Annotated in this window: 50 protein-coding genes (2 of these 50 cut by a window edge); 25 read left to right on the forward strand and 25 right to left on the reverse strand. The window is 67.9% G+C overall.

The genetic code is table 11. From position 1 onward, the window contains the following. A protein-coding gene (locus GGR43_RS13280) for a GIY-YIG nuclease family protein (RefSeq protein ID WP_246343733.1) crosses the window boundary here: on the forward strand, nucleotides 1-52 show its 3' portion. The gene continues 314 nt to the left of window position 1, outside the view; only the last 52 of its 366 coding nucleotides appear in the window; the start codon falls outside the window, past its left edge; the stop codon is at nucleotides 50-52. Nucleotides 53-93: 41 nt separating this feature from the next. Here GGR43_RS13280 and GGR43_RS13285 read toward each other — a convergent pair whose 3' ends face one another. Together GGR43_RS13285 and GGR43_RS13290 are read right to left on the reverse strand one after the other, a co-directional pair. Continuing rightward, nucleotides 94-1,695, reverse strand: a complete 1,602-nt coding sequence (locus GGR43_RS13285) for a carboxyl transferase domain-containing protein (protein WP_188072465.1) — start codon at nucleotides 1,693-1,695, stop codon at nucleotides 94-96. Then, nucleotides 1,692-2,840 carry an acyl-CoA dehydrogenase family protein gene (locus tag GGR43_RS13290; protein ID WP_188072466.1) on the reverse strand — a complete coding sequence of 383 codons (1,149 nt, stop codon included), beginning with the start codon at nucleotides 2,838-2,840 and terminating at the stop codon, nucleotides 1,692-1,694. The genes GGR43_RS13285 and GGR43_RS13290 overlap by 4 nt, the downstream gene beginning before the upstream one ends. A gap of 135 nt (nucleotides 2,841-2,975) precedes the next feature. On the opposite strand from GGR43_RS13290, the gene GGR43_RS13295 reads away from it, so the two are divergent. Next, entirely contained in the window at nucleotides 2,976-4,631 is a 1,656-nt protein-coding gene (locus tag GGR43_RS13295) for an MFS transporter (protein WP_188072467.1), read from the forward strand. An 8-nt stretch (nucleotides 4,632-4,639) separates the two neighbouring features. Here GGR43_RS13295 and GGR43_RS13300 read toward each other — a convergent pair whose 3' ends face one another. From GGR43_RS13300 to GGR43_RS13310, 3 genes are all read right to left on the reverse strand, one after another. Continuing rightward, complete coding sequence (locus GGR43_RS13300; RefSeq protein ID WP_188072468.1) at nucleotides 4,640-6,094, reverse strand: FAD-binding protein; 1,455 nt, start codon at nucleotides 6,092-6,094, stop codon at nucleotides 4,640-4,642. A 241-nt stretch (nucleotides 6,095-6,335) separates the two neighbouring features. After that, nucleotides 6,336-7,409: an alkene reductase gene (locus GGR43_RS13305; protein WP_188072469.1), complete on the reverse strand. Its 1,074-nt coding sequence runs from the start codon at nucleotides 7,407-7,409 to the stop codon at nucleotides 6,336-6,338. An 11-nt stretch (nucleotides 7,410-7,420) separates the two neighbouring features. After that, entirely contained in the window at nucleotides 7,421-8,053 is a 633-nt protein-coding gene (locus GGR43_RS13310) for a nuclear transport factor 2 family protein (RefSeq protein WP_188072470.1), read from the reverse strand. Nucleotides 8,054-8,150: 97 nt separating this feature from the next. On the opposite strand from GGR43_RS13310, the gene GGR43_RS13315 reads away from it, so the two are divergent. The 4 genes from GGR43_RS13315 (at nucleotide 8,151) to GGR43_RS13330 (ending at nucleotide 15,135) form a co-directional block, all read left to right on the forward strand. Next, a complete protein-coding gene (locus tag GGR43_RS13315; RefSeq protein ID WP_246343734.1) occupies nucleotides 8,151-9,269 on the forward strand; it encodes a helix-turn-helix domain-containing protein in 1,119 nt (372 codons plus the stop codon). Nucleotides 9,270-9,345: 76 nt separating this feature from the next. Further along, nucleotides 9,346-12,456 carry a response regulator gene (locus tag GGR43_RS13320; RefSeq protein WP_188072472.1) on the forward strand — a complete coding sequence of 1,037 codons (3,111 nt, stop codon included), beginning with the start codon at nucleotides 9,346-9,348 and terminating at the stop codon, nucleotides 12,454-12,456. Continuing rightward, nucleotides 12,453-13,313: a CheR family methyltransferase gene (locus GGR43_RS13325; protein ID WP_188072473.1), complete on the forward strand. Its 861-nt coding sequence runs from the start codon at nucleotides 12,453-12,455 to the stop codon at nucleotides 13,311-13,313. The genes GGR43_RS13320 and GGR43_RS13325 overlap by 4 nt, the downstream gene beginning before the upstream one ends. Next, nucleotides 13,303-15,135, forward strand: a complete 1,833-nt coding sequence (locus tag GGR43_RS13330) for a response regulator (protein ID WP_188072474.1) — start codon at nucleotides 13,303-13,305, stop codon at nucleotides 15,133-15,135. Before GGR43_RS13325 ends, GGR43_RS13330 begins: the two co-directional genes overlap by 11 nt. Before the next feature lie 2 nt (nucleotides 15,136-15,137). On the opposite strand, the gene GGR43_RS13335 is transcribed toward GGR43_RS13330, so the two are convergent. The 5 genes from GGR43_RS13335 to GGR43_RS13355 all read right to left on the reverse strand — a co-directional run bounded on the left by GGR43_RS13335 (nucleotide 15,138) and on the right by GGR43_RS13355 (nucleotide 20,540). Continuing rightward, nucleotides 15,138-15,803 (reverse strand): FadR/GntR family transcriptional regulator, encoded by a 666-nt coding sequence (locus GGR43_RS13335; RefSeq protein WP_188072475.1) that lies wholly within the window; start codon nucleotides 15,801-15,803, stop codon nucleotides 15,138-15,140. A gap of 108 nt (nucleotides 15,804-15,911) precedes the next feature. After that, nucleotides 15,912-16,946, reverse strand: coding sequence for a zinc-dependent alcohol dehydrogenase (locus GGR43_RS13340; RefSeq protein WP_188072476.1), 1,035 nt, complete (start codon nucleotides 16,944-16,946; stop codon nucleotides 15,912-15,914). Nucleotides 16,947-16,986: 40 nt separating this feature from the next. After that, nucleotides 16,987-18,456, reverse strand: coding sequence for an NAD-dependent succinate-semialdehyde dehydrogenase (locus GGR43_RS13345; RefSeq protein WP_188072477.1), 1,470 nt, complete (start codon nucleotides 18,454-18,456; stop codon nucleotides 16,987-16,989). Between the two features lie 10 nt (nucleotides 18,457-18,466). Further along, nucleotides 18,467-19,477: a dihydrodipicolinate synthase family protein gene (locus GGR43_RS13350; protein WP_188072478.1), complete on the reverse strand. Its 1,011-nt coding sequence runs from the start codon at nucleotides 19,475-19,477 to the stop codon at nucleotides 18,467-18,469. A gap of 70 nt (nucleotides 19,478-19,547) precedes the next feature. Beyond that, nucleotides 19,548-20,540, reverse strand: a complete 993-nt coding sequence (locus GGR43_RS13355) for an ornithine cyclodeaminase family protein (RefSeq protein ID WP_188072479.1) — start codon at nucleotides 20,538-20,540, stop codon at nucleotides 19,548-19,550. A 219-nt stretch (nucleotides 20,541-20,759) separates the two neighbouring features. On the opposite strand from GGR43_RS13355, the gene GGR43_RS13360 reads away from it, so the two are divergent. Further along, nucleotides 20,760-22,103, forward strand: a complete 1,344-nt coding sequence (locus GGR43_RS13360) for an MFS transporter (RefSeq protein ID WP_188072480.1) — start codon at nucleotides 20,760-20,762, stop codon at nucleotides 22,101-22,103. 18 nt (nucleotides 22,104-22,121) lie between these two features. Here the strand turns inward: GGR43_RS13360 and GGR43_RS13365 are convergent, their stop codons facing one another. From GGR43_RS13365 to GGR43_RS13375, 3 genes are all read right to left on the reverse strand, one after another. Next, nucleotides 22,122-22,379 (reverse strand): hypothetical protein, encoded by a 258-nt coding sequence (locus GGR43_RS13365; protein WP_188072481.1) that lies wholly within the window; start codon nucleotides 22,377-22,379, stop codon nucleotides 22,122-22,124. Nucleotides 22,380-22,645: 266 nt separating this feature from the next. Continuing rightward, nucleotides 22,646-24,121 carry a globin-coupled sensor protein gene (locus GGR43_RS13370; protein WP_188072482.1) on the reverse strand — a complete coding sequence of 492 codons (1,476 nt, stop codon included), beginning with the start codon at nucleotides 24,119-24,121 and terminating at the stop codon, nucleotides 22,646-22,648. Nucleotides 24,122-24,221: 100 nt separating this feature from the next. After that, a complete protein-coding gene (locus tag GGR43_RS13375; protein WP_188072483.1) occupies nucleotides 24,222-26,468 on the reverse strand; it encodes a putative bifunctional diguanylate cyclase/phosphodiesterase in 2,247 nt (748 codons plus the stop codon). Nucleotides 26,469-26,708: 240 nt separating this feature from the next. Here GGR43_RS13375 and GGR43_RS13380 point away from each other — a divergent pair, with 240 nt between their 5' ends. From GGR43_RS13380 to GGR43_RS13400, 5 genes are all read left to right on the forward strand, one after another. Beyond that, the gene (locus GGR43_RS13380; RefSeq protein ID WP_223177447.1) at nucleotides 26,709-27,395 is read left to right on the forward strand and encodes a Crp/Fnr family transcriptional regulator; all 687 of its coding nucleotides are present in this window, start codon (nucleotides 26,709-26,711) and stop codon (nucleotides 27,393-27,395) included. Between the two features lie 84 nt (nucleotides 27,396-27,479). Then, nucleotides 27,480-28,229 carry a sulfite exporter TauE/SafE family protein gene (locus GGR43_RS13385; protein ID WP_188072485.1) on the forward strand — a complete coding sequence of 250 codons (750 nt, stop codon included), beginning with the start codon at nucleotides 27,480-27,482 and terminating at the stop codon, nucleotides 28,227-28,229. A gap of 167 nt (nucleotides 28,230-28,396) precedes the next feature. Further along, a complete protein-coding gene (locus GGR43_RS13390) occupies nucleotides 28,397-28,987 on the forward strand; it encodes an SRPBCC family protein (RefSeq protein WP_188072486.1) in 591 nt (196 codons plus the stop codon). Further along, nucleotides 28,987-30,174, forward strand: a complete 1,188-nt coding sequence (locus GGR43_RS13395) for a zinc-dependent alcohol dehydrogenase (RefSeq protein WP_188072487.1) — start codon at nucleotides 28,987-28,989, stop codon at nucleotides 30,172-30,174. Before GGR43_RS13390 ends, GGR43_RS13395 begins: the two co-directional genes overlap by 1 nt. Nucleotides 30,175-30,184: 10 nt before the next feature. Then, entirely contained in the window at nucleotides 30,185-30,967 is a 783-nt protein-coding gene (locus GGR43_RS13400; protein ID WP_188072488.1) for an SDR family NAD(P)-dependent oxidoreductase, read from the forward strand. A gap of 66 nt (nucleotides 30,968-31,033) precedes the next feature. Here the strand turns inward: GGR43_RS13400 and GGR43_RS13405 are convergent, their stop codons facing one another. Both GGR43_RS13405 and GGR43_RS13410 read right to left on the reverse strand, forming a co-directional pair. Beyond that, on the reverse strand, nucleotides 31,034-31,657 hold the full coding sequence (locus GGR43_RS13405) for a retropepsin-like aspartic protease family protein (protein ID WP_188072489.1): 624 nt from the start codon (nucleotides 31,655-31,657) through the stop codon (nucleotides 31,034-31,036). Nucleotides 31,658-31,763: 106 nt separating this feature from the next. Further along, nucleotides 31,764-32,090, reverse strand: coding sequence for a hypothetical protein (locus GGR43_RS13410; RefSeq protein WP_188072490.1), 327 nt, complete (start codon nucleotides 32,088-32,090; stop codon nucleotides 31,764-31,766). A gap of 210 nt (nucleotides 32,091-32,300) precedes the next feature. On the opposite strand from GGR43_RS13410, the gene GGR43_RS13415 reads away from it, so the two are divergent. Then, nucleotides 32,301-33,374: an aromatic ring-hydroxylating oxygenase subunit alpha gene (locus tag GGR43_RS13415; RefSeq protein WP_188072491.1), complete on the forward strand. Its 1,074-nt coding sequence runs from the start codon at nucleotides 32,301-32,303 to the stop codon at nucleotides 33,372-33,374. Between the two features lie 16 nt (nucleotides 33,375-33,390). Here the strand turns inward: GGR43_RS13415 and GGR43_RS13420 are convergent, their stop codons facing one another. Next, nucleotides 33,391-33,555: a hypothetical protein gene (locus GGR43_RS13420; protein ID WP_188072492.1), complete on the reverse strand. Its 165-nt coding sequence runs from the start codon at nucleotides 33,553-33,555 to the stop codon at nucleotides 33,391-33,393. Nucleotides 33,556-33,577: 22 nt separating this feature from the next. Here GGR43_RS13420 and GGR43_RS13425 point away from each other — a divergent pair, with 22 nt between their 5' ends. Together GGR43_RS13425 and GGR43_RS13430 are read left to right on the forward strand one after the other, a co-directional pair. Continuing rightward, nucleotides 33,578-33,766 (forward strand): hypothetical protein, encoded by a 189-nt coding sequence (locus GGR43_RS13425; RefSeq protein ID WP_188072493.1) that lies wholly within the window; start codon nucleotides 33,578-33,580, stop codon nucleotides 33,764-33,766. Between the two features lie 137 nt (nucleotides 33,767-33,903). Further along, nucleotides 33,904-34,233: a YciI family protein gene (locus GGR43_RS13430; RefSeq protein WP_188072494.1), complete on the forward strand. Its 330-nt coding sequence runs from the start codon at nucleotides 33,904-33,906 to the stop codon at nucleotides 34,231-34,233. 19 nt (nucleotides 34,234-34,252) lie between these two features. Here the strand turns inward: GGR43_RS13430 and GGR43_RS13435 are convergent, their stop codons facing one another. Next, nucleotides 34,253-35,746, reverse strand: coding sequence for an acyl-CoA synthetase (locus GGR43_RS13435; protein ID WP_188072602.1), 1,494 nt, complete (start codon nucleotides 35,744-35,746; stop codon nucleotides 34,253-34,255). Between the two features lie 250 nt (nucleotides 35,747-35,996). On the opposite strand from GGR43_RS13435, the gene GGR43_RS13440 reads away from it, so the two are divergent. Further along, nucleotides 35,997-36,683 carry a CDP-alcohol phosphatidyltransferase family protein gene (locus tag GGR43_RS13440; RefSeq protein ID WP_188072495.1) on the forward strand — a complete coding sequence of 229 codons (687 nt, stop codon included), beginning with the start codon at nucleotides 35,997-35,999 and terminating at the stop codon, nucleotides 36,681-36,683. A gap of 343 nt (nucleotides 36,684-37,026) precedes the next feature. On the opposite strand, the gene GGR43_RS13445 is transcribed toward GGR43_RS13440, so the two are convergent. Continuing rightward, on the reverse strand, nucleotides 37,027-37,617 hold the full coding sequence (locus GGR43_RS13445; RefSeq protein WP_188072496.1) for a hypothetical protein: 591 nt from the start codon (nucleotides 37,615-37,617) through the stop codon (nucleotides 37,027-37,029). A 202-nt stretch (nucleotides 37,618-37,819) separates the two neighbouring features. On the opposite strand from GGR43_RS13445, the gene GGR43_RS13450 reads away from it, so the two are divergent. From GGR43_RS13450 to GGR43_RS13475, 6 genes are all read left to right on the forward strand, one after another. Continuing rightward, on the forward strand, nucleotides 37,820-38,989 hold the full coding sequence (locus GGR43_RS13450) for a glycosyltransferase family 4 protein (RefSeq protein WP_246343735.1): 1,170 nt from the start codon (nucleotides 37,820-37,822) through the stop codon (nucleotides 38,987-38,989). 28 nt (nucleotides 38,990-39,017) lie between these two features. After that, a complete protein-coding gene (locus GGR43_RS13455) occupies nucleotides 39,018-39,575 on the forward strand; it encodes a sigma-70 family RNA polymerase sigma factor (RefSeq protein ID WP_188072498.1) in 558 nt (185 codons plus the stop codon). Continuing rightward, nucleotides 39,565-40,293: an anti-sigma factor family protein gene (locus tag GGR43_RS13460; RefSeq protein ID WP_246343736.1), complete on the forward strand. Its 729-nt coding sequence runs from the start codon at nucleotides 39,565-39,567 to the stop codon at nucleotides 40,291-40,293. The genes GGR43_RS13455 and GGR43_RS13460 overlap by 11 nt, the downstream gene beginning before the upstream one ends. After that, nucleotides 40,290-40,955: a DedA family protein gene (locus GGR43_RS13465; protein ID WP_188072499.1), complete on the forward strand. Its 666-nt coding sequence runs from the start codon at nucleotides 40,290-40,292 to the stop codon at nucleotides 40,953-40,955. Before GGR43_RS13460 ends, GGR43_RS13465 begins: the two co-directional genes overlap by 4 nt. Nucleotides 40,956-41,052: 97 nt before the next feature. Next, the gene (locus GGR43_RS13470) at nucleotides 41,053-42,594 is read left to right on the forward strand and encodes a right-handed parallel beta-helix repeat-containing protein (protein WP_246343737.1); all 1,542 of its coding nucleotides are present in this window, start codon (nucleotides 41,053-41,055) and stop codon (nucleotides 42,592-42,594) included. An 87-nt stretch (nucleotides 42,595-42,681) separates the two neighbouring features. Beyond that, the gene (locus GGR43_RS13475) at nucleotides 42,682-43,158 is read left to right on the forward strand and encodes a GIY-YIG nuclease family protein (RefSeq protein WP_188072501.1); all 477 of its coding nucleotides are present in this window, start codon (nucleotides 42,682-42,684) and stop codon (nucleotides 43,156-43,158) included. A gap of 913 nt (nucleotides 43,159-44,071) precedes the next feature. Here GGR43_RS13475 and GGR43_RS13480 read toward each other — a convergent pair. The 3 genes from GGR43_RS13480 to GGR43_RS13490 form a co-directional block, all read right to left on the reverse strand. Then, complete coding sequence (locus GGR43_RS13480; RefSeq protein ID WP_188072502.1) at nucleotides 44,072-45,394, reverse strand: replication initiator protein A; 1,323 nt, start codon at nucleotides 45,392-45,394, stop codon at nucleotides 44,072-44,074. Between the two features lie 82 nt (nucleotides 45,395-45,476). Next, nucleotides 45,477-46,568 carry a ParB/RepB/Spo0J family partition protein gene (locus GGR43_RS13485; RefSeq protein WP_188072503.1) on the reverse strand — a complete coding sequence of 364 codons (1,092 nt, stop codon included), beginning with the start codon at nucleotides 46,566-46,568 and terminating at the stop codon, nucleotides 45,477-45,479. A gap of 69 nt (nucleotides 46,569-46,637) precedes the next feature. After that, on the reverse strand, nucleotides 46,638-47,834 hold the full coding sequence (locus GGR43_RS13490; RefSeq protein WP_188072504.1) for an AAA family ATPase: 1,197 nt from the start codon (nucleotides 47,832-47,834) through the stop codon (nucleotides 46,638-46,640). A 324-nt stretch (nucleotides 47,835-48,158) separates the two neighbouring features. Here GGR43_RS13490 and GGR43_RS13495 point away from each other — a divergent pair, with 324 nt between their 5' ends. Further along, on the forward strand, nucleotides 48,159-49,361 hold the full coding sequence (locus GGR43_RS13495; protein ID WP_188072505.1) for an AAA family ATPase: 1,203 nt from the start codon (nucleotides 48,159-48,161) through the stop codon (nucleotides 49,359-49,361). 46 nt (nucleotides 49,362-49,407) lie between these two features. Further along, nucleotides 49,408-50,445, forward strand: coding sequence for a ParB/RepB/Spo0J family partition protein (locus GGR43_RS13500; RefSeq protein ID WP_188072604.1), 1,038 nt, complete (start codon nucleotides 49,408-49,410; stop codon nucleotides 50,443-50,445). Between the two features lie 167 nt (nucleotides 50,446-50,612). On the opposite strand, the gene GGR43_RS13505 is transcribed toward GGR43_RS13500, so the two are convergent. Then, entirely contained in the window at nucleotides 50,613-51,752 is a 1,140-nt protein-coding gene (locus tag GGR43_RS13505; protein WP_188072506.1) for a hypothetical protein, read from the reverse strand. Between the two features lie 198 nt (nucleotides 51,753-51,950). Here GGR43_RS13505 and GGR43_RS13510 point away from each other — a divergent pair, with 198 nt between their 5' ends. Next, nucleotides 51,951-53,234 carry a site-specific integrase gene (locus GGR43_RS13510; RefSeq protein WP_223177448.1) on the forward strand — a complete coding sequence of 428 codons (1,284 nt, stop codon included), beginning with the start codon at nucleotides 51,951-51,953 and terminating at the stop codon, nucleotides 53,232-53,234. Between the two features lie 428 nt (nucleotides 53,235-53,662). Here GGR43_RS13510 and GGR43_RS13515 read toward each other — a convergent pair whose 3' ends face one another. The 3 genes in view from GGR43_RS13515 to GGR43_RS13525 are tightly spaced (at most 4 nt apart) and all read right to left on the reverse strand, a layout consistent with a single transcriptional unit that may run on beyond the window. After that, complete coding sequence (locus GGR43_RS13515; protein WP_188072507.1) at nucleotides 53,663-55,003, reverse strand: sensor histidine kinase; 1,341 nt, start codon at nucleotides 55,001-55,003, stop codon at nucleotides 53,663-53,665. A 2-nt stretch (nucleotides 55,004-55,005) separates the two neighbouring features. After that, entirely contained in the window at nucleotides 55,006-55,662 is a 657-nt protein-coding gene (locus GGR43_RS13520) for a response regulator transcription factor (protein WP_188072508.1), read from the reverse strand. 4 nt (nucleotides 55,663-55,666) lie between these two features. Continuing rightward, nucleotides 55,667-55,822, reverse strand: the 3' end of a protein-coding gene (locus GGR43_RS13525) for a PepSY domain-containing protein (RefSeq protein ID WP_223177449.1). 228 nt of this gene lie beyond the right edge of the window; the window shows 156 of its 384 coding nt (coding positions 229-384); the start codon falls outside the window, past its right edge — the gene reads right to left on this strand; its stop codon occupies nucleotides 55,667-55,669.

Here is a 55,822-nt window from a genome sequence, read left to right on the forward strand (position 1 = left end):
GGACCTCGCGCCCTCGCTGGGGCTTCATCCCCTGCGGCCCGATGGATGCTGAAACAAGTTCAGCATGACGATAAGGGATAGCCATCTCGCCCCTCACATCCTGAACACACCGAACTGCGCCCGTTCCGGCACCGGCGCGTTCAGCGTCGCGGCGAAGGCGAGCCCCAGCACGTCGCGGGTCTGCGCCGGGTCGATGATGCCGTCGTCCCAGAGACGCGCGGTCGCATGATAGGGGTTGCCCTCATCCTCATATTTCCTGCGGATCGGCGCCTTGAACGCCTCGGCCTGCTCCGCCGTCCACGTCGCCGCGTCGCGGTGGACGGTCGCCAGCACCGATGCGGCCTGTTCGCCGCCCATCACGCTGATGCGCGCATTGGGCCAGGTGAACAGGAAGCGCGGGCCATAGGCCCGGCCGCACATGCCGTAATTGCCCGCGCCGAAGCTGCCGCCGATCAGCACGGTGATCTTCGGCACCTGCGCGGTCGCCACCGCCGTCACCAGCTTCGCGCCATGCTTGGCGATGCCCTCCGCCTCATATTTGCCGCCGACCATGAAGCCGGAGATATTCTGGAGGAACAGCAACGGAATGCGCCGCTGGCAGGCCAGTTCGATGAAATGCGCGCCCTTGACCGCGCTTTCGCTGAACAGCACGCCATTATTCGCCAGGATCGCCACCGGCATGCCCCAGATATGCGCGAAGCCGCACACCAAAGTCGTGCCGTAGAGCGCCTTGAACTCGTGGAATTCGCTGCCGTCGACGATGCGCGCGATCACCTCGCGCACGTCATAGGGCGCGCGCACATCGTCGGGGATGATGCCGTACAGTTCGGCGGGGTCGAACTTCGGCGGCCGCGCCTCGCGCAGATCGACGTCCGGCGCGCGATCCGGTTGCAGCGTCGAGACGATATCGCGCACGATGCTGAGCGCATGGTCGTCATCTTCCGCGACATGATCGACCACGCCGGATTTGCGCCCGTGGAGGTCGCCGCCGCCCAGATCCTCGGCGCTGATGACCTCGCCGGTCGCCGCCTGCACCAGCGGGGGACCGGCGAGGAAGATCGTGCCCTGATTGCGGACGATCACCGTTTCGTCCGACATGGCGGGCACATAGGCGCCGCCCGCGGTGCAGCTGCCCATCACGCAGGCGATCTGGGGGATGCCGCGCGCCGACAGGTTCGCCTGATTGTAGAAGATGCGGCCGAAATGCTCCTTGTCCGGGAACACTTCCGCCTGATTGGGCAGGTTGGCGCCGCCGCTGTCGACCAGATAGATACAGGGCAGCCGGTTCTCCAGCGCGATTTCCTGCGCGCGCAGATGCTTCTTGACGCTGACCGGATAATAGGTGCCGCCCTTCACCGTCGCGTCGTTGCAGGCGATCATCACCTGCCGCCCCGACACCCGCCCGATCCCGGCGATGATGCCCGCGCCCGGCACCTCGTCATGATAAAGGCCGCCCGCCGCAAGCTGGCCGATCTCCAGAAAGGGCGAGCCGGGATCGAGCAGCCGCTCCACCCGGTCGCGGGGCAGCCGCTTGCCGCGCGCGACATGCCTCTCCCGCGCGCGTTCCGGGCCGCCTCGCGCGGCGGCGGCGACCTTCTCGCGCAGCTCCTGCGCCAGCGCGCGGTTATGCGCGGCGTTGGCGCGAAAGCCCTCGCTGTCGGGCAAGAGCTTCGTGTCGAGAACGGGCGCGCTCATGCCCCGATCAGTTCCCGGCCGATCAGCATGCGGCGTATCTCGTTGGTGCCCGCGCCGATATCCAGCAGCTTGGCGTCGCGCATGTAACGCTCGACCGGCCAGTCCTTGGTATAGCCCGCCCCGCCCAGCGCCTGCACCGCCTCCAGCGCGGTCTTCATCGCATTCTCGCTGGCGAGCAGGATCGCGCCCGCCGCGTCGAAGCGCGTCGTCCGGCCCGCATCACAGGCCCGCGCCACCGCATAGACATAGGCCCGCGCGCTGTTCAATGCGACATACATGTCCGCGATCTTCGCCTGCATCAGCTGGAACGCGCCGATCGGCTTGCCGAACTGCCTGCGCTCCCGCACATAGGGCAGCACCACGTCGAGGCACGCCTGCATGATGCCGAGCTGGATGCCCGCCAGCACGGTGCGCTCATAATCGAGGCCCGACATCAGCACGCCGACGCCGCCGTTCAGCGGGCCCATGATATTCTCCTCCGGCACCTCGCACTCCTCGAACACCAGTTCGGCCGTGGGGGAACCGCGCATGCCGACCTTCGCGATCTTCTGCCCGATCGAAAAGCCCTTCATGCCCTTTTCGATCAGGAAGGTGGTGATGCCCTTCGCCCCTTCCCCCGTCTTCGCATAGACGACCAGCGTGTCGGCATAAGGCGCATTGGTGATCCAATATTTCGTGCCGTTGAGGATATAGCGGTCGCCCTTCTTCTCCGCCTTCAGCTTCATCGACACCACGTCCGATCCGGCGCCCGCCTCCGACATCGCGAGGCTGCCGACATGCTCGCCGGATATGAGCCTGGGCAGATAGCGCGCCTTCTGCTCCTCGCTGCCCCAGCGGCGGATCTGGTTGACGCAGAGATTGGAGTGCGCGCCATAGGAAAGACCTATGGAGGCAGACGCCCGCGCCACCTCCTCCTGCGCCACCACATGCTCCAGATAGCCGAGGCCGAGGCCGCCATAGCCCTCCTCCACGGTGATGCCGTGCAGGCCGAGCGCGCCCATGGCCGGCCACAGCTCCTCGCGCGGGAACCAGTCCTTCTCGTCGATCTCCGCGGCCAGCGGCGCGATCCTGTCCTGCGAAAAGCGGGCCGCGCTCTCCCGGATCATGTCGGCATTGTCGCCCAGCGCGAAATCGAAATCGGTCATGGGACTTCCTCTCCTTCACCGCGAACGGTATCACCGCCCGCAAAGGATAGAAAATTGAACTTATATGGAAACCCTCTATAGAGCGCCTATGATCCATAGATATCCGCGCCCGCCGGCCTGTATCGAGGACGCGGGATGATCCAGCCGCAGCATGGCCGCAAGCAGGGGATATTCGCCCCCCTTGGCGTTCCGACCTTCCGCAACATCTGGCTGGCCAGCCTGATTTCCAACACCGGCGCGCTCATACAGGGGGTCGGATCGGCCTGGGTGATGGCGGAAATCTCGACGGCGGACAAGGTGGCGATGGTGCAGACCGCGACCTTCCTGCCGATGGCGCTGCTGGCGGTTCCGGCGGGCGCCATCGCCGACATGTACGATCGCCGCAAGTCGCAGATCGCCTCGCTCGCCATCGCGGTGGCGGGCGCGCTGGCGCTGGCGATCTTTTCGCTGATCGGCTGGATCACGCCGTGGGTGCTGCTGGGGCTGTGCTTCTTCATCGGCTGCGGCATGGCGGTGTTCGGTCCTTCCTGGCAGTCCTCCGTCGGGGAGCAGGTTCCCCCGCCGCTGCTGCCGCAGGCGGTGGCGCTCAACGGCATCAGCTACAATGTCGCGCGCAGCTTCGGCCCGGCGGTCGGCGGCATGATCGTCGCCTTCGCGGGCGCGGCGGCCGCCTTCGCCGTCAATTTCCTCTGCTATTTCCCGATGCTGCTGGCGTTGCTGGCGTGGCGGCGCATGCCCCTGCCCACCCGCCTGCCGCCCGAACGGCTGGGCCGGGCGATGATGTCGGGCCTGCGCTACATCGTCCATATGCAGCCGGTGCGCACGGCGATCGCCCGCTCGCTCGTCACCGGCATGCTGGGATCCTCGCTGCTCTCGCTGATGCCGCTGGTGGCGCGGCACATGCTGGGCGGCACCGCGCAGATATTCGGCATATTGCTGGGCTTTTTCGGCCTCGGCGCGGTCGCGGCGATCTTCATTCTGGAGCGGGTGCGGCGGTTCGGCAACGAAAAGGTGGTGAAGGGGTGCAGCATCGCGCTCGCCGCCAGCGTCGCCTGCCTCGCGCTCAGCCACAGCCTGATCCTCAGCTCCGCCGTGCTGCTGGTCGCGGGCGCGGCGTGGATGATCCAGGTGACGACGGTCAACATCGCGGTGCAGCTGTTCGTGCCGCGCTGGGTGACGGGCCGCGCGATCGCGGCGCTGAACGCCACCGTCGCGGGCGGCATCGCGCTGGGCAGCGTGATCTGGGGCGTCGTCGCGGAGCAGCACGGCACCGCCGCCGCGCTGATGACGGCGGCCGCGCTGCTGCTCGTCTCGCCCGTCATCGGCCTGTTCCTGCCGATCGCCGACCGGGAAAGCGCCGCCCGGTCGCTGGACGAGCCGCTGGCCGACCCGGAGGTGAACATGGCGATCACCGGGCGCAGCGGCCCGATCATCATAGAGCTGGGCTATCGCGTGCCGTCGGCGCAGGCGCGCGATTTCTACGACCTGATGCGCCGGATCCAGCGCATCCGCGCGCGCAACGGCGCCTATGACTGGTCGCTGAGCCGCAACATCAACGACCCCGACCGCTGGGTGGAGCGCTATCGCTGCCCGACCTGGCACGATTATCTGCGCCAGCGCAACCGCGTCACCGAAGAGGAAATGGCGGTGCAGCAAAAGGCGCGGGATTTTCTGACCGGCGGCGAGGACATCCGCGTCGAGCGCTGGCTGGAGCGCCCCTTCGGATCGGTCCGCTGGCGCGCGGAATCGCCCGACCGGGGCGGATACGACATTTCCGCGCCGGGGAACTGAAGGCCCCCCTACCCCGCAGCAGCCCGCCGCCCCGCGCGGCGGCCGAAATAGGTGCAGTCGGCAAGGCTCATGCCGGAGCTGTAGCCATGGCCCCAGGCGGGCAGGCCCGATGTGGTGCGCCCCGCCGCGAACAGCCCCGCGACCGGCTCCCCCGCGCGGTCCAGCACCTCGCCGTCCACCGATGTGCGCAGGCCGCCCAGCGTGAAGAAGCTGAAAAAGCTGTCGCGGAAATGCATCTCCAGCGCGACGAACGGCCCCTGATCCAGCGGAGTGAGGATCGGCGGGCGCTTGCCGAACAGCGGGTCGGCCCCCTCCCGCGCATGGGCGTTGTAGAAGGCCATGGTTGCGGAAAGCGTGCCGGGCGCCATCTCCAGCTCGGCCTCCACCTCCTCCCATGTGTCGCCGGTGCCCGCGATGCCCATGCCCGCCAGGTCCAGCGGCTGAGAGAAATGCGCATTGTCGAGCAGCAGGAACACCCGCTCGCCCAGCTGGTCGACGGCGAAGCGGCTCACCCGGCCATGATAGCAATCCTCGTTGATGAAACGCTGGCCCGCCCGGTTGACCAGCACGCCACAGGCTTGCGGTTCCGGCATGGTCCAGGGGCAGGTGGTGAAGAACTGCTCCATATGGATGGCGTCGCCGCCCGCGCCCATGCCCATCTCTATGCCCGATCCGTCGTCCTGATCGCCGATCGGGCTGCTGAGGCGCAGCGTTTCCGGGCAATAGCGGCGGCGCATATCCTCGTTCATTACGAAGCCGCCGGTGCACAATATGACGCCGCGCTCGGCCCTGACGAAGCGGTTTTGATTGTCGATGCGCACGACGAGGCCGACGATGCGCTCCCCGTCGCGGACCAGCGCCACCGCGCGCGCATCGGTGACGACCTCGACGCCGAGCGCGCGCGCCCGCGCTTCGAGCAGATCGACCAGCGGCCGCCCGCCGCCCCAGCCCATATGCCGGATCACATGGCCGCGCGGCGTGGGCGGCGCGATGTCGCAAAAGGGCGCGGCGGCCTCGCTGCCCGACCAGATCAGCGTCGAATCGTCGGTCGGCTCGATATGCTTGCCGGGCAGGTAATTGCCGCGATAGGGGATGCCCTGCGCCTTCAGCCATTCATAATGGGCAAGCGACTCCCGCGCGTAGAGATCGCATTTCGCCTCGTCCGCGCAGGGGCCGCCCGCCGCCTTGAGATAGGCGGCCAGCGCCTCGCTGCTGTCCTCGAACCCGGCGGCGCGCTGGGCGTCGGTGCCGCCGCCGATATAGATTTCGCCGCCCGACAGCGCGGAGGCGCCGCCGCTGCCCGATCCCCGCTCGAACAGCATCACCCGCGCGCCCGTCTCCGCCGCCTCGATCGCCGCGCAGGCCCCCGCCGCGCCGAAGCCGACAACCGCGACATCGGTGCGGAAATCCCACGCGGCCACCGCACTGGCCGGATAGGGCGTGTGGAGCGAAATGTCGGTCACGGGTGATCCTCTTTTCTGAAATACGTTATATGGATGATATTATTATACGCGATCATGCGATATTCCATATTATATTTATGCCATTGCGTATTTTTTAATGCGCGTCACCCCAGCGAAGGCTGAGGTCGCAGGCCATGCCGCGCGCCGCCGTCCGAGATGCCAACCTGCGCTGGCATGACGGAAAGAATCTTTCCCACCGTTGGGGCTGAGCTTGTCGAAGGACTCAGGGCGAACGGAAATCTCACCCGCCCCAAGCCGGATAGTCGCAATAGCCCCGCCGGTCGTCGCCCTGTCCGGTGTAGAAGGTCGCGCGGTCCGCTTTCGCCAGCGGCACGCCATTACGGAAACGCTCGACCAGATCGGGGTTGGCGATGAAGGCATGGCCGAAGGACACCGCGTCGGCCCTCCCCTCCGCCAGCAGCGCGCGCGCCTTGTCCGGCGTCAGGCCGTTATTCTCGATCACCGGCCCGCTCCAGTTGGCGCGGACCAGGTCGAGCGCGTCGAAACCGTCGTTGGGAATATGGATCAGATGCGCATAGGCCAGCCCCAGCCTGTCCACCGCCCGCAGCAGCGCGGCGTGGGTTTCCGCCGGGTCGGCATCGGCCATGCCGTTGAAGGCGACGCCGGGGCAGATGCGCAGGCCCACCCGGCCCGCCCCGATCGCGGCGGCGAGCGCCTCCAGCGTCTCGACCGCGAAGCGGATGCGGTTTTCGACCGGCCCGCCATAGCGATCGGTGCGGAGATTGCTGTTGGAGGACAGGAACTGCATCGGCAGATAGCCGCTCGCGCAATGCAGCTCCACCCCGTCCAGCCCCGCGCGCCGGGCGTTGCGGGCGGCGGTCGCATACTCCTCTATCACCCCGGCGATCTCCCCGGTTGCGAGCGCGCGCGGCATCTCCGGCGGTTGCGGCACGCCGTCGGGGCCGGGAATGAGGTCGGGGCAGGCGATGGCCGAGGGCGCGATCGTCTCGGCATCCGCCGCCTTGTTGGCGCGCACGGCCGCGCGGCCGACATGCATCAGCTGCATCACGATCCGCCCGCCTTCGCCATGCACGGCGTCGGCGACCCTGCGCCAGCCATCGACCTGCGCCTCGCTGTGGATGCCGGGGGTGCGCCAATAGCCCTTGCCCGCGGGCGAGGGCTGCGTGCCCTCGGTGACGATCAGCCCCGCCCCGGCGCGCTGGCGGTAATAGTCGACCATCGCCGGCGTCGGCTCGTCCCGCGGCCCGGCGCGGTCGCGGGTCATCGGCGCCATGACGATGCGGTTGGCGAGGTCCAGTGCGCCCAGCCGCACCGACGAGAAGATGTCGGCCATGGGCAAGCCCCTCAGCTGCGCACGCGCGGGCGCGGCAGGGGCGCGCCGCGCCGCATCGTCTCGATGAACTTTTCCAGCGGCGCGGGCGGCTCGACCGGCCCGTCATGCGGCCGACCCTGCCGCGCCCAATAGCTTTTCCAGCTGGGGAACAGGTCGTGAAAGCTGCCATGATAGGGCGGCACCCCCGGCCAGCGCATCTTGCGATCGCCGACGGGCGGCTTGTTGAGGTCGCTCGCATACCAGTAGAGCGGCAGGCGGCGGCGGAAATACCAGCGCCCGCCGATCCGCTCATACTGGTCGAAATACATCATCTGCATGACCACCCATTCCGGCCCGGCCTCATGCTCGTTCTTCGAATAGACGACGCCCTGCGCATGGTCGGGATCGTCGAAATCGATGATGTGGCCGCCGATATGGTGGGACGTGCCGTCGAACTGCATCGAATGCGTCTCGTCGAACCAGTCGCGCAGCGCCTTACGCCCCTGCCTGCCGCCGCCGACGCGCACATCCTCCGGGAACAGGTTCACCCAGGCGTCGGAATCGCGCATGTCCAGCGCCAGCGCATATTTGGCGGGCAGCTGGCGGATCGCGTCCAGCGATTCCAGCCGGTCGATCCGCGCGAGCAGGCTTTCGGTGTCGCCCATCCCTCTTCCCTCGTCCCTTCGGTTGCCCTTCCTCTTTTCTCCATTGGCGGCGGGCGCGAAATGGTGGAATAGATCAAAAATAATGACAAAAGAGATCATGTCCGCCAGGCAACTGTCCCGCCCGGTGCCCGGCCGCGCCTCCGCGACGGTGGCGCGCGACCTGCTGCGCCTGGTCGGCGCCCATGGCGGCGACGGCCCCGCGCTGCTGCGGCAGGCGGGCCTCGCGCATCTCTCCGCCGCGCTGCTGGCGCCGCGCGGGCCGGCCCCGGCGCTCTCGCACGAGGACTTCGCGCGGCTCTACGCCCATTGCACCTGGGCGCTCGACGAGATCGCCGCGCGGCAGGAGGGGCGCGAGCCGCTGACCAAGGCGGGCATCGACATGCTGTGCCATTGCGTCATCACCTGCCGCACGCTGCGCGACGCGATAGCGCGCGCCGACCGCTTCTCCGCGCTGGTCGGCCCGCGCGCCGGGCGGCTGATCCTGTCGGTGGAGGGGGACATGGCGCGGCTGGAGATGGTCACCGAGCGCACGGTGCGCAACGCCTGCGCCTATCTTTCCGACCTCACCGGCCTTTCCACCTATCACCGGCTGTTCGGCTGGATGATCGGCGAGGACATTCCGCTGGCCGAGGCGGCGATGCGCTATCCGCCGTTGCTGCCCAAACGGACGATCTTCTACCTGATGCCGCACCCGATCACCCATGGCGCGGCCGGGAACAGCCTGGGCTTTCCCGCCGCCTGCCTCGACCGGCCGGTGATCCGCACCCCGCAGGAGCTGGACGCATTGCTCCGCCATTTCCCGTTCGACCTCGCCTTGCCCCGGTCGAAGGACACCCCGCTGTCCGGGCGCATCTCGCGCCTGTTCGCCGCCATGCTGGCGAGCGGAGAGGCGCCCGCGACGGCGGCGTGGCTGGCGCGGTCGTTCAGCATCAGCGAGGCGACGCTCAAGCGGCGGCTGGCGGCCGAAGGCACGTCGCTGGTACGGCTGCGCACGCAGGCGCGGCGGGACATCGCCGCCCGGCTGCTTGCCGACCCGCGCGTGCCGATCGCGGAGATCGCCCGCTACACCCATTTCAGCGACGCCACCGCCTTCCGCCGCGCCTTCCGCCAATGGACGGGCCGGTCGCCCACCGCATGGCGCGCCGCGATCCGGGCGGAGCCTCTTCCTCCGATAAAATCCGCGCTCGCCGGAACCAATCCACCGAACGCGGGTTAAACAGCGAATCCGCGGATGCCGCTAAAGGGGGTGGCGGCATCGACTCTCCCCTGCAAACCCCGAAGAGAAGTGATGAATGTCACCAATTCGCGGTGCGGCGCTCAACCTGCTGCTCTATTTCGCACTGACCTGCCTGCTCCTGCTCACCTTTGCGGCCGACCTCTATTACCCGCTCGGCACGGCGGTGTGGGTGGTCTATCTCGTGCCCACGGTGCTGGCCTATCTCGCGCCGCACATGGTCGCGCCGGTGGGCTTCGCGATCGCCGCGTCGATCCTGACCGCCATCGGCTATAATTACGCGCCCGCCGGCATCGAGCCGGAAATCGCGCTGATGAACCGGTCGCTGGCGATGCTCGCCAATCTGGTGCTGGCGTGCATCGGCGTCCTCTTCATCCGCTATCGCAACGCCGCGCGCGAGGAGCAATGGCTGCGCGACGGCGAGATCGCGCTTGCGGCGGCAGTGAGCGGCGACCTGACGCCAGAGGAGGTCGCGCACCGGGCGCTGGCCTTTCTGGTGCAGCGGCTGGGCGCGCGGGCGGGCGCGATCTTCGCGCGCGAGGAGGACGGCTTCCCGCTGCTGTCGGCCTATGGCGTGCCCGAAGGCGCGATCGCCCGGCGGCTGGCGGCCGATGACGGCCTGATCGGCCAGGCCGCCCGCGACCGGCGCGGCTTCGTCATCACCGACGTGCCGGACGGCTATCTGACGTTCGGCTCCGCGCTGGGCCGCGCCAAACCGAGGCAGGTACTGATCGCCACCGGGACGGCGGACGGCGAGGTCAATTCGGTGTTCGAGCTGGGCTTCCTGGCGGAACCGGGCGCGCGGGTGAAGCAGGCGCCGCTGTTCATGGACCGCATCGGCGCGATGCTCGGAACGGCGCTGCGCTCGGCCCGCTATCGCGACCGGCTCCAGCTGCTGCTCACCGAGACGCAGCAGCAGGCCGAGGAATTGCAGGTGCAGAGCGAGGAACTGCGCGCCAGCAACGACGAGCTGGAAACCCAGACGCAGAATCTGTTGCAGGCGCAGGCGAAGCTGGAAAGCCAGCAGGCCGAATTGCAGCAGATCAATGTCCAGCTGGAGGAGCAGACCCGGTCGCTGGAAATGCAGCGCGACGAGCTGAGCCGCACGCAGGGCGCGCTCCGGCGGCAGGCGGGGGAGCTGGAGCAGGCCAGCCGCTACAAGTCGGAATTCCTCGCCAATATGAGCCATGAGCTGCGCACGCCGCTCAACTCGCTGCTGATCATGGCACGGCTGCTGGCGGACAATCGCCGGGGCAATCTGGACGAGGAGCAGATCCGCTTCGCCGAGACGATCGAGACGGCGGGCAACGACCTGCTGGTGCTGATCAACGACGTGCTCGACATATCGAAGATCGAGGCGGGCCAGCTGGAGATCGACGCCCGGCCGGTGCCGATCCGCCCGCTGGCCGACAAGCTGCTGCGCGGCTTCGGCCCGATGGCGCAAGCCAGGGGCCTGCGCCTGCGCATCGACCAGGCGGACGGCCTGCCGCCGTCGATCGAGACCGATCCGGTGCGGCTGGAACAGATATTGAAGAACTTCCTCTCCAACGCGATCAAGTTCACCGAACAGGGCGAGGTCTGCCTGCGGGTGGCGTCGGCGGACGATCATGTCGCCTTCACCGTGCGCGATACCGGGCCGGGCATCGCGCCGGAGCATCATGGGGCGATCTTCGAGGCGTTCCGGCAGGCGGACGGCAGCATCAGCCGCAAATATGGCGGGACCGGCCTCGGACTTTCGATATCGCGCGACCTCGCCCATCTGCTGGGCGGCGGCATCACCCTCGAAAGCGGGCTCGGCGAAGGCAGCGCCTTCACCCTGCGCCTGCCGCTGGCGTTCAGCGGCGGGGAAGCACCGTCCGCCCGCCATGACGCACGAGGGACCGGGGGCGAGGCCGCCATCGCCGCCATCTCCCCGCCCGCGGCCGAGGCGGAACCGCGCGCGCCCTTCATGGACGACGACCGGGAAACGCTGTCCGGCGACGTGCGGACCATCCTCATCGTCGAGGACGATCCCGCCTTCGCCGCCATCCTGCGCGATCTGGTGCATGAACTGGGCTTCCAGTGCCTGATCGCGGGCACCGCCGACGAAGGCGCGCTGATGGCGCGGCAATATCTGCCGCAGGCGGTGATCCTCGACCTGCGCCTGCCCGACCATTCCGGCCTGTCCGTGCTCGACCGCATCAAGCGCGACATGCGCACGCGGCACATCCCGGTGCATGTGGTGTCGGTGGAGGATGCGGCGCAGGCGGCGCTTTCCGGCGGGGCGGTGGGCTATCTGCTGAAGCCCGTCGCGCGCAGCGCGCTGGTCGAGATGCTCGAAGGGCTGGAATCGCGGATGGAGCGCCGCCTGCGCCGCGTGCTGGTGGTCGAGGATGACGAGCAGCAGGCGACCAGCATGCGGCATCTGCTAGCCTCGCGCGACGTGGAGACGGTGGAGGTGCGGACCGCCGCCGCCTGCCTCGAAAAGCTGGGCGGCGGGACGTTCGACTGCATGGTGCTCGACCTCAACCTGCCGGACATGCCGGGGCTCGACCTGCTGGAGCGGCTGAGCACCGACGACCAGACCGGCTTCCCGCCCGTCATCGTCTATACCGGCCGCGACCTTTCCGCCGAGGAGGAGTTGCGGCTGCGGCGCTATTCCAAATCCATCATCGTCAAGGGCGCCAAGTCGCCGGAGCGGCTGCTGGACGAGGTGACGCTGTTCCTCCACCAGGTCGTGTCCGAACTGCCCGAACCGCAGCGCAGGATGCTGGCCGAGGCGCTGGGGCGCGACGCCGCGCTGGAAGGGCGGACCGTGCTGCTGGTCGAGGACGATATCCGCAACATCTATGCGCTCACCAGCGTGTTCGAGCCGCACGGCGTGGCGGTGCGGATCGCCCGCAACGGGCGCGAGGCGCTCGACGAGCTGGACAAGGTGGCGCGGGGCGAGGCGAGCCCGGTCCATCTGGTGCTGATGGACGTGATGATGCCGGAGATGGACGGCCTCGCCGCGACGCGCGAGATACGGCGGCAGCATCGCTGGCGCGACCTGCCGATCATCGCGCTCACCGCCAAGGCGATGGAAAGCGACCAGCGCGCCTGCCTCGACGCCGGGGTCAACGACTATCTCGCCAAGCCGCTCGACATCACCAAATTGCTGTCGCTGGCGCGGGTGTGGATGTCGCGATGAGCAGCGAGGACCCCGCCGGGCACGAGATAGAGCTCGACCTGCTGCTGGAGGCGATCCGCAGGCGGCACCAATATGATTTCCGCAACTATTCGCGCGAATCGGTGCGCCGCCGCATGGAACGGGCGCAGGCGCATTTCGGCTGCGCCACGCTGGCGGAGCTTCAGCATATCGTGCTGCACGACCCCGCCAGCCTCGCGCCGCTGCTCGATTTCCTCACCATCCAGGTCAGCGAGATGTTCCGCGACCCGACCTATTTCGCCGCGCTGCGCAGCCGGGTCATCCCCTATCTGCGCACCTGGCCGTCGCTGAAGGTATGGATCGCGGGTTGTGCCAATGGCGAGGAATTCTATTCGCTCGCCATCCTGTTCCGCGAGGAAGGGCTGGAGGAGCGCACCGTCTTCTATTGCACCGACATCAACCCCGCCGCGCTCAACAAGGCGGAAGCGGGCATCTACGATCTCGACCGCATCGCCGGCTTCACCCGCAACCACCGCCTGTCGGGCGCGCCCTGCTCGCTTTCCGACTATTACACCGCCGGTTTCGGCGCGGCGCGCTTCGACCCCAGCCTGCGGCGGCGTGCGGTGTTCGCCCATCACAATCTGGTCAGCGACGAGGTGTTTTCCGAGGTGCATCTGGTATCCAGCCGCAACGTGCTCATCTATTTCGACCGCACCCTTCAGGACCGCGCGCTGGGGCTGTTCTCCCGCTCGCTCGCGCGGGGCGGCTTTCTGGGGCTGGGGTCGCGGGAAACGCTGCGCTTTTCCGAGCACAGGGAGGATTTCAGCGATTTCGTGCGCGAGGAGAAGATCTACCGGCGCACCATCCAGCCGGAACGGGAGGCGCGGCGTGCAGGTTGAACCCATCCACATCCTCGCGGTCGACGATATCGAGGAGAATCTGGTCGCGCTCGACGCCGCGCTGCGCCGACCGGGGGTGGAGATCGTCCGCGCGCGCAGCGGATTCGAGGCGCTGGAGCTGATGCTGCGGCAGGATTTCGCGCTGGCGCTGCTCGATGTGCAGATGCCGGAGATGGACGGCTTCGAGCTGGCCGAGCTGATGCGCGGCACCGAACGCACGCGCCATGTGCCGATCATCTTCCTCACCGCCGTCGCCACCGAGGAGAAGCGGCGCTTTCGCGGCTTCGAGGCGGGCGCGGTCGATTATCTGCTGAAGCCGCTCGACCTGACGATCCTCGCCAGCAAGGTGAACGTGTTCGTGGAGCTGGCGGCGCAGCGCAAGGAGCTGGCGCGCCAGCGCGACGAGATCGCGATGGCGCTCGGCCGGTTGCGCGCCCATGGCGACAATTCGCCGCTGGCGGTGCTGGAGCTGGACGCCGCGCTGCGCATCTGCACCTGGACCCAGGGCGGCGAGCGGATGTTCGGCTATCCCGAGGCCGCGATGATCGGCCTGCACCTCAGCGAAGCGCCCTTCCTGATCGCCGACGAGGCCGCGAGCTTCCTCACGCCGATGCAGGCGCTGCTGGACGGCGACGACCGGCGCACCGTGCAGGAGCACCGCTTCCGCCGCGCCGACGGCGAGGAGCGGCATGGCGAATGGCATTGCTCCGCGCTCGCCGGGCTGGGCCATTATCCGCGCAGCCTGATGATCCAGGTGCAGGACGTGACCGAGCGCAAGCGGGCGGAGGAAACGCGGCGGCTGCTGATCGGGGAGCTGAACCACCGGGTCAAGAACACGCTGGCGACCGTGCAGGCGATCGCCGCGCAGGGCCTGCGCCATGCCGCGTCCCCGGCCGATTTCCAGCACACCTTCACCGGGCGGTTGCAGGCGCTGGCGCGGGCCCATTCGCTGCTCAGCTCCGCGGTGTGGGAAAGCGCCGGGCTGCGCCACCTGATCGAGCAGCAACTGGCGATCGGCGCGATCGCGCGCGAGCGGCTGTCGCTCGACGGCCCCGACATCCGCCTCGCGCCGGAACCGGCGCTGCGCTTCGCGCTGGTGCTGCACGAGCTGGCGACCAACGCCCATAAATATGGCGCGCTGTCCAACGACACCGGCACGGTGGCGCTCAGCTGGTCGCTGGACGGCGGCTTCCTCTCGCTGCAATGGGTGGAACGGGGCGGGCCGCCCGTCGCCCCGCCCGAAAGGAGCGGCTTCGGCACGCAGCTGATCCGCAACAGCCTCGCGCCCGAAGGCGGGACGGCGTCGATCGACTTCCCCCCGGAAGGGATGCGGGCGTCGCTGACGATGGCCGTCGACGGGCGGGACGCGGAGGACGCGGAACAAACCCCGCCACCCCCCGCCGCCTCCGCCGCGCCGCCCGCCCCGCCCTCCGCCGATGCCGGCGCGATGAACGGCAGGCGCGTGCTGATCGTCGAGGACGAGCCGTTGGTGGCGATGGACATGATGTGCGCGATCGAGGATATCGGCGCCGAGCCGGTCGGCCCCGCCACCAGCTGCGCGCAGGCGCTGGAGATGATCGCGAGCGAGGGGCCGGAGTTCGTGCTGCTGGACGGCAATCTGAACGGCGAGCCGGTGGACAGCGTCGCGCGCGCGCTCGACGAGGCGAACATCCCCTTCGCCTTCGTCAGCGGCTATGACGCCGAGCATCTGCCCAGCGGCTTCGGCCATCGCCCCGTGCTCGGCAAGCCCTATGCCCAGTCCCAGCTGGAGGAGCTGCTGCACCGGCTGGCTGCGGGAAGCAGGCCGGGTGTGGACGCCTGATCTTATTCCAGCCCGAACAGCTTGCCCCGGACCGACTGCAAATGGCTGCGCATCGCCCGTTCGGCGGCCTGCGGATCATGGTTGCGGATCGCGTCGATGATCAGCGCATGCTCGGAATCGGTATCCTCCTTCGGGCCGGGCTCCGCCCCGAACACCTGCTCGATCCGGCGGTCCAGCGTATGCTTCATCTGCGCGCGCAGCGTGTCGTAGAGCGTCAGCAGCAGCACATTGTGCGTCGCCTGGGCGATGATCCGGTGCAGCCGTTCGTCCAGATGCTTCCATTGCAGCATGGTCGTGCAGGAATCCCGGTCGGCCAGGCAGGCGTCCATCGCCCGGATGTCGTCCGTCGTCGCGTGGATCGCCGCCAGCGCCGCCAGCTGCGGTTCGAGGACCGAGCGCGCCTGAAGGATGTTGTCGACGCTGAACGCGGAGGAAATCGGGGAATCCTCGACCGCAAGCTGGCGCGGCCCGATGAAGGTGCCCTTGCCCACATGGCGCCAGATCAGGCCCTCTTTCTCCAGCTTCTTGAGCAGCGTGCGCAGCTTCCCCCGCGAAATGCCCAGCTCGGCGCTCAATGCGGGTTCGGGCGGCAGGCGGTTTTCGCCCCGGTCGATCGTCTCGTCGAGAAAGGCGCGCAGGCGGGCAAGATCGGCATTCAGCAAGGTCAATTCTCCTTCCCGCAATCTAGCACAGCGGATTGGAGGATTGGAACGATCATTGAGCGCATTGCCATCGGTCAAACGGGCGATGCCGCCGACCCTGTCCTTCCGACCGGCTCAGGGCTTCCAGCGGATGAGCGCGCCCAGGAATTCGGAGCGCGGCAGGCGGTCGAACAGCGCGGGCGCCTCCTTCGCGTCCACCGCCTCGCTGACCAGCGGCGCGACCTTGATGCGGCCATGGGCGAGCAGGTCGAGCAGCAGCGCCGAATCCCCCGCGCTGGTGCCGATGTCGTTGCCCTCGAACCGCCCGCCGCGATAGCTGCGCAGCGGCCAGTTTGTCGGCGGCGCCATCTCGACGGTGTCGAGCCGCCAGGGCCGGGAATTGAAATAGGCGCCGACCAGCGACAGCCCCTTCATCCACGCCTCGCCGTAAAGATCGACCTTATATCCCGCCGGGTTGAGCGAGGCCGCCACCACGCGACCCCGGCGGCGGGTCAGCCCGATGGCGCGGTCGATCATCACCGGCGCGCCGCTCAGCTCGATGGTCGCGGCCACGCCCCCGCCCGCAAGCGCGGCCGCCGCCCCGGCCAGCCCCTGCTCGTCGCCCGCCTCGAACACGAAGTCGGCGCCCAGCGCCAGCGCGAGGTCGAGCCGCTTGCGGTCGAGATCGACGCCGATCACCGGCACCGCCCCGGCGCAGCGCGCGATCTGCGTCGCGATTAGGCCGATCAGCCCCTGACCGGCGACGAGCACCGGGTCGCCCATCGCGATCTGCGCCAGCCGCACCGCATAGAGCGCGGTCGCGCCGACGGTGAAGAAGGCCGCGTCCTGCGAGGACACGCCGTCGGGAATGGGGAACGCCAGATCCGCGTCGCAGGCGACAAGGCTGCCGTGCGAGGCGCTGGCCGCGACGCGGTCGCCGACCGCGAAGCCCGTCACCCCCTCGCCCACCGCCGCGACATGGCCGACGAGGCTGTAGCCGGGGAAGAACGGATAGTCCGGCGCCTGCTTCAGCAAGGTCCGCTCCGTCCCCGCGCTGATCAGCGAGAGTTCCGCCTCGATCAGGATGCGCCCCGGTTCCGGCGGCTCGATCGCGCGATCGAGCAATTCGGCCCTGCCCGGCGCCGTGAAGGCGATGACGCTGCTTCGCATGACTGCCCTTCTCCCCCCTATCGCGCGCTCCCTGCGCGCGTCAGATTCCGCCCAGCGCGACATATTTGGTTTCGAGATATTCCTCGATGCCGTAGCGCGAGCCCTCGCGCCCCAGCCCGGATGCCTTGACGCCGCCGAACGGCGCGACCTCGGTGGAGATCAGCCCCTCATTGACGCCGATCATCCCGAATTCCAGCGCCTCGGTCACGCGGAAGATCCGCCCCGCGTCGCGCGCGCAGAGATAGGCGGCGAGGCCGAACGGCGTGTCGTTGGCGAGCGCGATCGCCTCCTCCTCGGTGTCGAAGCGGAAGAGCGGCGCCACCGGGCCGAAGGTCTCCTCGGAAAAGATCGCCGCGTCGCGCGGCACGCCGGTCAGCACCGTGGGCTGGAAGAACAGCCCGCCCCGCTCATGCCGCGCGCCGCCCGCCGCCACGCAAGCGCCCTTCGCCACCGCGTCGGCGATATGCTCCTCCACCTTGCGCACCGCCTTGTCGTCGATCAGCGGGCCGACCGCGACGTCGGCCTCCGTGCCGTCGCCGACGCGCAGCCGCGCGCTTTCCCCGGCGAGGCGCGCGGCGAAGCGGTCGTAGATGCCCGCCTGCACCAGAAAGCGGTTGGCGCCGACGCAGCTCTGGCCGGAATTGCGATATTTGGCGACCATCGCCGCCGCGACCGCCGTTTCGAGGTCGGCATCGTCGAAGACGATGAACGGCGCATTGCCGCCCAGCTCCATGCTGGTGCGCTTGATCGTCGGCGCGCACTGTTCCAGCAGCAGCGCGCCGATCTCGGTCGATCCGGTGAAGGAGAGCTTGCGCACCACGGGGCTGGCGGTCAGCGCGCCGCCGATCTCCCCGGCGGAGCCCGTCACCACATTGCACACGCCCGCGGGCAGGCCCGCCCGCTCGGCCAGCACGCCCAGCGCCAGCGCGGTCAGCGGCGTCTGGCTCGCGGGCTTGATCACCCCGGCGCATCCGACAGCCCAGCCGGGGCCGGCCTTGCGCGTGATCATCGCGGCGGGGAAATTCCACGGCGTGATCGCCGCGAACACGCCCACCGGCGCCTTCTGCACCAATATGCGCCGTCCGTGCATATTCTGCGGGATGATGTCGCCATAGGCGCGCTTGGCCTCCTCGGCGAACCATTCGATGAAGCTCGCCGCATAGAGCACCTCGCCCCGCCCCTCGGCCAGCGGCTTGCCCTGCTCGGACGTGATCAGCAGCGCCAGATCGTCGGCATGCTCCAGCATCAGCTCGTAAAGCCGCCGCAGCACCGCCGACCGCTCCCTGGCGAGCGCGCCGCGCCAGCCGCGCATCGCCTTTTCGGCGGCCTCGATCGCGCGGCCCGTCTCGGCCGCGCCGCCGCGCGGCACGCGGGCGAGGAGCGCGCCGGTCGCGGGGTTGCGCACGTCGATGGTGCGGCCGTCATCGGCCCCGACCCATTGCCCGCCGATCAGCATCGCCTGCTTCAGCAGTTCCGGATCCTTCAGCGGCAGCGCGGCACGCTCTTCCATCACATCCTCCTCATGCCGGGTTGCGGCCGGTGAAAAACGCCTCGTCGGGATCGCGCGTCGGGTCGAGGCCCGACGCCTCCTGCCCCCGGCGCAGCGCGATCATGTCGCGCTGATAGAGGCGCGCGGTCGGGTGACGCAATGGCCCGCCATTATAGCCCTGAAGCCAGCTTTCATATTTCCACATCATCCGGTTGATGAGGCCGTTGCCCGCCTGCGGCACGCTGCCGAACGCCTTGCGCGCGGCATCCATGCGATAGAAGGCGGCGGTGGCCTCCTCGAAGCGGCCCTCGCGGATCATCGTGAAGATGCGCGGCAGCAGCGGCCCGTAGAAGGCGGAGAAATTGGTGCCGCAGAACGGCACGTCGATCAGCTGGGCGAGCGGGATGAATTCATGCTCCATCGGGAAGGAGATCACCACCTCCTTGTGGAAGGCGCGATGCACCTCGATCGGCGCCATGATGTTGGGCATGCCCCCTTCCGCCTTGATCGCGACGATGGTCGGGCAATCGTCGACCAGGCGGCGCAGCAGCGCGACCGGAATGTCGGCGGGGTCGAGCCTGCCGAACCCCCAGGTCGGGATCGGGAACACCATCACCGCCAGATCGACCGCGTCGCAGAACGCCCTGGTATAGGCATGGACCTCCTCCAGCGACTTCGGATAGAAATAGGGCGGATAGCCGAGCAGCACCAGCTCCGCCCCGGCCTCCGCGGCGCGGCGCGCGGCCTCGATATTGTCCTCCAGCGTGTTGAACACGGCGTGATGCACGACGAACAGCCGCCCCGCCGCCTGATCGACCATGATGCGGACGAACTCGGCATATTCGTCGGGCGTGATCGCCACTTCGGAACAGGCGAGCGTGCCGACGAAGCCGTGCTCGATCGCCAGCTCCACATCATGGCGGATCGCCTTTTCGTTGAGGCGCCGGAAATCCTGCGTCATCGTCGGGATGGTGACGTTGGCGACGCCCAACATCTTTTCGCGGGCCCATTCGCGGGCGGTCGATCGGGTGTAGCTGGCCATGGCGTTTTCCGTGCTGGAGGGTGAAGGAACGGATCGGGCGGCTGTTTGCTCCCTATCCCTGCTCTTGCGTCTATTTGCCCTTGTCGATCGGCGGGGCGAAGGCCGGGATCGTCGTGCCCGCGCCGCGCGCCTCGGCGCGATCGGCGCACAGGCCCGCGACGGCGAGGTCCTGAATGGCCGCGCCCACCGACTTGTAGAGCGCTATCTCGCCGGGCGAGCGGCGGCCGGGGTGCGCGCCGGAAACCAGCGCGTCGAGGCCGATCAGCTTGTCGGCGAAGGCCACGCCCTCGCGCGCGGCGGCGATCATGTCGCCGGTGTCGTGGGCGACCTCATCCACCATATCGGCGACGATCAGGTCGGCGCGGGCGATCGCCTCCGGGTCGATCTCGCGCTGTTCGGGCAGGGTGGAGCCGATGGAGATGACCGTCATGCCGGGGCGCATCCATTCGCCCCGGAAGGTCGGCGTCTCGTCGCGCGAGCGCGCGGCGCAAAGGACGAGGTTGGCGCCCGCGACGGCCTGCCCGGCGCTTTCCGCCTGCGCGACCGCGAAAGGCTGCCCGGCGAATTCGGCGGCGAAGGCGGCGCGGCTGGCGGCGCGCGGGCTGAACACCGTCACCGCCTCCACCCCGCCCAGCGACGCGACGGCCTTCAGATGCGTCCGCGCCTCGAAGCCCGATCCGATCACCGCGATCCGGCGCGGCCCCGGCACCGCGAGCAGGTCCGCCGCCAGCGCCGAGGTCGCGGCGGTGCGCAGGCCGGTCACCGCATTGCCCGCGAGCAGCGCGCGCAGCGCCGTCGTCCGCTGGTCGAACAGCGGGATCAGATAGCTCGCCGCCCGCGCTCTGGGCGAGGCGGCGATCATCTTGGCGCCCATATAGGGCGATCCGGGCATGACGCCGGTGAGCGTGCGCAGCCACACCCCGTCGCCCCGCGCCATCAGGCGCGGCGGGAACATCGCCTCGCTTGCCGGCGCGCCATAGGCGGCCCGCAGCGCCGCGATCGCGCCGTCCCAATCGAACAGCGCCGCGACATCCTCATCGCTCAGGATACGAACCGAACCCATGATCCCTCATTTCCTTCCAGAGCGGCAATCGCCCCGCGTTTATGCCTTGCCCCCGGATTAAGTTTCATATTGATGCATGTCAATTCTAAATTGCACCACACAATCTCATAGTTGCGCCGGTGGGGAACAACGCGCACTTGCACCGGTGGACGGGATGGACTTGAATGCCCCGCGCGCCGCGCAACGGCGGCGACCGGGAGAGAGTGGGGGCTGACGGCGATGCGGCATGAGGAAAAGGCGGACCTGCCCTATCTGCGCAAGGTGGTGGGCGCGTCGATGGCGGGCACGGTCGTCGAATGGTATGAATTCTTCCTCTACGGCACCGCCGCGACGCTGGTGTTCGGCAAGCTGTTCTTCCCGCAGACCGGGAACGAACTGGACGGCGTGATCGCCGCCTTCGCCACCTATGCGGTCGGCTTCATCGCGCGGCCGCTGGGCGGCATCGTGTTCGGCCATGTCGGCGACCGGATCGGGCGCAAGTCGCTGCTCCAGTTCAGCCTGATGCTGATTGGCGCCTCGACCTTCCTGATGGGCTGCCTGCCGACCTTCGCCAGCATCGGCTATTGGGCGCCGGTGCTGCTGGTGCTGCTGCGCTTCGTCCAGGGCTTCGCGCTGGGCGGCGAATGGGGCGGCGCGGTGCTGCTGGTGGCGGAACACAGCCCCAATCGCAGCCGCGCCTTCTGGAGCAGCTTCCCGCAGGCCGGGGTGCCGCTCGGCAATCTGCTGGCGACCATCGTGCTGCTGGTGCTGTCGGCGACGCTGTCCGGCGAGGCGTTTCTGGACTGGGGCTGGCGCGTCGGCTTCTGGCTGTCGGTCGTGATCGTCGGCATCGGCTATTATATCCGCACCCAGGTAGCCGACTCCCCGATCTTCGAGGCCGCGAAGGCCGAGGCGGAGGAAAAGGCGGGCGCGGGCTATGGCGTGACCGAGGTGTTCCGCCGCTATCCGCGCGGCGTGCTGACCGCGATGGGCCTGCGCGTGGGCGAGAACATCCTCTATTATATGGTCGTCACCTTCTCGATCACCTATCTGGCGCATATCGGCGTCGACACCACGCAGATACTGGCGCTGCTGTTCTGCGCGCACATCGTCCATGTGCTGATCATCCCGCCGATCGGCGCGCTGGCCGACAGGGTCGGCCGCAAGCCCGTCTATATCCTCGGCGCGGCGCTCGCCATCGCGTGGCCGTTCCTCGCCTTCCCGATGTTCGCCGGCGCCGCGACCGCGCCGATCCTCGCGGCGATCTTCATCGGCATGATCGTGCATGCGCTGATGTACGCGGCCCAGCCCGCGATCATGGCGGAGATGTTCCCGACGCGGATGCGCTATTCCGGCGTGTCGCTCGGCTATCAGGTGACGGCCCTGTTCGCCGGGTCATGGGCGCCGCTGATCGGCACCGCGCTGCTGCGCGAATATGACGACTGGCCGCCGATCGCCCTCTATATCGGCGCGGCGGCGGCGATCAGCCTCATCGCCGCGCTGTGCATGAAGGAAAGCAAGGGCCTGTCCCTGCTCGCCCTCGACCGCGAGGACCGGGAGCGCCTTTCCGACGCCGCGCGATAGACGCGCGCACTTTCGCTCTTAGGCCACGAACCGCACGTCGCCGTCGCCCTCGCAATATCCGTCGAGATTGCGATAGCAGCAATTATGGGTGCCATAGGCCCCCAGCAACAGGTGCAGCAACGATTTCCACTGCTCCTTGAGCATCACGATCTGCTGCGTTTCCCCGGTATCGGGATTGCGGGAATGGAGCACGGCGATGCCATCCTCGGCCAGGATAAGGTTGAGCTCATGGCCTTCTCCACCACAGTCGCCAATATTTTGTACGCTGTAAGGCATATAGTCTTCCTCTTGAGGCTGCCCGGCGGCACTTCGGACGCACTATAATGATCCTGAACCGCGATGATGCGTTTCTGGATCAATTTCCCGTGAAATACCGGCCGCGATCGCCCTCCCCGGCGGTCGTTGCCGACTGACATGCTTCCCGGTCCGTCATGCGCCGCATGACCGGAATTCCGCTTTATCCCCGTTCTCCCAGGCTTCCCCGATTCCTCCGTTCTCTATTGGCGGCATGATGGGGTGAACCTGGTAAAAATGTGTAAATTCTATGGGTTCGCATAAATATTATTGCTAACGGCCCGCAAATTCGGCTTCGCCGCCGGGGCCGGGCGCTGGCCCGCCGCGCCGATGCGGAAGCGGCCCACCATCTCGGCCAGCTGGTCCGCCTGGCCGAGCAGGTTGCGCGCTGCCGCGGTCGATTGCTCGACCATCGCCGCGTTGCGCTGGGTCGTGTGGTCCATGTCGGATATGGCGGCGTTCACCTGCTCGATGCTCGCGGCCTGCTCCTGCGACATCAGGGCGATCCGCTGCACGCGGCCGGTCACGTCCTCCACCCGGCCGACAATGGCGTCGAGCGCGGACCCGGCCTTGCCGACCAACTGCACGCCGCTGCCGACATGGCCGGCGCTCTGGCCGATCAGCTCCTTGATGTCCTTCGCGGCGTCGGCGCTGCGCTGGGCGAGCGCCCGCACCTCGCTGGCGACGACCGCGAAGCCCTTGCCCGCGTCCCCGGCGCGCGCCGCCTCCACCCCGGCGTTGAGCGCCAGCAGGTTGGTCTGGAAGGCGATGCCGTCGATCACGTTGATGATCTGCTCGATCTCGCCGGAGCTTCTGTCGATGCTGGTCATCGCCTCGACCGCGCTCTTGACGATGCGGCCGCCCTCGGTCGCGTCGCCATTGGCCTCCAGCGCGGCGGCGGACGCCTCCTCGGCGTTGAGCGCGGTGTCGCGCACCGATGCGGTCAGCGTGCCGATGGTCGCCACCGTCTCCTCCAGCGAGGCCGCCTGATGCTCGGTCCGCCGCGCCAGATCGTCCGACGCGGCGCTGATTTCGGCGGCCGCGCTGCGGATCATGTCGAAGATGTTCGAAATGCCGCCCAGCATCTCGCTCAGCGAATCCATCGCCTGCCCGAAATCCCGGCCCAGATCCTCATAATCCCTGGGCAGGTCGCCGATGGTGGCGGCAAGGTCGCCCTTCGCCACCTCCGTCAGCGCCTCGCCGACCTGCCGGATGACCTGGCGCTGCTCATTCTCCTTGGTCAGGAAGATGGTCGTCACCGCGATATCCATGTCGAGCAGCGCGACCTTGATCAGCGTCTTGAGCGTGCCGGCCATGCGCCGCGCGCCGGGCACCCAGCGCAGCCATGTGCCCATGACCGATTTTTCGACCAGCCCGCCCAATATGGTCGCATAGGCGCCGAAATAGAGGCTGGCGTCCAACCCGATGCGCGCATGCACCTTGCCGATGGTTTCGGCCCGCCGGTAATAGTCGTCGTCCAGCGAATTCTCGAAGATCGCGCACCAATGGTTGAACTGCTTCTCGCCCGCATGATCCATCATCGCCCGCGACCCGAAGAAGCGCGCGGCCTCGGGCGTGCGCGTCACCTTGTCGTAGAAGGCCGATATCGACCGGGGAACATGTTTGCGGATGAGGCCGTGTATTTTGCGGAATTCATAGGCGTTTTTCGGTCCTATTTCATAAAATTCCAGTCTCTTTCCGATTAATTCTGCTGAGTTTGCCATCGAAATGCTCCAATATTTCCTGATATGATCGAAAATTCATGGCCCTGTTCATCTGTCTTCAGTTAACCCGCTATCGTGGATGAATTTCGGACGCTGAGGATTATCCCGGACCTTCGGCGGAACGGGCATCCGGCGGAAGGGAGCGCGGCAGGGGCAGGTCGCGGAAGCCGGGCCTGCGGACGGAGTCCAGATAAGCGCGGCTTTCCTCCTCGCTCATCGGCCGGGCGAGCAGATAGCCCTGCACCAGGTCGCAGCCGAAGTTCGACAGCTGCTTGTACTGGTCGATCGTCTCGACCCCTTCCGCGATGACTTCGAAGCCGAGATTATGGGCGAGCGATATGATCGTCCGCACGATGATCTCGTCGTCCTTCTCGTTCAATATGCCCGAAATGAACGACCGGTCGATCTTGAGGATGTCGATCGGAAACTGCTTGAGATGGGTGAGCGAGGCATAGCCGGTGCCGAAATCGTCGAGCGCGATCGACATGCCTTTCTTGTGCAGCTGCTTCAGCGCGGCGGCGATGTTGCCCGCCGCCCGGTCGAGGATGACATTCTCCGTCACCTCTATCTCTATGTCCTGCGGCGAGAGGCCGTGCGCCTCCACCATCGCGCACAGGCGCTCGATGAAATCCGGCTCCTGAAGCTGCGCGGCGACGACGTTGAAGGCGATGGTGCCGGGTGAAAGCCCGTCGCGCCGGAACCCGGCCATCGCCGCCAGCGCCTTGTCGATCAGCCTGTAGCTGAGCTGCGTGATCAGCCCGGCCTCCTCGGCGACGGAGATCAGCTCCAGCGGCGGCACGGCGGCGCCGCCGACCTTCCACCGCGCCAGCGCCTCGAACCCTTCGTGGCGGCCGGACCGCAGGTTGCTTTGCGGCTGCAAGGCGACGCCCACCTCGTCGCGGGAGAGCGACACGCGCAATTTCTCGATCAGCACCGCCCGGCGCTTGCGGTCCCGCCGGATCATGCTGTCATAGACGCTGTAGCCGCGCCGCCCGTTGAGCTTCGCCTGATACAGCGCGAGGTCCGCGTTCTTCATCAGTTCCCCCGGCGTCTTCGCGTCCTTGGGGAACAGCGCGATGCCGATGCTGGCCGACGGGATGATCGTCTGCTGGCCGACCTTCACCGGCTGCTGCATCTTGCCCAGCATGGTCCCGGCGATGCGCTCGACCGCCGGCCGGTCGGGAATGTCGCGCATCAGCACCGCGAATTCGTCGCCGCCCAGCCGCACCACCGTATCGTTGCGCCGCACCGAGGCGCGCAACCGCTCGGCGATATGCTGCAACAGCGTGTCGCCGCCGTCATGGCCGAAGCGGTCGTTGATCAGCTTGAAGTCGTCGAGGTCGACGATCATCAGCATCGCCATGCCCCGGTCCTCCCGCGACCGCGACCGGAACAGGTTGGACAGGCGCCGCATCAGGATGGTGCGGTTGCCGATGCCGGTCAGCGCGTCGCGCTCGGCCTGGTGCTTGATCTGCATCTGCGCTCGCTTCAGCGCCGATATATCGGTTTGTATCGAAACCAGATTGCCGGATTCGGACCGGCGGTTATGGATTTGTATCCACCGCTCCGAATCCAGCTGCTGGATATAGGGCCTGGACATGCCCTCGCCCTCCAGCCCGATGGACAGGTGCGTGGGCAGGTCGGCGGGCGCGAAGGGGCCGGACGCCGGCGGCTGGCGGCCGCCCGACTGCATCATCGGCGAGCGCGCGGGGGAGCAGGACGCCAGATCGTAAAGCTTTCGGTGGGCATTGTTGCAGAAGAGGAGCTGCCCTTGGGAATCATAGGCGACAAGGCCGTTGGGAATGGTTTCGATGATGTCGACCAGCAGGTTCTCGGTCACCTCGCGCCGCCGCAGCTCGGCGAGCACTTCCGCCTCGGCGATCTTGCGGCTGGTGATGTCGAAGCGGATCGAGACATAGCCCACCAGCCGCCCGTCCCCGTCGCGCCGGGGCGCGATCGTGGTGTCGACCCAGTAGAGCCGCCCCTTCTTGTCGCGGTTGCAGATGTCGGCGCGCCAGACATTGCCCTGCGCGATGGTCTGCCACATCTGGCGGAAGAAATGCGACGGGTGGTGCCCGCTGTTCAGCAGCCGGTGATCCGCGCCGATCAGCTCTTCCCGCGCATAGCCGCTGATCTCGCAGAACAGCCGGTTGACGTCGGTGATGCGGCCCGCCCGGTCGGTGGTGGCGACGATCGCCACATGGTCGAGCGCCTCGCGATAGGCATGCAGTTCGGCCTGCTCAAGTCGTGCTTCCGGTCCATGAGATTGCGCCCCAATCACCACCGCCAGCGAAGGCAGGGGAGAGGCGGCCTGCGAAGAAAAATCTTCATTTACGTTTATCTTCATGGCAAGCTTCCGATATATTTGCGTTGACAAAAATAAACATTTTGCGTTGCACGGTAATTCCGCCGGCCGAGGGAGAACCAAATGGGGAAAAAGTTAACAATGCCGCTTCCGGCTTTTACTGCTCCTCGGCTACCGAATATTATAATTATCGATTTTCTAACTCTGTAGATACGGTACCGTATATATGAATGGTTACTAATTTATTAAGCTTACTGGACTTTGCCATTGGCCTTGGTGACGATGACCGCTGAACCTCTCGAAAATACAATATTGAAGGCGCTTTATACGGAGGTGCCGGAGCTGGTGTACGACCGCCTGGTCACGAAGCCGGTGCAGACCGGCGAGGTGCTGTACGAACCCGACAATCCGCTGATTCACATGATCTTCCCGCACAGCGGAATCATATCGTTGCAGGTGGTGTTGCAGGACGGGCGGACGGTCGAGAACATGTCGATCGGCCGCGACAGCTTCATCGGCGTCGATTATCTGCTGGGGGAAAGGGTCACCTCCTATCATGCGGTGGTGGCGATTTCCGGGCGGGCGTCCTGGCTGTCGGCCAATGATTTCGCGGCGGCGCTGACCGCCTGCGAACCGTTGCAGGACATCATGCGCGGCGCCTCGCGCGGGCTGCTGCGCGACCTGATGCGCGGCGTGGTGTGCGCCAGCGTCCATTCCGCGAGCCAGCGCGTCGCCACCTGGCTGCTGCGCGCGCTCGACCGCAACGACAGCAACCATTTCGACATCACCCAGCGCACGCTCGCCAATATCTTCGGGCTGCGGCTGGCGACGATCAGCGACGCCTGCGCCCGGCTGCACGCCGCGGGCGCGATCGACCATGGGCGCGGCACGATGACCATCACCGACCGCGACACGCTGGAAAGCCAGTGCTGCGAATGCTACAGGGACTATCCCCGCGACGGCCGCTGACGGGACGGCCTGCCCTGCCGGGGAAAGCCGGACGGCGCGGGCGGGCGGCCGCTTCCTGACGAACCCGCTGCAAAGACCCTGTCCATGACCCTCACCGATCCGCTCGTCCTCCTCTGCGCGATCCTTTCCGTCACCTTTTCCGGCCTCGGCAAGGGCGGTTTTGCCGGGCTGGGGATGCTGTCCATGCCGATCATGGCGCAGGCCGTGAACCCGATAGAGGGGGCGGCGGTGCTCCTCCCCATCCTCGTCGTGCAGGATGCGGTCGGCGTCTGGGCGTTCCGCCGGACATGGGACGGGGCGATCCTCGCCGCGATGCTGCCGGGCATGGCCGTCGGGGTCGGGCTGGGCTATGCGCTGGCGGCGCTGGTCGATGCGCGGGTCGTGACCGGCATCATCGGCCTGCTCTCGCTGCTGTTCGGGCTGTACCGGCTGTGGATCGAGCGCGGCGGCAAGGTGCCGATGCCGTCCAATTCCCCCTATTGGGTCGGCTCGCTCTTCGGCGTCGGCTCCGGCTTCGCCAGCCAGATCGCGCATGCGGGCGCGCCGCCGTTCCAGATGTGGGTGATCCCGCGCCAGCTGCCGCGCGACGTGCTGGTCGGCACCACCGCCATCGCCTTCGCCGCGATGAACTGGATGAAGATCCCCACCTATGCGGCGCTGGGGCAGTTCACGCCCGCCAATCTGCGGGCGAGCGCACTGCTGCTGCCGGTCGCGCTGGCGGCCACCGCCGGGGGCGTCGCGCTGGTGCGCCGGGTCGATGCGCAACGTTTCTATACGATCATCTACCTGCTGATGGTCGCGCTGGGGTGCAGGCTGGTCGCGCAGATGCTGTGACCGGGGCGCCGGCCTAAATACGACGAAACGAAGCAGATTCCCCCTGCATTCGTCGCATCCCGGCGGACCGATCCGCGCGCCTGTGCGTTCAGCGGGGAAAGGACGAGGCAGCATGCCCGCCCGATGCCGTTTCCCGCACTATCGCAGTCTGGAGAGGAGGCCGCCCCATGCCCGATACCCGCGACGACATCCGCGACGACGCGCCACTGACCACCGCCAAGCACGGCGACGCGCTGGACGAGGCCAAGGCCGCCTTGGTCGAGGACAGGGGCGACAGCCTCGTCGGCCGCTCCGTCACGATCAACCGCCCGCGCGCGGAGCTGTACGCCTTCTGGCGCGACTTCGCCCGCCTGCCCGCCTTCATGGAGAATGTGGAGCGGGTCGACATGCTCGACGAGCGCACCAGCCATTGGGTCGTCAAGGCGCCCGGCGGCAGGACGGTGGAATGGGATGCGGTCATCACCGAGGACCGGCCCGGCGAGCTGATCGCCTGGGCCTCGACCGAGGGCGCGGACGTCCCCAATAGCGGGCGCATCGATTTTCGCGACGCGGGCGAGCGCGGCACGGTCGTCACCGCGACCATCCTCTACGATCCGCCCGCGGGCCTGCTCGGCAAGCTGATCGCCAGGATGTTCCAGCGCGAGCCCGCGATTCAGGCCCGCCGCGACCTGCGCCGCTTCAAACAGCTGATGGAAACCGGCGAGATCGCGACGGCGGCCCGCAACCGCCGGGAACTGGAAGAAGAGGAGGAAGGCTGATGCGCGCGCTCACCTGGCACGGCAAGCACGACGTCCGCGTCGAGACGGTGGACGACCCGGAAATCCTCAACCCGCGCGACGCGATCATCAGGATCACGTCCACCGCGATCTGCGGCTCCGACCTGCATCTCTATGACGGCTATATCCCGACGATGCAGGTCGGCGACATATTGGGCCACGAGTTCATGGGCGAGGTGGTCGAGACCGGGCCCGGATCGACGCTGGAAAAGGGGCAGCGCGTCGTCGTGCCCTTCACCATCGCCTGCGGCAGCTGCTATCATTGCGGCAAGCATCAATATTCCGCCTGCGACAACGGCAACCCGGCCGACAACCAGGATATCGCCCAATTCCTCTACGGCCAGCCCATGTCCGGCCTGTTCGGCTACAGCCACATGACCGGCGGCTATGCGGGCGGGCAGGCCGAATATGTGCGCGTGCCGTTCAGCGATGTCGGCCCGATCGTCGTGCCGGACGGGCTGGAGGACGAGCAGGTGCTGTTCCTCTCCGACATCCTGCCGACCGGCTGGCAGGCGGCCGAATATGCGCAGATCGAGCCGGGCGATACCGTCGCGGTGTGGGGCTGCGGCCCGGTCGGGCTGTTCGCGGTGCAATCGGCCTTGCTGATGGGGGCGGAGCGGGTGATCGCGATCGACCATTTCCCGCATCGGCTGGAGCTGGCGAGGCGCTTCGGCGCGGAGACGATCAACTTCGAGAAGAGCGACACCTATGAGGCGCTGATGGAAATGACCGGCGGCATCGGCCCCGACGCCTGCATCGACGCGGTGGGGCTGGAGGCGCACGGCTTTTTCCTCGACAATGTGATCGACCAGATCAAGGCGTCCACCTTCCTTGGCACCGATCGCATCCATTCGATCCGCCAGGCGATCATCGCCTGCCGCAAGGGCGGGCGGGTGTCGATGCCCGCCGTCTATGGCGGGCTGGTCGACAAGTTCCCGCTCGGCGCGTTCATGGAAAAGGGGCTGACGCTGCGCACCGGGCAGACCCATGTGCAGCATTACATGCCCGCGCTGCTCAATGCGATCGTCGAGGGCAAGATCGACACCACCTTCCTGATCAGCCACCGCCTGCCGCTCGAACAGGCGGCCGAAGGCTACAAGATGTTCCACGGTCATCAGAACGAGGTGACCAAGGTCGTGCTGAAGCCCGGCATGGCCGCCGCCGCATGAGGAGAGAATCATGGCTGACAAACTGGCGATCGTCACCGGCGCCTCGACCGGCATCGGCTTCGAGCTGGCCCATCTCGCAGCAAAGGACGGCTATGACCTGCTGGTCGCGGCGGACGAGCCGCAGATCGAGGCAGCGGCCGCCGATTTCCGCAAGCACGGCACGCCGGTGCGCGCGGTCGAGGCCGATCTGGCGACGCTGGAGGGGGTGGACCGGCTGCTCGACGCCGCCGACGGCCGCCCGGTCGACCTGCTCTGCGCCAATGCCGGGCGCGGGCTGGGGCATGCGTTCCTCGACCAGCAGGTCGCCGACTGGCGCCGGGTGATCGACACCAATGTGACCGGCACCGTCTATCTGCTGCACCGGATATTGAAGCCGATGGTGGAGCGCGACCGGGGCAAGGTGCTGATCACCGGCTCGATCGCGGGGTTCATCCCCGGCAGCTTTCAGGCGGTCTACAACGGCAGCAAGGCGTTCATCGACAGCTTCGCCGACGCGATCCGCAACGAGCTGAAGGACGCGAAGGGCGTCACCATCACCACGCTGATGCCCGGCCCGACCGAGACGGAGTTCTTCGACCGCGCCGACATGCTCGACACCAAGGTCGGCGAGCAGGAGAAGGACGACGCCGGCAAGGTCGCGCAGGACGGGTGGGACGCGCTGATGGCGGGCAAGGCGCATATCGTTTCGGGCTGGCGCAACAAGCTGCAGGCCGCCGCCGCCCATGTGACGCCCGCCGCGCTGCTGGCCGAGCAGCATCGCAAGATGGCCGCGCCGGGCACCGCCGACGAATGAGGCGTGCGCGCCGCCAGGCTGCCGCGTTTTCCGAGCCGTCAGATGTTCCATCTGACTTGAAACGCTCTAGCGGGCCTCCTCCCCGGCGGCGCGGGGCACGAGGATCAGCGTCCGGTCCTCGACCCGCCACGAGGCCAGCTGCGACAGGAAGTTCATGCCCAATATGTCGATGGTGCCGAGCGCGGGCGATATCACGACCTTGAGGTCGCGCGCCTCGATGCTGCCCAGCCGCAGCCGCCCGACCGTGCCGGTTTCGGCCGGGATCGTGCCGTTGGCGGTGCGGATCGCCACCGGCAGCAGGCCCGCGCCGCGCTCCACCGACGCCAGCTCCGCCGTCTGCCGGGACAGCGCGGTCACCGTCGCGCCGCTGTCCACCAGCATCCGCCGCTCGACGCCGTTGACCGACACCTGCGCCCAGAAATGCCCGTCGCGCGCCATGGCGATGCGCACTTCCTCGCCGACCACCTCCTGACTGTCGAGGCCAAGCCGCGTCACCAGGCGCGAGAGATTGGGGTCGAACGGCGCCTGCTGGAGCAGCAGGAACAGGCAGAAGGCGAGCAGCGCGAACGAGAAGAGCCAGCGGATGATCCGCCCGACATGGGGAATGTTGAAGATCAGGATCAGCAGCAACGCCCCGCCCGCGGCGTAGAGCGCCAGCTGCTGCCATTCCGGGTCGGTCGTGATCGACATTCGGCCTCCAGCCTCTCTGGCCGGGCCGGGCGACGCGGTTCAACCGGCCTTCCGGCTGCGGATGCGTGCGCGGCCTGCCCGGTGATGTCCGTTCAGCGCTCGCCGCTCAATGCGACCGGCTTGCGGCCAGCTCGTCATCGAGTATGGGGTCGGGCTCGAACCGGACGGCCTCGCCTTCTTCCTCGCTGTCCGCCGCGCCGTCGCCTGCCTCGCTCTTCAGGCACTGCTTCAGCACCTGCTTGCCGCGATCGGCCAGATCGCGCTGCGCCTGCGCGGCCTGCTCGAAAAAGCGGCGCGCCTCGTCGGTCTCGGCATCGTCGCAATAGGTCTGGCAGTTCTCCGCGCCCTGAAGCGCGTGATAGACCACCGAAACGACGTCATAGGTCTGGTCGTGCGTTCCTGTCCGGGCTTGGCCCGTCTGTTGGGTAGCCATGGCATCCTCCATCGTTCGAATTCTGGGGTGAATCCCGAACCCGACGGCGGCGAACCGGTTCCCGGACTAAACCTATGTTAGGAAGCGGGCATCGGCGCTGCCTATGCATCGGATAAAGCGAACCGATTGGACGCGCCCGCCGGCGATGGTAAAAGGAGAGGGAGAACAAGCCGCGACAGGATCGACGGCATCAGCGAGAGGGAAAGCAGCATGCCGTTTCTGTTCGACGCCTGGTACGTGGCCGGATGGTCGGAAACGCTCGGCGAAACGCCGGTACGCATCACGATATTGGGCGAGCCGGTGGCGATCTACCGCGCGGAGGACGGGCGCGCGATCGCGCTGGGCGACATCTGCCCGCACCGCTTCGCCTCGCTCAGCCAGGGCAAGGTCTTCGGCGACACGATCCGCTGCCCCTATCATGGGCTGCGCTTCGACCCCGCCGGGAAATGCGTGCACAATCCGCATGGCGACGGCACCGTCCCGCCCGGCGCGCTGGTCAAGAGCTATCCGGTCGTGGAGCGGCATCATGCGCTGTGGATCTGGCCGGGCGACCCGGAACGGGCCGACCCCGCGCTGATCCCCGACTTTTCCGTCTACGACCGGCCGGATATCGTCAGCTCGCGCGACTATCTGCATGTCGGGGCGAATTACGAGCTGATCAACGACAATCTGCTCGACCTCAGCCATGCGGCATTCCTGCACCCGTTCCTCGCGCCGGAAAGCTTCGCGGCGCGCTCGCGCACCAGGGTCGAGCAGGAGGGGCGGACCGTCTATTCCTATCTGTGGAACGACGACGAGGAGATAACCCCGCTGTTCCGGCTGGTGTGGGACAAGGCGGCCGGGCGTGGCGACATGCGCTCCCACATGCGCTGGACCGCGCCGTCGAACCTGCTGCTCGACGTCGGGGTGACCGATGTGGGCGGCGATCCGGCGGACGGGCCGTGGCTGCCCAGCGCCCATCTGCTGACGCCGGAAACCGAGACGTCGACCCATTATTTCTGGATGGTCGGCCGCAACCGGCAACCCGAAAACGAGGAGCTGGGCCGGATCATCCATGGCGGCATCAAGCAGGCGTTCGAAACCGAGGACGAGCCGATGATCGCGCAGGTCGCCGCGAACATGGCGGGCCGGGACTTCTGGTCGATGCGCCCGGCGATCCTGGTGGGCGACGGCGCGGCGGTGCGGGCGCGGCGCTTGCTCGCCAGGCTGATCCGCGAGGAAGCGGGCGGCATTCCGCAGCCGCCGGAAAGCGTGGCGCCCGAACCGCTGCGCGTCACCAGCTAGGGTATCGCCTTCCGCCTCAATCGGGCGGATTATGCTCGCTCAGCATCGCGACCGTCTGGTCGAACCGCCCTTCCCGCTCTGCCCAGCGCAGCGCGCGGGCGCGCTCGACCACTATTTCGGCGGGGGTTTCCGGCCGGGCGAACAGCGCCATCACCTCGTCGATGAAATCGCCGAGCGGCATATAACCCTCGCGCGTCGAGGCGATGGACCGGCTCTACGACGCCATCGCCCGGCGCATGCCGGGGACCATCTGGGCGACCGGCTGCAAAAGCTCGTACATGGACAGGAACGGCCAGATCGCGCTGTGGCCGTGGAGCTACGAACAGTTTCAGGAGCAGTTGCGCGAACCCGACATGGAGGATTTCCACCCTTTCCTCGTGCCGCACTATTGAGGGAACATCGCGTGCGGCTGGCGGGTTTTGTGGGGGAGGATGGTTTGAGCTTCTTCGTCATGCCAGCGCAGCTAAACAAGTTCAGGGTGACGTAAAGGCAAAGGGTCGGTTTCTCCCCCAACGGAAGGAGAGTCGATATGCCGAAATATGTGACGATCGGATATGGCGATCAGGCGGGCTATGACCGGACGGCGCCGGATGTCCGCGCCGCCGCGCATGCGCAGGACGAGGCGTTGAAGCAGCGCGGCGCGATCATGGGCATTGCCGGGCCGCCGGTTCAGGTCCGCAACCCGGATGCGGCGGGCGTGCGGACGCAGGAGGGCGCCTATCTCTCCGCCGCGCTGCCGGTCGCCGGCTTCGCGATCATCGAGGCGGCCGACCTTGAAGAGGCGGTCGAACTCGTCTCCCGCTCCCCCTGCGCCGTCGCCCATGGCGTCGTGGAGGTCTGGCCGCTCGAAGGCGTGTAAGCGCGCGCGCCCTTCCCGCTCAGGCGCTGGTCAGAAGCGCCTTCAGATCCGGCTTGGTGACCTTGCCCATCGCGTTGCGGGGCAGACTGTCGACGAAGCGGACCTGTCGCGGCACCTTGTAGGAGGACAGCCGCTCCCCGCACCAGGCCGCAATCTCCTCCGCCGACACCGCCGCGCCCGGCCGGGTCACGAGGAACGCCGCCACCACCTCGCCCCAGGTGGCGTCCTCGACGCCGATCACCGCCGCCTCGGCGATGGCGGGATGGGCGAGCAGCACCGCCTCTATCTCCAGCGCCGACAGCTTGTAGCCGCCCGACTTGATGATATCGATCGAGGTCCGCCCCATGATGCGGTAATAGCCCCGCTCGACCACCGCCATGTCGCCGGTGCAGAACCAGCCGTCGCGAAAGCTCGCCCGCGTCGCTTCCTCATTGTCCCAATATTCGAGGAACACGTTCGGCCCCTTGACGCGGATCTCGCCCGGCTGCCCTTCCTCCCCGATCGGCCGGTCGTCCTCGCCGTAGAGACGCACCTCGACGCCGGGCAGCGGCTGGCCGACATGGCCCGCCCGCCGCTCGCCGCGATAGGGGTTGGACAGCGCCATGCCGATCTCGGTCATGCCGTAGCGCTCCAGCAGCACCTGCCCGGTGCGCGCGCGCCATTGCTCGAACAGCGGCACCGGGCAGGCCGCGGAGCCCGACACGGTGAGGCGCATCGCGGCGAAGCCCTCGCACATCGCGCGCGCGGCCCCCTCGTCCAGCCCGTCGAGATGATCGAGCAGCTTCACATAGACGGTCGGCACCGCCATGAAGACCGTATAGTCCCCGGCCGAGACGCGGGCCGCAACGGCGGCGGCGTCGAAGCGGGGGAAGAGATGCACGCTCGCGCCCGCCCACAACGCGCAGCTCAATATGTTGATGATGCCATGGACATGGTGCAGCGGCAGGAACAGCGGAATGCGATCCTCGCCCGACCAGCCCCAGGCGTCCAGCAGCACGGTGATCTGCGCGCGGATATTGCCATGGGTCGTCACCACTCCCTTGGGCTTGCTGGTGGTGCCGCTGGTGAAGACCATCATCGCGCGCCGGTCCTCGACGATCTCCGGCAACGCGCCCGCTTGCGCCGCCATCAGCTCGTCCGGCCGCAGCAGGTCGATGCCCAGCCGCGCGCACAGCTCGCCCAGCATCGCATGATCCCCGGCATGGGCGACCAGCCGCGTCACCCGCGCGCAGCCGAGATAATGGTCGAGTTCATCAAGCGTCGCGCCGACATTCAGCGGCACCGCGATCCCGCCCGCGCGCCAGACGCCGTGCAGCAGGGTGACGTAATCCGTGCCCGCGGGCAGGAAGAAGGCGATGCGTTCCTCCTCCAGATCCGCCTTGCCCCCCAGCAATCCGGTGGCGAGCCGTTCCACCGCGCCATGGAGCGCGCCATAGCTGACGCGCCGGTCGCCGTCGATCAGGGCGATCCGGTCGTTGTCCGTCCGCAGCGGGGGGAAGCGGTCTGTCGGCATGCTGTCCTCTTCGGCAAGGGCGTGGAAACGGACTTCCGCAATAGAGCCGCGCCGCGCGCGCGGCAATGCGGATCGCCGCCCGCCCGAAGCGGCACGGCGCATGGGGCGGCGCGAGAGGCTGCATGACGCTTGCATTGCGCGATTTCCGCCTGCTATCTGATGCGCCCAGCCCCGGTTCAGGCCAACCCTGTTTCGGGGCGGAAAGACATTCAGCCATTTCTCATCGGAACGCGAGGGCCCAATAAGAGCCATGACAGTGCAACCGAAGACCGCGCCCTCGCTCTCCCGCATCCAGCAGAACTGGCTCGCCGCCAGGGAAAGGCGGCTGCTCAACTGGCTGTGCGCCCGGATGCCCGCCTGGGTCACGCCCGACAAGCTGACCTCGCTCGGCATGGTGGGGGCGTTCATGACCTTCGCGGGCTATGTCGCCAGCAATCTCGCGGCGTCGTGGCTGCTGCTCGCCATCGCCGGTTATGTCGTGCAATGGTTCGGGGATTCGATGGACGGCAGCCTCGCCCGCTATCGCCGGATCGAGCGCCCTTCCTACGGCTATTTCATCGACCATAGCTGCGATGGCCTCGCGACGCTGCTGATCCTCGCAGGCATCGGCCTCAGCCCCTTCGTGACGATGGACGTCGCGCTGGTGGCGTTGGCGGGCTATCTGCTGCTGTCGATCCACGCCTATCTCTCCGCCCGCGTGCTGGGCGAGTTCAAGCTGTCCTACCTCGCGGCGGGGCCCACCGAATTGCGGCTGATGCTGATCGCGCTGACGCTGATGATGATGATGCTCGGCTCCGGGCCGGGGGTGTTCGGCAAGCTGTCGGGCTTCGACCTGTTCGTCGGCGTGGCGGGGATGATCCTGATCCTGCTGTTCGTCATCCAGACGCTGGTCACCGGACGGCGGCTGGCGAGGACCGATCGCGGCGGATCGTCCTAGGGCAGGTCGGTAGCGGCATAGGGCGGCCTGCAAGGCCGTCTCGCGCTGAAGGGAGGCGCCGCATAAGGTCCGGCGGGGTTTGCGAATCCTGGCCTCTACCGTCACCCCGGCGCAGGCCGGGGTCTGTGGCCCTGTCGCGCGCCGCCTCCTGAGATGCCAGCCTGCGCCGGCATGACGGGGGTGTGGCTCGGATGAAAGCCCCTCCTCTGAAGGGGAGGGGTTGGGGTGGGGTCTTGCCCCGGACTCCCGCCTTTGCGCCCAGCGGCACACCCCACCCCTCGTTCCCCTCCCCTTCAGGGAAGGGGAGGATGGCGTCCGCCGGCGAGCGTGATGTCGCCCTGCCCTACCTTCGCCAGTCGCGCATCGCGCGTTCATAGCGGGCGCGGGCGGTTTCGGCCCGCCGTTCCAGCGTCGCGCGCTCCTTGTCCTGCCGCCTTTCCAGTTGCCGCCGCTCGCGGTCGAGCGCGGCCTGCCGCCGGGCGATCTCCGCCTGTTCGGCGGCGTGCCTCGCCCCGGCGGCGGCAAGCGCCTCCTCCGCCTTGTCGAGCGCGCCGCGATCCGGCCGGGGTTTAGGCTTGGGCCGGGGTTTGGGCCGGGGCGCCTTGCGCGGCACTGGCGGCGCCTCCGCCCGCCGGACCGGTGAGGCATCGGCTTCAACCGGCCCGCGCGCCGCCCGACGCGCCGGTTTCCGCTCCGGCAGCGCGGCGAGCTGTTCCTCGCGGGTGGCGCGCAGGCGGCGGACGACCGTGCCCGGCCGCGCCAGCGGCTCGCGCATCAGTTCGGGGTCCTCGACCTGCTCGGCGATGCCGCGCGCGAACAGATCGGCATCGCTGCCCCACGCCTTCAACGCCGCCTTCCGGCTCGTCGCCGCGACATAGGCATCGTGAAAGCCGATCGGCGTGCGGTAGACCTTGAGCTTCTGCGCGCGCGGCATGGCCTGTCCTTTCCCCGGCGCCCCCGTGCGGGGGCCGGTGCGCAAAGCCATCCCATAATCGGGACGCCGCGCCAACAGGGAACCATCGCCCGCCCGCCGGGAATAAACCGGATCGGGCGCGCGTATACCGCGCATGGTACAGCAAGCCCTCGCTCTTCAATCCCCGCCACCCGTTTCGCCGCCGGATGCCGGCCCGCCATCGTTGCAGATCGCCGGAAGGCCGCTGCGCATTTCTCTTTTCTCCGGCAATTACAACGGGGTACGCGACGGCGCCAACCGGGCGCTCAACCGGCTGGTCGATTATCTGCTCGCGCGCGGGGCACAGGTGCGCATCTATTCGCCCACCACCCCCAAAACCTCTTTCCCCTGCGTCGGCGATGTCGTGCCGGTGCCTTCGGTCGCCATACCGGGGCGGGGCGAATATCGGCTGGCGCTCGGCCTGCCGCGCGCGATCCGGCGCGATCTCGCTGCCTTCGCACCCGATATCGTCCACCTTTCCGCGCCGGACTGGCTGGGGCGCAGCGCCCAGCGCCACGCGCGGCGCAGCGGCATCCCGGTGGTGGCCAGCCTCCACACCCGGTTCGAAACCTATCTTTCCTATTACGGCCTCGCGATGCTGCGCGGGCCGATGGAGCGCTATCTCGATCGCTTCTATGACGATTGCGACCATATACTGGCCCCCACCCCGCCGATCGCCGAGGAATTCGCCGGGCGCTACGGCGGCGACCGCATTTCGATCTGGAGCCGGGGGGTCGACCGCGCCGCCTTCCACCCCGATCTGCGCGACGAGTCCTTCCGCCGGTCGCTGGGCTATATGCCGCAGGAGGTGGTGCCGCTGTTCTTCGGCCGGCTGGTGCTGGAAAAGGGCCTCGACATCTTCATGGACGCGATCCTGCGGGCGCGGGCCGCCGGACACCCCGTGCGGCCGCTGATCGTCGGCGAGGGGCCCGCGCGCGACTGGCTCGCCCAGCGCCTGCCCAATGCCTATTTCCTCGGCCATCTGGAAGGAAGGCGGCTGGGCCGGGCGGTGGCGAGCGCCGACGTGCTGATCAACCCCAGCATCACCGAGGCGTTCGGCAACGTCAATCTGGAGGCGATGGCCTCCGGGCTGGCGATCATTTCCGCCGATGTGCCCAGCGCTTCCTCGCTGATCGACACCGGGCGGACGGGCCTTCTGGTCCCGCCCCTTTCCGGCGAGGCCTATGCCGCCGCGCTTCTGGACCTGATCGCGGACCCGGCCCGCCGCCGCGCGCTGGGGCGGGCGGCCAGCCTTGCCGCCAATGCCTGCCGCTGGGAAGAAACGCTGGCCCAGGTCGTTCGGGGCTATGACAAATGCCTCCAACGCGATAAAACCGGTACGGGAAGGGAATAGAAGCATCGTTCCAGGCGTAGGCACCCATATGTCCCAGCTCCTGCCGACCGACATATTGGAGGAAATGTCCTCCATGCGGCGCTATGCCCGCTCGCTCACCCGCGACGAGCAGGCGGCGGACGACGTCGTTCAGGATGCGCTGCTGAAGGCGCTGGAAAAGCGGCACCTGTTCCGGCCGGACGGCTCGCGCCGGGGATGGCTGCTCGCCATCGTGCACAATATCTTCATCTCGACCCGCCGCCGCGAGGAGGCGCGCGCGCGGCGCGACACGCGGTTCGCCGGAATGCTGACCGACCGTCTGGACCCGGATCAGGAGCATGCGGCCACGCTGCATCAGGTGGCGCAGGCCTTCGCCGCGCTGCCGGAACCCTATCGCGCCATCCTCCATCTGGTCGCGGTCGAGGGGCAGAGCTATCAGGAGGCGGCCGCCATTCTCGACATACCGGTCGGCACCGTCATGTCGCGGCTGAGCCGCGCCCGCGCCGCGCTGCGGCGGGCCGAAGGCGGGGCGGCGGAGGACGGCGCCGACGGCGGGAACGCCGCCGATCGCGGCCTCAGGATCGTTGGAGGACGGGATGACGACTGATCCGATCGGCAGGATGGAGATAGAGGCCTATATCGACGGCGAGCTGGACCTGCCCCAACGCCTGGCGGTCGAGGATCATCTTTCGCGCCATCCCGGCCTTGCCGCGCAGGTGATGGCGGATTTCCGCAACCGCAGCGCCCTGCAACTGCTCGCCAGCCCGGACCCGGCGCTGCCCCGGTCCCTCGCCGCGACGGCGGAGCGGGTGCGCAAGGAAGGCCGCTCGCTCTGGCGCCGGCCCGCCGCCGGCCTCGCCGGGGTGGCGGCGATGGCGCTGGTGGCGCTGGCGGCGTTGAACATGACCTCCTCGCCCCCCTCCTATGTCGATCTGGCGGTGGCGTCGCACCGGTCCATCAAGGAACGCACCGGCCTCGTCGCCTACCAGCCCTTTTCCGACCGCGCGCAGGCCCTGCTCTCGGCTTCGCGCATCGCCATTCCGAGGCTGCCGCCGGACTGGCGGGTCATCGATGTCGAGATGCTGCGCGGCACCAGGGTGCCCGCGCTGCTGATCGCGGTGCAGACGGCGGAAGGCCGCACCCTCTCCATCCTCGCCCTTCGCGAGCGGTCCTCCGCGCCGCGCGATCCCGATACGGTGCAGGATGGCAGCCAGTCGGTCGCCTATTGGCGCAAGGGCGATTTTTCCTACGCGCTGACCGGCGAGGGCAACCCCGGCCAGATCGACGCCACGGCGGATGCGCTGGCGGATTCCTGGAGAACATGACCGCGATCGACGACCTGCTGGCCGGCATATTGGCGCTGATCACCGGCAACGCGGCGCTGGCGGGACCCGTCATCGGGCTGCTGGCCTTTGCCGAATCGCTGATCCTCGTCGGCATGTTCGTGCCCGCCGTCGCGCTGATGATGACGATCGGCGGGCTGGTCGCGGCCGGGGTGCTCGACCCGCTGCCCGTGCTGTTCTGGGCGATCGCCGGATCGGTGCTGGGCGACTGGATTTCCTATCTTCTCGGCCGCTGGATCGGCCCGGCGATCTACCGGCGCTGGCCGCTGTGCAGGCATCGGGCCGCAGTCGCCAGGGCGCGGCTGTTCTTCCGCCGCCATGGCTTCGCCGCCGTGTTCCTCGGCCGCTTCTTCGGCCCGGTGCGGGCGACGATCCCGCTGGTGGCGGGCGTCATGCAGATGCCCCATCGCAGCTTCCAGATGGCCAATATAGGCTCGGCGCTGCTGTGGGTTCCGGCCCTGCTCGCGCCGGGCTATGTCGCGGGGGCCAGCCTCCCCCTCGAAATGCTGGACGGCTGGCAGCTGCTCGGCATCGGCGCGGCGCTTCTGGTCGTGCCGTTCCTGCTCGCCGGGCTCGTCGCGCGGCTCGTCCTGAAGCGCCATGGCGGGAAAGGCCGCCGGCCGGGGGCGCAGCCGTCGCGCTGACCCGACCGGCCTTCCGCCTTCGCTTCACCTTGCATTCAGCGGCCCTTTCGCATCATTGCGGGAAACAGTCCACGCCATGCCATCGAGAGACAAGGAATTGGCCGCTTCGTTCGGGAAAATCGGGTTACTGGCTCTTCTTATAGGGGCGGGGCCGGTCGCGGCGGCCCATGCCGAAACCTATTATATAGATTCGGTCGTCGGGGACGACAGGTTCGCCGGCACCTCGCAGGATCGCCCGTGGCGGTCGCTGGCGCGCATCCGCGACTTTCCGCTGCGGCCGGGCGACCGGGTTCTCCTCGTGGCGGGTTCGGTCTGGAAGGAGCCCCTCAGCATCACCCGGTCCGGCCGGGCGGGGGAGCCGATCCTCGTTTCCGCCACCGGCACCGGGCCCCGGCCGCGCATAGAGGCCGGGGGCGTGTCGTCCTACGGCGTGGCGGTGATGAACGCCGAATATGTGACCGTGCGCGGGCTGGAGGTGACGAACGACGGCCCGGTGGCGGGACAGCGCTTCGGCGTCCTCGTGTCGGCCGAGAATATGGGCGTGACGCGGGGCATCCGCATCAGCGACATGTATATCCACGATGTGCGCGGCACCAACGACCGCAAGGACAATGGCGGGATCGTCTTTCGCGCCACAGGACAGCGGCTCGCCACCCGTTTCCGCGACCTGGCGATCGAGCGCAACATCATATGGCGGGTCGACCGCTCCGGCATCGCCGGGATCAGCGACCGGGTGTCGGCCCGCAACTGGTTTCCGAGCGAGGATGTCGTCATCCGCGACAATTATCTGGAGGATATAGGCGGCGACGGCATCGTGCCGCGCGGCACGGACGGCGCGCTCATCGAGCATAATATCGTCCGCTATGCGGGCAGCCGCGCGCCCGGATACAATGCCGGGATCTGGCAGTGGAGCACCGACAACAGCCTGATCCAGCTCAACGAGGCCGCCTATACGCGCACGCGCTATGACGGGCAGGGCTTCGATTCCGATTTCAACTCGCGGCATACGACCATTTTATACAATTACAGCCATGACAATGCGGGCGGGTTCCTTCTGGTCTGCTCCCCCCGGCATGACGGCCAGGACAATCTCGGCAATCGCGGCACCGTCGCCCGCTTCAATGTCAGCCGCAACGACGGCAGCCGCATCTTCCAGCTCGCCGGCAACGTATATGGCGCGGTGATCGAGAAGAACGTCATCCATGTGGGCAAGGCGATGGACGTGCAGATGGTCATCGCCACGCAATGGGACGGCTGGGCGCGGGACGTCCGCTTCAACGGCAATGTGTTCAAGGTGGCGGGAACGGCGCGTTACGGCAGCGAAGCCGGGCGCAGCGGGCCGGACTATCTGATCAAGCCGGGCTTCGAGCCCGCCGGCTATATCCGCTTCAAGGGCAATGTCTATCTGGGCCGCCATGTCGATGCGCCGGAGGACGGCGCCGGCCAGCCCTTCGTCCCCTATAAGGAACCGGCGGCGGACTGGCAGGTGCCGACCTTCAACCCCGCCAGGCCCGACGGGTTCGCCGAATTCCTTGCCCGGCACAGAAGCTGGATGCTGGCGATGTTGCAGCGCGAACTGGGCGCGCCGGTCGAGCTGCGCCAGCCCCGGCGCGTCTCCCTCTTCGAGACGCGCCGATAGGCCGGCCCTATCGTCCTTGCACCATATTGTCTTTGCGCAGCCGCGGTGAAAGCGGGATAGACTCGCCCGCAGGAGGATGGATGAACTATGGACCTGCCCCTGCCCGCCCCCGATGATGATGCCGGCTGGCCGGGATGCGTCGGCGCGGCGCTGCCCGCATCGGCCATCGTCCTTCCCGGCGGCGTGGCGGCGGCGCCGCGCTGGAAGGGCGCCTATGCGCTGGCCTTCACCCTGGTCGATCCGGTGGCGTTCTCCTACCGAGGCGCGGGGCACAGCCTGCCGCCCGGCCATTATGTCTATGCGGGCAGCGCCTATGGGCCCGGCGGCATCGGCGCGCGGCTGGGCCGCCATTTCCGGCGCGACAAGAAGCGGCACTGGCATATCGACCATCTCACCGCGAGTGCGGGCGGGATGACGGCGTTCGCGATCGAGGGCGGATCGGAATGCGCGATCCTCACCCGGCTCGGCGCGCTGCCCGGCTTCGGCCATGTGCTGGCGGGGTTCGGCAGCAGCGACTGCGCGACCTGCCGGTCCCACCTGCTGGTCTGGCGTCCACCGGCCTGAGGCGGACCGGCGCAACGCGGCATCCGGCAGGGCCTTTCGGGGTGCGGGAAGCATCCTTCCTCCCCTTCCCTCTTTCCCCCTCTCAAAAGAACTTCGATGAAAGTTAGAGGGTTAAAAGATACTGTTAGAAGGTTAAGCCGCGCCTTTGCGGGCCGGGGCGGGCGTCGGTCCATGAGTCGCGCGCACAGGCCCGTTCCCGATGGATCGAGCATATGTTCCCCAAATGTCGAGGCGGCCGTTCCCGATATGTCGGCGGAGCGTTCCCGATGTGCCGATGGACGGGGGAAAGCCGTTCCCGATATGTCGAAGAAGGGCGGGCCACCTCGCTGGCGGGGCGGAAATTGAATCAGTTTGCGATGGCGCCTGCGGAAACTCCTTCAATGCGATTCGACTTTTCGAATCGGGACCGGGTGAAGGGAGGGACGGCCTCCTCCGGCTCGACATTTCGGGAACGCCGGGAGAGTGCTTTGGCAGGATGGAATCTTGAGCCGCGCGATCCGGCTGCGTTCGTTGCGATGTGGTGAGCTACCCCTGAACTGCTCCGCATCCGAGATAAGTCCGCAAAGGCTCCGTGACCAACTCGTTGTCGCTGTCTGGCAGGCGGGCAGCATTTTGGCGCAGATGTCAGAGGCCGTTCCAGGCAAAGTTGGTCGGCCACCTGCTAACCCGGTTTTGGTGGATCGGAGACTGGGCGTTGTCGCATGACAAGACAAGGCAAACGGGTGGATCAGTAGCAAGGCCCTCCCCCTTGCCCGTCTGGCCTGTTGAGTGGGCCAGACGCCTCGCTTCCATGTCGAAGCCCTGCCTTCTTCTTGGAAGGGGAAGCAGTCGGGATTCAATGGCCGATATATCCGGCGATCGCGCGCATCGCGACACCAGCGGCTTCGGCCTTCCGCCGCGCCGCCTGCCCTCCCTATCCCTTCAGCGCGTGGCGGTGCCTGGCGTGGTGGCGGCGGACCCAGCCGATGAAGGCCTTCTGCCAGTTGGCGGGAGTGCGGTCCGGTGCGGCGGCAACCCAGTTCTCGAATTCGATGTGGAGCGCGTAAAAGTCCCAGCCGGGGCATTCGGCGCGCAGCAGGTCGAGCGTTTCCTCGGCGATGAAGCCGCGCGTCGCCGCATCGGACAGCCCGGCGATCGTGCCACGGATCAGCAGGCTGGCGTCGAGCAGTCCTGCATCCCCGTCCCCATTTCTGCTTCCACCACCAGCAACGGCGCGGGCCGACGGGGCTTCTTCCCCGCGTGCGGCGCGGGCCGGGCGGTGGGGCTGGTCCGCGTCAACAGGGGCGCTCGCGGCGGGGGCGGCATCAGGTTTCCTTGAGGAAACTTTTCCCTGCGCCGGGGCATCCGCCCCCTCCCCCTTCGCCTTATGGGGTCCGCCCGGTGTTCGTCCGCCGCCCTTGGCGTCGTTGCGCGCCATGCGCAGCAGCGGCTCGCCGCCGTCGGCGCCCGAAACAATCGCCAGTTCATAGCCGGGCAGCGCGTTCTTTTCGGCCAGCCTGATCAGCTCGAACTTGAAGCGGCGATATTCGCCCTCCGCGCCGCTCTTCTGGAACAGCGTCGGCATGGAGATGGTGAAGCCCCCTTCCCCGGCCCCGCCCGCATGCTTGCGCGCGACCTTGTAGAGCCAGCGTTCCCGGCCGCCGCTGATGTCGAAATAGGCGCGGTCGATCGACAGCACCCCGCCCTTCATCAGCACGCCTTCATAGAACCAGTTGGACAGCTCCAGCGTCATGCCGCGCGACCGCTCAGTGCGCTCGTCCACCAATTGCGTCCAGCCGTCGAGCCAGCTGAAGGTCGCCTCGCGCCGGTTCTCGGCGCGGATATTGGTCTTGATCGTGGTGGCGACCAGCCGGTCGAGCGCCTGCCCCAGCAGCTCATAGGCGCGGCCCGTGGTCGGGCGGCCGATCGCGCGCAGCAGGTCATAGGGCATGATGTGCAGCTTGCGCGGAATATCGTTGAGCCCGCGCCGCGCCATGTCGGCGAGCACGCTGGCGCAATAGATCAGCAGGTCGGCATCCCATATCGTCGCCATGCCGTAATCCGGGTTGGCGGAGACATGGACCCACAGCTTGCCGTCCGGGCTGGTATAGTCGATCGGCTTCATCCGCTTCGACTTGGAGAGCGAGAAGAAGGGCCGCTCCATCATCTCGCGCTGGTCGCGGAAGCTGAGGTCGGCGATATAGGGGAGGAACAGGTCGAACTGGTCGTCGACCGCCTGTTTGCGCGCGCGGCTCATCGGCGCCTCGCGGCGGCACCCGGCAAAAGTTTCCTTGAGGAAACTTCCGGCCGGGGAGGGGGAGGGGAGGCGTGCCGGGCCACTAGCGGATCGACACCCCGTTGAGCCGCAGCGTCTCCAGCACCTGCCGCACCGCATGGGCGATCTGGTCGTCCCCGGCGCCGCACGCCATCGGCACATGCAGCGTGATGCCCTGCCGGTTGACCGACTTTACCGACAGGATCGGCCGCCCATAGGGGCCGTTGACGGTGATGCACAGGTCGCGCTCGGGCCGCAGCGTCTCGGCCGTCGCCGCCATCAGCCGCCGCAGCACCGCCGGGGCGGGGAGGGGGGCCGTGCCTTCGTCCACCGCGCGGCGGTTCTCTGCGATGATGACCTCGGCCTCCTTGCGGATCGCCTTGGCCCGCGCCTTGTCGTCCATCGCGGCGGCGAGCTTGTAGGCCGGGTTCAGCGTCAGCTCATGCAGGTTGGCGAAGGCCGCCAGCACCGGATCGGGCAGGCTCGCCGCCTTCAGCATCTTCGACAGCCAGCCCTTGGACAGCCGCAGCCGCTCGGCCATGCGCACCGCTTTGCCGCCATAATGCATGTCCAGCGCCGCCGCATAGTTGCGGGCGCGCTCGATGTCGCTGATATCCTTGCGCGCGCGGTTCTCGATATCGGCGAGGCGGAAGGCGGCCTCGTCGTCCAGATCGGTCACCTGCGCCAGCAGCTTCATGTCGGGATAGCTGTGCGCGCGCAGCCAGCCGATCGCGAACAGCCGCCGCGTGCCCGCGATCAGCTCATAATCGTGATCGGGATCGCCGCTGACATGGCGCACCACGGCGGGCACCTTCTGCCCGCCCTCGGCGAGGATCGAATCGATGAGGTCGCGGCAATTCTCCTCCGACAATTGCGCCTGCATCCGCGCATTGCCTTCCCACACGCGCACCCGCGCCGGGTCGAGCTGCAACTGCGTGACCTGCCGCACCTCGCCGCTGGCGACGCGGGCGAGCGCATTTTCCCGGCCCAGCAAGGAAAGCCCCGCGCGCCCCGCCGCGCGTTCGGTGCGCTCGGCGGGGGCGGGCGGGGCGCCGGGCGCGGCCTCCGGGGCCTCCCGCGCTGTCGGTTCGGCGGCCTGGTCCGCCTTGACGTCCGCCAGCAGGCTGGCGAGATAGTCGCTCTGTTTCCGTGCCATCAGGTGCGCACCCCCGTTCCCGAAATGTCGCCGGGCATAAGATAAAGCCCGCCCTGTAGGACAGCCCTTTTATGCGGCATTGATCACCTCCCGCTCGCTCGCCGGGGTGGCGATGCCCCAGCCGCGCCGCACCAGCGCCTCGATCTGCCCCAGCGCCTCGTCGAGGTTGGACCGGCAGCGCTTGTGCGTCTTGGGCGTGCCGATCGGCTTTTCCAGCTCGTAGACGCTCATCATGCGCAGCGCCGCATGGCTGATTTCCGCGCTTTCGAGGATCGGCACCGGCAACAGCGCCGGGCCGAAGGTCTGCTCCATGATCTGCCGCACCATCGCATGGCTGGGGTCGTTGGCGTCGAATTTGGAGCAGATCAGCCGGACGAAGTCATAATCGACGCTGATCCCCGCCTGCGCCAGCTGGCCGGTCACCTGATCCATCATCGACAGGAACTGCACGGTCGAGCAGAAATCCGGCGTCGTCGCGGCGAGCGGGACGATCAGCGCATTGGCGGCCTGCATAACCGCGAGGCTGATCGTGCCCAAAGCGGGCGGCGGGTCGAGGATCACCACGTCATAATTGCGGGCGAGATCCTGCAGCCCCTGTTTCAGCTTGCGGAAGCGGGAGGCGAGCACGCTGCCCCCGTCCGCGCCGGATGCCGCCAGCTCATATTCGACGTCGAACAGTTCGAGGTTGGACGGGATCAGGTCGACATTGGGCCAGGGCGTTTTCTGCACCGCATAGAGCAGGTCGGTCTGCGTCGGGTCGATCGACAGATAGGGGTAGAGCGTCTGTTCCCGCGTGATGTTGAAATGCGGGTTGAAGCCGAAGAGCGTGGTCGTCGTCGCCTGGCTGTCGCAATCGACAACGAGCACGCGATAGCCCTGCACCGCGAAATAATGGGCGAGGTGGGTGGTGACGGTGGACTTGCCGACACCGCCCTTGAAATTCTGCACCGCGATCAGCGCGGGCGTATCGAGCGGCGAACGCGCGGGCGAGGCGCCGAGCACCTCGCGCATGACAAGCAGGTCCTCGATGCTGTATCCGGGGCGGCGGCCGTTCTCGGTCGGCGGGGGAGGGGGCAGGCGCCCGTCCTCCTCGGCCATGCGGATGCGGTTGGTGGAGCAGCCGAGCAGCGACGCGGCCTCGGCGATGCCGAAGCGCACCGTCAGCCCCTTGCGCGATTCGGGCAGGAAGGCCTGCCGCCGCAGCCGCTCGATCATCCGCTCCCCGGCTTGCGCCATTTCGGTTATGCGCTCGACTTCTGAATGCATGCTGGCCTTGGAATGTGAGAATGAACCTTATTTTTCCATTACGCGACAAAAATGCTTCAGTCTATAGGAAATGCACGGGAGGGGATTCAGTGGGCCTCACCATTCCCCACATCCGTTCGCCCTGAGCTTGTCGACCCGAAGGGCGGGCGAAGCCCAACGGCTGCCTTCGCCTGGAGCTAATAGAAGGACAAAGCTTCGACAAGCTCAGGGCGCACAGGTTCCTTACATTGCTTACCCAAAAGGGGTCACTTTCGAATATCGCGCTTCCATTGACGGAAAAGCGAAAGTCCGTCATGGTATGCGCGATTTTCACAAGGAGTGGGCATGGCGTCGGCATTGGACGAGGTTCGGAGCGAGGAGGCGCTCGATGTGGCCGCGCTGGCGCACCGCTCGTCCTCGGTGCTGGAGCGGCTGCGCAATTCGGCGCGCAGCGCGCGGGCCGGCCAGCGGCGGGAGCCGACCTTCCCGATCGGCAAGGCGGCCGAGCTGGTCGGGCGCACCACCGCCGCGATCCGCGATGCGGAAAGCGACGGGCGGCTGGTCCCGCCGCCGCGCGGACAGAATAACCGCCGCCTCGGCTATACGCTGGCGCAACTCAACGAAATGCGCCGCACCTTCGGCACCCGCCCATGGCGGGACGCGGCCGATCCCTGCTCGATCATCGCGGTGCAGAATTTCAAGGGCGGTGTCGGCAAGTCCACCATTTCCGTGCATCTGGCGCAGTATCTCGCGATCCGGGGCTATCGCGTGCTGCTGATCGATTGCGACAGCCAGGCGTCGGCGACCACGCTGTTCGGCTATGTCCCCGATCTCGACCTGAGCGAGGGCGAGACGCTCTACCCCTATCTGCGCGAGGGGGAGCGGGAGACGCTGGATTATGCGATCCGCAAGACCCATTTCGACGGGCTGGACCTGATCCCGGCCAATCTGCGCCTGTTCCAGTCCGAATATGAGCTGGCGGCGCGGATGGCGCGGGGGCAGGGGGTGCTGCTCAACCGGCTGGCGCAGGGGATCGCCTCGGTCAGCCGCGACTATGACGTGGTCGTGCTCGATCCGCCCCCGGCGCTGGGCGCGATCTCGCTGTCGGTGCTGCGCGCCGCCAATGCCCTGGTGGTGCCGGTGCCGCCGACGGTGATGGATTTCTCTTCCACCGCCGCCTTCCTCGCGATGCTCGACGAGACGATCGAGGACCTGAAAAGCTACGACCTCGCGCCGCAATTGTCGTTCCTGCGCTTCGTCGCGTCCAAGGTGGACGAGAACAAGTCGATGCAGAAGGGGCTGCTCGACCTGATGCGCCAGCTTTACGGCAATGCGATGGCGCGCACGCCGCTCAAGGATTCGGCGGAGATCGACAATGCGACCGCGCGGCTGATGACCGTCTACGAGCTGGACGGCCCGATGACGAGCAGGCAGGTGCGCGAGCGCTGCCTCACCTATCTGGACGGCGTGTGCGGCGAGATAGAGATCGACATCCGGCGGACCTGGCCGAGCCATCTGGGCCGCCTGCGCAAGGAGGGCCATGCATGACCGGCGGAAAATTGCAGCCCTGCAATTTCGCGAGCGGGAACAGGCGATGACCTCCCGCAACAAGAGCTTCGTCGCCGATCTGGCGTCGATGGTCGAGCCCGCCCAGCCGGCGGGGGAACGGGGCGCGCGCCTCGGCATCGGCGTGCTGGGCAGCAGGGCGAACCGGCTCGCCGATCTGGCGTCGGGCGCGGTGGTCGATCATCCGCAGGAGCTGGTCGACCCGGCGCGCTGCCGCATCTGGGAACGGCATAATCGCGACTATGCCGCGCTGAACGAGGCGCGCTGCCGCGACCTCATCGAGAGCATCGTCGCGCAGGGGAAGCAGGAGGTTCCGGCGATCGTGCGCCGCGTGACCGGCGATCCCGACCATGATTTCGAGGTGATCTGCGGCGCGCGGCGGCATTGGGCGGTGTCGTGGCTGCGCGCGCACAATTATCCCGATATCCGCTATCTGGTCGAGATACGCAGCCTGACCGACGAGCAGGCCTTCCGCATCTCCGACCTCGAAAACCGCGCGCGCGAGGATTTGAGCGATGTCGAACGGGCGCGGGATTATCTGCGCGCGCTCGATCTCTATTATGACGGGCGGCAGAAAACGATGGCGGGCCGCCTCAACCAGTCCGAGGCGTGGCTCAGCCGCTATCTCGACCTGGCACGCCTGCCGGACGAGGTGATGGCGGCCTTTCCCGATCCGCATGAGCTGAAGATATCGCATGTCGGCACGTTGAAGCCGATATTGAAGCCGCAGGAAAAGCGGGCGCTGGTGCTGGCGGAGGCGCAGCGGCTGGCGCGCCTGCGGGCGGAAGGGGCGGCGGGGCTGCCGGTGACGGTGCCCGATATCCTCCGCGCGCTGGTCGCGGCGGCCGCCGGTCCCGCCACGAAGGCGAAGGGCAAGGACCGGCGCGGCGCGTCGTCCGACGACCCGACGGTGCGGACCGGCGCGGGCGTCCCGCTGCTGCGCGTCGACCGTCAGGACCGCAAGGGGGTGAGCGTCACCCTGTTCTGCCATGGCGGCGGCACGCGGGCGGAGGCGGAGGTGGCGTTGCGGGCGCTGCTGGACCGGCACTGGCCCGCCGGGGATTGACGGGCCTTTCGCAAAAAGAGAACAAATCGGGAAATGGGCTGAAATTGCCCTCAGATGGCCGTGAGGGCATTTTTCTGCGTCGGGTATACTTAGGCTGGGAAAAGGCATGAAATCGCGCTGAGAGAGGCTGTGGGCGAAGAAAATTTTCGCCCCTTTTCCGGCCTGTTTCACCAATCCGGTTCGCCATCCTCTTCGTCGCGGGGGGTGGGACCGAGCAGGCGATCGATCCGCGCCATGGCGGCGTCGAATTCGGCGAAGGTGGCGTTCGGTGCTGGTTCGGGCTTGCCATCCGGTTCAATCGTGCGGTCGTTGGCCCGCCCCGGCGGCACGGCGCGGACGATCGCCTGATGCCGATGGGTCGTCATCTCGACCAGCCCCGCCCTGACGAGGGTGGCGACCAGTTCGCGCACGCCGTTTTTCGAAAGCTGCAACGCCCGCTCTATCTGGATCGGGCGCAAGGGGCCGAAACCGGCAAGCATCCGGTAGAGCATCGGCGCGCGCGAGGTGGACCGCAGGCCGCCAAGGGTGGCGGACATGTGCCGGACGGCCGCATGGGCGGCTTCGACGAGGTCCGTCAGGCTCCGCGCCGTCCGGCTGGCCGCGTCGGCGACCAGAATGGCGCGCTCGCGCGGCCAGAGTTCGGGCCTGAGCGCCTCGGAGCGGAAGGCGCCGGGAAGGGGGAGGGGCCTCGCCCCGGCATTGCCGCGCGCGACGGCCGCTCCCGCCACGAGGTCGAGCGCCCATAGCGGCGGATTGAGCGGCGCCTGCTCCAGCGTGACGGGCCCGGTCGGGAAGGAGACGGTAAGATGGTCGCGTTCGATCGGCGCGAAATGGCGCGATCCTGCCGCCGCGCGGTGCAGGCGGTCGAGCGCTGCGAGCGGCCAGCCCGCCTCCGCTTCTCCCCGGATCTGCTCCGCAAGCCTCTGTGCCTGCTCCACGGCGAGGGGCGGCGGGCTTTCCGCCGCCTGCTGACCGGCGCCGCGATCCGGCCGGGCGGCGCGGCGGATATGCCCGGCCGCCTCGGCAAGCGGCTCCCAGGGGGAGAGGGACAATTCGGAAAGGAGCGTGTCGGCGATCATCCAGGCGGGCGCGGCGACATGCGCGGTCAGCACAGGCACGGATTCAAGGCCGCAAAACCAATGGGAAAACCATGATTTCGCATCGGAAAAGCCGGATTGGACGAGGGCCTCGACAAGCGCGAGGCGGACAAGGCCGCAGGCGAAGTGGTGGCCGACATCGGGCGGCAAATGGGCGATGCGCCCCTGCAATTGCCCCCAGCGATGGGCGGCGTCAGTTCGCGCTTCCATAAGCGCTTCGATAGGTGCATCTTCATCCGAGCGGAGCGGATGAAACCCGATCGGCGATGTTCCAAAGTCCGGCATGATCCCCAAGGTCTAGCTAAATCGATTTGGCTGCACCAGTGATTATATGGTAATTTTCCTACTATCGATAATCATATCGTTATCGATAGTGACAGGGCCGAAGCGGGGGTGTAGAGCAGGGTCATGAGCGAACTCCGCCCTGCCGCTGCACTTGCGTCGCCGCCTGCGGCCGCGCCGCAAAAGACAGCCGCAGGCGAGGGTGGTCCGGCCGGGAGTGTGACGATCATCGCTGCGGGCGAGGCACGGCTTCCCCAGCGCCGATCGGGGCGGGCGCAGGATCGGGCGATGCAGCTCGCCGCGCTGTTCCGGGGCCTGACGGGCGACCCCGCCTCCTTTTCCGACCCCGCCTTCCGCCGGAGCCTCGAAGCCCGGACGCCCTCCAGCATCAAGGCGCTCGCGGTGGACCTCGCCTGCTATGCGCGCTTCTGCGCGGGGCAGGGCGACCCCGGCCTGCCCGCCGACGAAGCGCGGATCGCGGCCTATGTCGGCTATTGCGAGGAACGGCGCCTGAAGCCCGCGACCCTGTCCCGCCGCCTGTCCTCGCTTGCGGCCGCGCATCGCCTGCTGGGGATGCCCGGCCCGACTGGCGCGGCCATGGTGCGGGACGCCGTCCGCGCCGTGCAGCGCCGCGCCGGGGCGCGCCAGCGGCAGGCCGGGCCGTTGCGGCTGGGCAAGGCTATCGGGCGCGAGGCGGCACGGGGCTTCACGCTGACCGCATTGCTCGGTGCCTGCCGCCCGGACATTGTCGGCCTGCGCGATGCGGCGCTGCTGTCGCTGGGCTATGATGCGGGCCTGCGCGTTTCCGAGCTGGTGCGGGTCGAGGTGGAATGGATCGCGCCGCGGCAGGACGGCTCGGCGATACTGGGCCTGCCGGGGGAGGAGGGCCGGATCTGGCTGTCGCCCGACACGATGCGCCGCGTGGCGGCATGGCGCGAGGCCGCCGGGATCGATGCGGGCCCGCTGTTCCGCCGCGTCGCGGTCACACGCACCCGCGCCCGCCCGGCGCGCGGGGCGCTGGCCATCGGCGATCTCGCCTATCATGCCCGCGTCGACCGCGACCGCATGGCCGCCCGGCCCGCACGGGCGGCGAGCGTCACCTACAAGATTGGGGAAAAAGCGCTGACCCCGGCGGCCGTCCGGCTCATCATCAAGCGCGTCGCGCGGGCGGCGGCCGATCAGGGGCTGGTCGATCTCGCCGGAGCTGCCCTGGCCGACGCGATCGCCGGGTTGAGCGCCCATTCGCTGCGGGTCGGCCTGACGCAGGATCTGTTCGCCCATGGCGAGGATGCGGGCGCCGTCGCCCAGGCGCTGCGCTGGACGTCGCCCGCCACCGCCCTGCGCCATGGCCGCAAGTTCGCGCCCGCGCCCGATGCCGCCGCGCGGATGCTTGCGCCGCTGAGAAAATAGGGGCGTGGTTGTTCCGGTCGCCATGAAGCCTTTGTGCGGCGCTTTTCCGCGCTAGCGCTCAATCCCTCCTCCTCGGCGTGCGGCCAAGACCTTCGGCACATGCCAGATCAGCAGCACGGGAACGAGCGCCAGGGTGGCATCCAGCCGCTTTTGCCGTCTGATCATCGAGCTTGAGCGACGATATCCGCATTTAAGCTGGAGAAGGAAATGCGGGGGAGGGGGTACAATCTGTTGAAACGGCGCGCAAACGGGATTCCGTATGGATAGCGAGATCGAAGGCGGGCTGGCGAGCAGTCATATGAGGATCGAGGTCGTTGCAGGCCGGCGGCTCTGGATGGTGGAGCAAAAGCTCGCGATCCTGCGCGATGCGTTCGGCCCGTTTGGGCGACGCGCTCGGCAATATGTGAGGAAACTATTTGACGCACGCGTTAAGCGAGTGGCCATTCCAGATGGACGGAGAGTCCCCCTTGCCGCCCCGCTTCGAGCCGCAGGTCGCCGCCGCTTGCGACCACGATCTCGCGCGCGATGGAGAGGCCGAGGCCGTGGCTCGCTCCGCTCTCGTCCAGCCGGACGCCGCGCTCCAGCGCCGCCGCATGCAGGGCTTCGGGGATGCCCGGCCCATCGTCGCTTATGGCGATCCAGCGGCACTCCGGGGCCGATCCGCCGCGCACCTCCACCATCCCGGCCGCATGGCGCGCGGCGTTCTCCACGATCGCGCCCAGCGCCTCCAGCGCGGCTTCCGTGCCCATCGGCACATCGAAGCCCGGCGGCACATGATTGCGGAGCGCGATCCGCATCCCGTCGGGGGTGCGGGCGATGACCGCGAACAGGCGCTCGACGATCGCGCAGGCATCGACGCTTGCGCCCTCGCTGCTGGCGCCGGTCCGGGCCAGTTCGCTCTCGACGGTGGCGGAGATCAGCGACAGCCCGTGCATCATCTCCCCCGCCTTGTCGGGCGGGAGCGTTTCGATCTGCAGGCGCAGCGCGGTGATCGGCGTCTTGAGCGCGTGGGCCAGATCGCGCGCGCGCTGTCGGGCGCGGACGATATCCTGCGCCCGGCGCTCCGCGACGGAATTGATCGCCGTGGTCAGGGGCCGTATCTCGACCGGGTGGCGCTCCACCTCCAGACGCGCGTCGACCGCGCGGGACATGGCGTCCAGTTCCTTCCGCACCCGGTCGAGCGGGCGCAGCCCCATGCGCACCTGCACCCAGGCCGCGAGCGCGAGGGCGAGCCACAGGGCCGCGAGGAAAATCGCGGTTTCCCTGCCGAATGCGGCGCGGGCCTGCGTCACCGGCGCACGGTCGGCGGCGACCTCCACCAGGACCTGCGGACCACGCCCGCCGGGCCGCACCGGCCGGATGACGGCCAGCACCCGGTCCTCGAACGCGCCTTGGGCGGCATAAGCGGTCCAGCCGTCCGGGGCGACCGCGGCGGGCGTCGGCAGCGTCCCGTCCCACAGCGAGCGGGAGCGCAATTCGCCCCCCGGCGCGGCAAGGCGCCAGTAGAGGCCGCTCGCGGGCCGCTGGAAGCGGGGATCGGGCGGCTGCCTCGCCAGCAGCGGGCGCTGGTTCGCGTCCAGCGTGAGCGCGGCGATCAGCGCGATGCCGTGGCGTTCCAGCTCCGCCTGCAACTGGCGCTCGGCGTGTCGCTCGAACAGCAGGCCGAGCACGGTCCAGGCGAGGATCAGCGCCATGGCGACCATCGCCCCGGCGAACAGCAGCAGGCGCAGGTTGAGCGAGCGGGTGAGGGGATTGCGAGGCGAGGCCATCGTCAGCCGTCCATGAGACAATAGCCGAAGCCGCGCCGGGTTTCGATCACCTCGGCACCGATCTTGCGCCGCAGCCGGGCCACCAGCGCCTCGATCGCATTGGCCTCGGCGGCGTCGACGCCGTGCAGCATCTCGGACAGCTCGCCCGCGCTCAGGGGGCGGCCGCCGCTATGCGCCAGCGCGTGCAGCAGCCGGTATTCGAGCGGCGACAGATTGACCTCGCTGCCATGGACGAGCGCCTTCATCCGGCGGGTGTCGAGCAGCAGCGGTCCGAACGTCAGCAGCGCTTCGGCATGGCCCGCCTTGCGCCGCACCAGCGCGCGCACCCGCGCGACGAGTTCCGCAGGCTCGAACGGCTTGGCGAGATAGTCGTCGGCCCCGGCCTCGATGCCCTCGACCTTGTCGAGCCACGCGCCGCGCGCGGAAAGGATGATGATCGGGAAGACCCGGCCCTCTGCGCGCCAGCGCCGCAGCACGGTCATCCCGTCGAGGCGCGGCAGGCCGAGGTCGAGCACGACGACGTCATACTCCTCGTCGCCGCCCATCACCCAGGCGGCTTCCCCGTCGCGCGCATGATCGACGGCGAACCCGGCGCGGCGGAGGGCGTCCCGCACCCCGTTCGCGATCGCTTCATCATCTTCGACCAGCAGCAGGCGCATGGCGTCACTCTTCTTCCGATTTGCGAATCGCGCCGCTTATCGCGTCGATCTGCGTTTCGATCGAGCGTCCGTCGGCGGTCAGGATCGTCACCTCATATTCGGGCCGACCATTCTCGTCTTCCAGCTCCACCTCGATGACCTCGCCGGGCACGCGCGCGCG

The organism is Sphingobium jiangsuense (genome assembly GCF_014196495.1).
Classification (GTDB): domain Bacteria; phylum Pseudomonadota; class Alphaproteobacteria; order Sphingomonadales; family Sphingomonadaceae; genus Sphingobium; species Sphingobium jiangsuense.

Excerpts from the sequence above, each read along its gene's own strand:
- GGR43_RS13465 (WP_188072499.1), top strand. The coding sequence starts at position 40,290 with ATGACCGCGATCGACGACCTGCTGGCCGGCATATTGGCGCTGATCACC.
- GGR43_RS13415 (WP_188072491.1), top strand. The coding sequence starts at position 32,301 with ATGCCGTTTCTGTTCGACGCCTGGTACGTGGCCGGATGGTCGGAAACG.
- GGR43_RS13310 (WP_188072470.1), bottom strand. The coding sequence starts at position 8,053 with ATGGGCGACACCGAAAGCCTGCTCGCGCGGATCGACCGGCTGGAATCG.
- GGR43_RS13515 (WP_188072507.1), bottom strand. The coding sequence starts at position 55,003 with ATGGCCTCGCCTCGCAATCCCCTCACCCGCTCGCTCAACCTGCGCCTG.
- GGR43_RS13380 (WP_223177447.1), top strand. The coding sequence starts at position 26,709 with ATGACCGCTGAACCTCTCGAAAATACAATATTGAAGGCGCTTTATACG.
- GGR43_RS13440 (WP_188072495.1), top strand. The coding sequence starts at position 35,997 with ATGACAGTGCAACCGAAGACCGCGCCCTCGCTCTCCCGCATCCAGCAG.
- GGR43_RS13460 (WP_246343736.1), top strand. The coding sequence starts at position 39,565 with ATGACGACTGATCCGATCGGCAGGATGGAGATAGAGGCCTATATCGAC.
- GGR43_RS13455 (WP_188072498.1), top strand. The coding sequence starts at position 39,018 with ATGTCCCAGCTCCTGCCGACCGACATATTGGAGGAAATGTCCTCCATG.
- GGR43_RS13390 (WP_188072486.1), top strand. The coding sequence starts at position 28,397 with ATGCCCGATACCCGCGACGACATCCGCGACGACGCGCCACTGACCACC.
- GGR43_RS13320 (WP_188072472.1), top strand. The coding sequence starts at position 9,346 with ATGTCACCAATTCGCGGTGCGGCGCTCAACCTGCTGCTCTATTTCGCA.
- GGR43_RS13410 (WP_188072490.1), bottom strand. The coding sequence starts at position 32,090 with ATGGCTACCCAACAGACGGGCCAAGCCCGGACAGGAACGCACGACCAG.
- GGR43_RS13345 (WP_188072477.1), bottom strand. The coding sequence starts at position 18,456 with ATGGAAGAGCGTGCCGCGCTGCCGCTGAAGGATCCGGAACTGCTGAAG.
- GGR43_RS13370 (WP_188072482.1), bottom strand. The coding sequence starts at position 24,121 with ATGGCAAACTCAGCAGAATTAATCGGAAAGAGACTGGAATTTTATGAA.
- GGR43_RS13350 (WP_188072478.1), bottom strand. The coding sequence starts at position 19,477 with ATGGCCAGCTACACCCGATCGACCGCCCGCGAATGGGCCCGCGAAAAG.
- GGR43_RS13315 (WP_246343734.1), top strand. The coding sequence starts at position 8,151 with ATGTCCGCCAGGCAACTGTCCCGCCCGGTGCCCGGCCGCGCCTCCGCG.
- GGR43_RS13360 (WP_188072480.1), top strand. The coding sequence starts at position 20,760 with ATGCGGCATGAGGAAAAGGCGGACCTGCCCTATCTGCGCAAGGTGGTG.
- GGR43_RS13480 (WP_188072502.1), bottom strand. The coding sequence starts at position 45,394 with ATGAGCCGCGCGCGCAAACAGGCGGTCGACGACCAGTTCGACCTGTTC.
- GGR43_RS13340 (WP_188072476.1), bottom strand. The coding sequence starts at position 16,946 with ATGCGAAGCAGCGTCATCGCCTTCACGGCGCCGGGCAGGGCCGAATTG.
- GGR43_RS13285 (WP_188072465.1), bottom strand. The coding sequence starts at position 1,695 with ATGAGCGCGCCCGTTCTCGACACGAAGCTCTTGCCCGACAGCGAGGGC.
- GGR43_RS13485 (WP_188072503.1), bottom strand. The coding sequence starts at position 46,568 with ATGGCACGGAAACAGAGCGACTATCTCGCCAGCCTGCTGGCGGACGTC.
- GGR43_RS13520 (WP_188072508.1), bottom strand. The coding sequence starts at position 55,662 with ATGCGCCTGCTGCTGGTCGAAGATGATGAAGCGATCGCGAACGGGGTG.
- GGR43_RS13305 (WP_188072469.1), bottom strand. The coding sequence starts at position 7,409 with ATGGCCGACATCTTCTCGTCGGTGCGGCTGGGCGCACTGGACCTCGCC.
- GGR43_RS13435 (WP_188072602.1), bottom strand. The coding sequence starts at position 35,746 with ATGCCGACAGACCGCTTCCCCCCGCTGCGGACGGACAACGACCGGATC.
- GGR43_RS13385 (WP_188072485.1), top strand. The coding sequence starts at position 27,480 with ATGACCCTCACCGATCCGCTCGTCCTCCTCTGCGCGATCCTTTCCGTC.
- GGR43_RS13405 (WP_188072489.1), bottom strand. The coding sequence starts at position 31,657 with ATGTCGATCACGACCGACCCGGAATGGCAGCAGCTGGCGCTCTACGCC.
- GGR43_RS13475 (WP_188072501.1), top strand. The coding sequence starts at position 42,682 with ATGGACCTGCCCCTGCCCGCCCCCGATGATGATGCCGGCTGGCCGGGA.
- GGR43_RS13290 (WP_188072466.1), bottom strand. The coding sequence starts at position 2,840 with ATGACCGATTTCGATTTCGCGCTGGGCGACAATGCCGACATGATCCGG.
- GGR43_RS13365 (WP_188072481.1), bottom strand. The coding sequence starts at position 22,379 with ATGCCTTACAGCGTACAAAATATTGGCGACTGTGGTGGAGAAGGCCAT.
- GGR43_RS13395 (WP_188072487.1), top strand. The coding sequence starts at position 28,987 with ATGCGCGCGCTCACCTGGCACGGCAAGCACGACGTCCGCGTCGAGACG.
- GGR43_RS13510 (WP_223177448.1), top strand. The coding sequence starts at position 51,951 with ATGAGCGAACTCCGCCCTGCCGCTGCACTTGCGTCGCCGCCTGCGGCC.
- GGR43_RS13400 (WP_188072488.1), top strand. The coding sequence starts at position 30,185 with ATGGCTGACAAACTGGCGATCGTCACCGGCGCCTCGACCGGCATCGGC.
- GGR43_RS13490 (WP_188072504.1), bottom strand. The coding sequence starts at position 47,834 with ATGCATTCAGAAGTCGAGCGCATAACCGAAATGGCGCAAGCCGGGGAG.
- GGR43_RS13325 (WP_188072473.1), top strand. The coding sequence starts at position 12,453 with ATGAGCAGCGAGGACCCCGCCGGGCACGAGATAGAGCTCGACCTGCTG.
- GGR43_RS13295 (WP_188072467.1), top strand. The coding sequence starts at position 2,976 with ATGATCCAGCCGCAGCATGGCCGCAAGCAGGGGATATTCGCCCCCCTT.
- GGR43_RS13445 (WP_188072496.1), bottom strand. The coding sequence starts at position 37,617 with ATGCCGCGCGCGCAGAAGCTCAAGGTCTACCGCACGCCGATCGGCTTT.
- GGR43_RS13420 (WP_188072492.1), bottom strand. The coding sequence starts at position 33,555 with ATGCCGCTCGGCGATTTCATCGACGAGGTGATGGCGCTGTTCGCCCGG.
- GGR43_RS13375 (WP_188072483.1), bottom strand. The coding sequence starts at position 26,468 with ATGAAGATAAACGTAAATGAAGATTTTTCTTCGCAGGCCGCCTCTCCC.
- GGR43_RS13505 (WP_188072506.1), bottom strand. The coding sequence starts at position 51,752 with ATGGAAGCGCGAACTGACGCCGCCCATCGCTGGGGGCAATTGCAGGGG.
- GGR43_RS13495 (WP_188072505.1), top strand. The coding sequence starts at position 48,159 with ATGGCGTCGGCATTGGACGAGGTTCGGAGCGAGGAGGCGCTCGATGTG.
- GGR43_RS13500 (WP_188072604.1), top strand. The coding sequence starts at position 49,408 with ATGACCTCCCGCAACAAGAGCTTCGTCGCCGATCTGGCGTCGATGGTC.
- GGR43_RS13430 (WP_188072494.1), top strand. The coding sequence starts at position 33,904 with ATGCCGAAATATGTGACGATCGGATATGGCGATCAGGCGGGCTATGAC.
- GGR43_RS13425 (WP_188072493.1), top strand. The coding sequence starts at position 33,578 with ATGGACCGGCTCTACGACGCCATCGCCCGGCGCATGCCGGGGACCATC.
- GGR43_RS13355 (WP_188072479.1), bottom strand. The coding sequence starts at position 20,540 with ATGGGTTCGGTTCGTATCCTGAGCGATGAGGATGTCGCGGCGCTGTTC.